The organism is Enterobacter cloacae complex sp. CDL013 (assembly GCF_049238805.1).
Classification (GTDB): Bacteria; Pseudomonadota; Gammaproteobacteria; order Enterobacterales; family Enterobacteriaceae; genus Enterobacter; species Enterobacter hormaechei_C.
In genome coordinates, this window is sequence record NZ_JBMKGT010000004.1 from 1 (window position 1) to 57,671 (window position 57,671).

At 55.0% G+C, this 57,671-nt stretch carries 51 protein-coding genes (1 of these 51 running past the window's edge); 16 read left to right on the top strand and 35 right to left on the bottom strand.

Annotated features, from left to right (window positions below; all coding sequences use genetic code 11):
* Positions 1–329 precede the first annotated feature (329 nt).
* On the bottom strand, positions 330–896 hold the full coding sequence (gmhB, locus tag ACOTXD_RS08380; protein WP_061856040.1) for a D-glycero-beta-D-manno-heptose 1,7-bisphosphate 7-phosphatase: 567 nt from the start codon (positions 894–896) through the stop codon (positions 330–332).
* Between the two features lie 188 nt (positions 897–1,084).
* Between gmhB and metN the strand changes: the two genes are divergently transcribed.
* The 6 genes from metN (at position 1,085) to proS (ending at position 6,664) form a co-directional block, all read left to right on the top strand.
* Positions 1,085–2,116 (top strand): methionine ABC transporter ATP-binding protein MetN, encoded by a 1,032-nt coding sequence (gene metN, locus ACOTXD_RS08385; RefSeq protein WP_003856124.1) that lies wholly within the window; start codon positions 1,085–1,087, stop codon positions 2,114–2,116.
* Positions 2,109–2,762, top strand: a complete 654-nt coding sequence (locus ACOTXD_RS08390; protein ID WP_003856130.1) for a methionine ABC transporter permease MetI — start codon at positions 2,109–2,111, stop codon at positions 2,760–2,762. The genes metN and ACOTXD_RS08390 overlap by 8 nt, the downstream gene beginning before the upstream one ends.
* 40 nt (positions 2,763–2,802) lie before the next feature.
* Positions 2,803–3,618, top strand: coding sequence for a methionine ABC transporter substrate-binding lipoprotein MetQ (metQ, locus tag ACOTXD_RS08395; RefSeq protein WP_003856132.1), 816 nt, complete (start codon positions 2,803–2,805; stop codon positions 3,616–3,618).
* A 106-nt stretch (positions 3,619–3,724) separates the two neighbouring features.
* Complete coding sequence (gene rcsF, locus ACOTXD_RS08400; protein ID WP_003856133.1) at positions 3,725–4,129, top strand: Rcs stress response system protein RcsF; 405 nt, start codon at positions 3,725–3,727, stop codon at positions 4,127–4,129.
* The gene (gene tsaA / locus ACOTXD_RS08405; RefSeq protein WP_003856135.1) at positions 4,126–4,833 is read left to right on the top strand and encodes a tRNA (N6-threonylcarbamoyladenosine(37)-N6)-methyltransferase TrmO; all 708 of its coding nucleotides are present in this window, start codon (positions 4,126–4,128) and stop codon (positions 4,831–4,833) included. The genes rcsF and tsaA overlap by 4 nt, the downstream gene beginning before the upstream one ends.
* 112 nt (positions 4,834–4,945) lie before the next feature.
* The gene (proS, locus tag ACOTXD_RS08410; protein WP_061856039.1) at positions 4,946–6,664 is read left to right on the top strand and encodes a proline--tRNA ligase; all 1,719 of its coding nucleotides are present in this window, start codon (positions 4,946–4,948) and stop codon (positions 6,662–6,664) included.
* A gap of 45 nt (positions 6,665–6,709) precedes the next feature.
* On the opposite strand, the gene nlpE is transcribed toward proS, so the two are convergent.
* Genes nlpE through ACOTXD_RS08425 form a run of 3 tightly spaced genes read right to left on the bottom strand, consistent with a single transcriptional unit; the run spans position 6,710 to position 8,405 of the window.
* Complete coding sequence (nlpE, locus tag ACOTXD_RS08415) at positions 6,710–7,408, bottom strand: envelope stress response activation lipoprotein NlpE (protein WP_003856140.1); 699 nt, start codon at positions 7,406–7,408, stop codon at positions 6,710–6,712.
* Positions 7,409–7,446: 38 nt separating this feature from the next.
* Positions 7,447–7,863, bottom strand: coding sequence for an alternative ribosome rescue aminoacyl-tRNA hydrolase ArfB (gene arfB, locus ACOTXD_RS08420; protein ID WP_003856142.1), 417 nt, complete (start codon positions 7,861–7,863; stop codon positions 7,447–7,449).
* The gene (locus ACOTXD_RS08425) at positions 7,860–8,405 is read right to left on the bottom strand and encodes a YaeQ family protein (RefSeq protein WP_003856144.1); all 546 of its coding nucleotides are present in this window, start codon (positions 8,403–8,405) and stop codon (positions 7,860–7,862) included. Before ACOTXD_RS08425 ends, arfB begins: the two co-directional genes overlap by 4 nt.
* Positions 8,406–8,600: 195 nt before the next feature.
* Here ACOTXD_RS08425 and ACOTXD_RS08430 point away from each other — a divergent pair, with 195 nt between their 5' ends.
* Both ACOTXD_RS08430 and rof read left to right on the top strand, forming a co-directional pair.
* Positions 8,601–8,801 (top strand): YaeP family protein, encoded by a 201-nt coding sequence (locus tag ACOTXD_RS08430; protein ID WP_003856146.1) that lies wholly within the window; start codon positions 8,601–8,603, stop codon positions 8,799–8,801.
* Positions 8,788–9,048 (top strand): Rho-binding antiterminator, encoded by a 261-nt coding sequence (gene rof, locus ACOTXD_RS08435; protein WP_003856148.1) that lies wholly within the window; start codon positions 8,788–8,790, stop codon positions 9,046–9,048. Before ACOTXD_RS08430 ends, rof begins: the two co-directional genes overlap by 14 nt.
* Positions 9,049–9,074: 26 nt before the next feature.
* Here rof and tilS read toward each other — a convergent pair whose 3' ends face one another.
* From tilS to rpsB, 20 genes are all read right to left on the bottom strand, one after another.
* Positions 9,075–10,361 (bottom strand): tRNA lysidine(34) synthetase TilS, encoded by a 1,287-nt coding sequence (gene tilS / locus ACOTXD_RS08440; RefSeq protein WP_061856038.1) that lies wholly within the window; start codon positions 10,359–10,361, stop codon positions 9,075–9,077.
* Positions 10,362–10,419: 58 nt separating this feature from the next.
* A complete protein-coding gene (locus ACOTXD_RS08445; protein WP_003856151.1) occupies positions 10,420–10,809 on the bottom strand; it encodes a VOC family protein in 390 nt (129 codons plus the stop codon).
* 66 nt (positions 10,810–10,875) lie between these two features.
* A complete protein-coding gene (locus ACOTXD_RS08450; protein WP_003856152.1) occupies positions 10,876–13,008 on the bottom strand; it encodes a lysine decarboxylase LdcC in 2,133 nt (710 codons plus the stop codon).
* Positions 13,009–13,108: 100 nt separating this feature from the next.
* Positions 13,109–14,068, bottom strand: coding sequence for an acetyl-CoA carboxylase carboxyl transferase subunit alpha (accA, locus tag ACOTXD_RS08455; RefSeq protein ID WP_003856154.1), 960 nt, complete (start codon positions 14,066–14,068; stop codon positions 13,109–13,111).
* Positions 14,069–14,080: 12 nt separating this feature from the next.
* Complete coding sequence (gene dnaE / locus ACOTXD_RS08460; RefSeq protein WP_003856156.1) at positions 14,081–17,563, bottom strand: DNA polymerase III subunit alpha; 3,483 nt, start codon at positions 17,561–17,563, stop codon at positions 14,081–14,083.
* A gap of 38 nt (positions 17,564–17,601) precedes the next feature.
* The gene (gene rnhB, locus ACOTXD_RS08465) at positions 17,602–18,198 is read right to left on the bottom strand and encodes a ribonuclease HII (RefSeq protein WP_003856158.1); all 597 of its coding nucleotides are present in this window, start codon (positions 18,196–18,198) and stop codon (positions 17,602–17,604) included.
* A complete protein-coding gene (gene lpxB / locus ACOTXD_RS08470; RefSeq protein WP_003856161.1) occupies positions 18,195–19,343 on the bottom strand; it encodes a lipid-A-disaccharide synthase in 1,149 nt (382 codons plus the stop codon). Before lpxB ends, rnhB begins: the two co-directional genes overlap by 4 nt.
* Complete coding sequence (gene lpxA, locus ACOTXD_RS08475) at positions 19,343–20,131, bottom strand: acyl-ACP--UDP-N-acetylglucosamine O-acyltransferase (protein WP_003856164.1); 789 nt, start codon at positions 20,129–20,131, stop codon at positions 19,343–19,345. Before lpxA ends, lpxB begins: the two co-directional genes overlap by 1 nt.
* A gap of 3 nt (positions 20,132–20,134) precedes the next feature.
* Complete coding sequence (fabZ, locus tag ACOTXD_RS08480; RefSeq protein WP_003856165.1) at positions 20,135–20,590, bottom strand: 3-hydroxyacyl-ACP dehydratase FabZ; 456 nt, start codon at positions 20,588–20,590, stop codon at positions 20,135–20,137.
* A 104-nt stretch (positions 20,591–20,694) separates the two neighbouring features.
* Positions 20,695–21,720, bottom strand: coding sequence for a UDP-3-O-(3-hydroxymyristoyl)glucosamine N-acyltransferase (gene lpxD, locus ACOTXD_RS08485; protein WP_003856168.1), 1,026 nt, complete (start codon positions 21,718–21,720; stop codon positions 20,695–20,697).
* Positions 21,721–21,723: 3 nt separating this feature from the next.
* Positions 21,724–22,218 carry a molecular chaperone Skp gene (gene skp, locus ACOTXD_RS08490; protein ID WP_003856169.1) on the bottom strand — a complete coding sequence of 165 codons (495 nt, stop codon included), beginning with the start codon at positions 22,216–22,218 and terminating at the stop codon, positions 21,724–21,726.
* Positions 22,219–22,341: 123 nt separating this feature from the next.
* Positions 22,342–24,759, bottom strand: a complete 2,418-nt coding sequence (gene bamA / locus ACOTXD_RS08495) for an outer membrane protein assembly factor BamA (protein WP_061856037.1) — start codon at positions 24,757–24,759, stop codon at positions 22,342–22,344.
* A gap of 31 nt (positions 24,760–24,790) precedes the next feature.
* Positions 24,791–26,143: a sigma E protease regulator RseP gene (gene rseP, locus ACOTXD_RS08500; protein WP_003856174.1), complete on the bottom strand. Its 1,353-nt coding sequence runs from the start codon at positions 26,141–26,143 to the stop codon at positions 24,791–24,793.
* Between the two features lie 11 nt (positions 26,144–26,154).
* A complete protein-coding gene (gene cdsA / locus ACOTXD_RS08505) occupies positions 26,155–27,012 on the bottom strand; it encodes a phosphatidate cytidylyltransferase (protein WP_003856175.1) in 858 nt (285 codons plus the stop codon).
* 12 nt (positions 27,013–27,024) lie between these two features.
* Entirely contained in the window at positions 27,025–27,783 is a 759-nt protein-coding gene (ispU, locus tag ACOTXD_RS08510) for a (2E,6E)-farnesyl-diphosphate-specific ditrans,polycis-undecaprenyl-diphosphate synthase (protein WP_003856176.1), read from the bottom strand.
* 185 nt (positions 27,784–27,968) lie between these two features.
* On the bottom strand, positions 27,969–29,168 hold the full coding sequence (gene ispC / locus ACOTXD_RS08515) for a 1-deoxy-D-xylulose-5-phosphate reductoisomerase (RefSeq protein WP_022650418.1): 1,200 nt from the start codon (positions 29,166–29,168) through the stop codon (positions 27,969–27,971).
* Positions 29,169–29,260: 92 nt separating this feature from the next.
* On the bottom strand, positions 29,261–29,818 hold the full coding sequence (gene frr / locus ACOTXD_RS08520; protein ID WP_003856180.1) for a ribosome recycling factor: 558 nt from the start codon (positions 29,816–29,818) through the stop codon (positions 29,261–29,263).
* Between the two features lie 167 nt (positions 29,819–29,985).
* Positions 29,986–30,711, bottom strand: a complete 726-nt coding sequence (gene pyrH, locus ACOTXD_RS08525; RefSeq protein ID WP_003856194.1) for a UMP kinase — start codon at positions 30,709–30,711, stop codon at positions 29,986–29,988.
* 149 nt (positions 30,712–30,860) lie between these two features.
* Entirely contained in the window at positions 30,861–31,712 is an 852-nt protein-coding gene (gene tsf, locus ACOTXD_RS08530; RefSeq protein WP_003856196.1) for a translation elongation factor Ts, read from the bottom strand.
* Between the two features lie 117 nt (positions 31,713–31,829).
* Positions 31,830–32,555 (bottom strand): 30S ribosomal protein S2, encoded by a 726-nt coding sequence (gene rpsB, locus ACOTXD_RS08535; RefSeq protein ID WP_003856207.1) that lies wholly within the window; start codon positions 32,553–32,555, stop codon positions 31,830–31,832.
* A 321-nt stretch (positions 32,556–32,876) separates the two neighbouring features.
* Between rpsB and map the strand changes: the two genes are divergently transcribed.
* The 4 genes from map (at position 32,877) to ACOTXD_RS08555 (ending at position 37,764) form a co-directional block, all read left to right on the top strand.
* The gene (map, locus tag ACOTXD_RS08540) at positions 32,877–33,671 is read left to right on the top strand and encodes a type I methionyl aminopeptidase (RefSeq protein WP_003856208.1); all 795 of its coding nucleotides are present in this window, start codon (positions 32,877–32,879) and stop codon (positions 33,669–33,671) included.
* 62 nt (positions 33,672–33,733) lie between these two features.
* Positions 33,734–36,409, top strand: coding sequence for a bifunctional uridylyltransferase/uridylyl-removing protein GlnD (glnD, locus tag ACOTXD_RS08545; protein WP_022650416.1), 2,676 nt, complete (start codon positions 33,734–33,736; stop codon positions 36,407–36,409).
* Between the two features lie 32 nt (positions 36,410–36,441).
* The gene (dapD, locus tag ACOTXD_RS08550) at positions 36,442–37,266 is read left to right on the top strand and encodes a 2,3,4,5-tetrahydropyridine-2,6-dicarboxylate N-succinyltransferase (protein WP_003856214.1); all 825 of its coding nucleotides are present in this window, start codon (positions 36,442–36,444) and stop codon (positions 37,264–37,266) included.
* A gap of 111 nt (positions 37,267–37,377) precedes the next feature.
* Entirely contained in the window at positions 37,378–37,764 is a 387-nt protein-coding gene (locus ACOTXD_RS08555; RefSeq protein ID WP_003856216.1) for a DUF3461 family protein, read from the top strand.
* A gap of 73 nt (positions 37,765–37,837) precedes the next feature.
* Here the strand turns inward: ACOTXD_RS08555 and ACOTXD_RS08560 are convergent, their stop codons facing one another.
* The 3 genes from ACOTXD_RS08560 to dgt all read right to left on the bottom strand — a co-directional run bounded on the left by ACOTXD_RS08560 (position 37,838) and on the right by dgt (position 42,222).
* Complete coding sequence (locus ACOTXD_RS08560; RefSeq protein WP_003856217.1) at positions 37,838–38,995, bottom strand: CdaR family transcriptional regulator; 1,158 nt, start codon at positions 38,993–38,995, stop codon at positions 37,838–37,840.
* A gap of 146 nt (positions 38,996–39,141) precedes the next feature.
* Entirely contained in the window at positions 39,142–40,575 is a 1,434-nt protein-coding gene (gene degP / locus ACOTXD_RS08565; RefSeq protein ID WP_023303104.1) for a serine endoprotease DegP, read from the bottom strand.
* Between the two features lie 132 nt (positions 40,576–40,707).
* A complete protein-coding gene (gene dgt, locus ACOTXD_RS08570) occupies positions 40,708–42,222 on the bottom strand; it encodes a dGTPase (protein ID WP_023315431.1) in 1,515 nt (504 codons plus the stop codon).
* A gap of 82 nt (positions 42,223–42,304) precedes the next feature.
* Between dgt and mtnN the strand changes: the two genes are divergently transcribed.
* Genes mtnN through ACOTXD_RS08585 form a run of 3 tightly spaced genes read left to right on the top strand, consistent with a single transcriptional unit; the run spans position 42,305 to position 44,452 of the window.
* Positions 42,305–43,003 carry a 5'-methylthioadenosine/S-adenosylhomocysteine nucleosidase gene (mtnN, locus tag ACOTXD_RS08575; RefSeq protein ID WP_003856223.1) on the top strand — a complete coding sequence of 233 codons (699 nt, stop codon included), beginning with the start codon at positions 42,305–42,307 and terminating at the stop codon, positions 43,001–43,003.
* On the top strand, positions 42,996–43,805 hold the full coding sequence (gene btuF / locus ACOTXD_RS08580) for a vitamin B12 ABC transporter substrate-binding protein BtuF (RefSeq protein WP_048209807.1): 810 nt from the start codon (positions 42,996–42,998) through the stop codon (positions 43,803–43,805). The genes mtnN and btuF overlap by 8 nt, the downstream gene beginning before the upstream one ends.
* A 23-nt stretch (positions 43,806–43,828) precedes the next feature.
* Positions 43,829–44,452, top strand: coding sequence for a TRIC cation channel family protein (locus tag ACOTXD_RS08585; RefSeq protein WP_003856227.1), 624 nt, complete (start codon positions 43,829–43,831; stop codon positions 44,450–44,452).
* Positions 44,453–44,510: 58 nt separating this feature from the next.
* On the opposite strand, the gene erpA is transcribed toward ACOTXD_RS08585, so the two are convergent.
* Together erpA and clcA are read right to left on the bottom strand one after the other, a co-directional pair.
* Positions 44,511–44,855 (bottom strand): iron-sulfur cluster insertion protein ErpA, encoded by a 345-nt coding sequence (gene erpA, locus ACOTXD_RS08590; protein WP_003856230.1) that lies wholly within the window; start codon positions 44,853–44,855, stop codon positions 44,511–44,513.
* An 85-nt stretch (positions 44,856–44,940) separates the two neighbouring features.
* Positions 44,941–46,341, bottom strand: coding sequence for a H(+)/Cl(-) exchange transporter ClcA (gene clcA, locus ACOTXD_RS08595; RefSeq protein ID WP_126501455.1), 1,401 nt, complete (start codon positions 46,339–46,341; stop codon positions 44,941–44,943).
* A gap of 177 nt (positions 46,342–46,518) precedes the next feature.
* On the opposite strand from clcA, the gene hemL reads away from it, so the two are divergent.
* Complete coding sequence (gene hemL, locus ACOTXD_RS08600) at positions 46,519–47,799, top strand: glutamate-1-semialdehyde 2,1-aminomutase (protein ID WP_047654678.1); 1,281 nt, start codon at positions 46,519–46,521, stop codon at positions 47,797–47,799.
* A 473-nt stretch (positions 47,800–48,272) separates the two neighbouring features.
* Here hemL and fhuB read toward each other — a convergent pair whose 3' ends face one another.
* The 6 genes from fhuB to hrpB form a co-directional block, all read right to left on the bottom strand.
* The gene (fhuB, locus tag ACOTXD_RS08605; protein ID WP_048209806.1) at positions 48,273–50,255 is read right to left on the bottom strand and encodes a Fe(3+)-hydroxamate ABC transporter permease FhuB; all 1,983 of its coding nucleotides are present in this window, start codon (positions 50,253–50,255) and stop codon (positions 48,273–48,275) included.
* On the bottom strand, positions 50,252–51,142 hold the full coding sequence (fhuD, locus tag ACOTXD_RS08610; protein ID WP_058656376.1) for a Fe(3+)-hydroxamate ABC transporter substrate-binding protein FhuD: 891 nt from the start codon (positions 51,140–51,142) through the stop codon (positions 50,252–50,254). Before fhuD ends, fhuB begins: the two co-directional genes overlap by 4 nt.
* Positions 51,142–51,939 carry a Fe3+-hydroxamate ABC transporter ATP-binding protein FhuC gene (gene fhuC / locus ACOTXD_RS08615; RefSeq protein WP_003856242.1) on the bottom strand — a complete coding sequence of 266 codons (798 nt, stop codon included), beginning with the start codon at positions 51,937–51,939 and terminating at the stop codon, positions 51,142–51,144. Before fhuC ends, fhuD begins: the two co-directional genes overlap by 1 nt.
* Positions 51,940–51,989: 50 nt before the next feature.
* On the bottom strand, positions 51,990–54,200 hold the full coding sequence (gene fhuA, locus ACOTXD_RS08620) for a ferrichrome porin FhuA (protein ID WP_023299357.1): 2,211 nt from the start codon (positions 54,198–54,200) through the stop codon (positions 51,990–51,992).
* 237 nt (positions 54,201–54,437) lie between these two features.
* Entirely contained in the window at positions 54,438–56,963 is a 2,526-nt protein-coding gene (gene mrcB / locus ACOTXD_RS08625) for a bifunctional glycosyl transferase/transpeptidase (RefSeq protein ID WP_421766400.1), read from the bottom strand.
* 144 nt (positions 56,964–57,107) lie between these two features.
* On the bottom strand, positions 57,108–57,671 hold the 3' portion of the coding sequence (hrpB, locus tag ACOTXD_RS08630; RefSeq protein ID WP_063944549.1) for an ATP-dependent helicase HrpB. It continues 1,866 nt past the right edge of the window; the window shows 564 of its 2,430 coding nt (coding positions 1,867–2,430); its start codon lies off the right edge, out of view; the stop codon is at positions 57,108–57,110.

The window sequence follows — 57,671 nt, forward strand, 5'->3', positions numbered from 1 at the left end:
GTGTTCACTCGTTGAGACTTGGTATTCATTTTTCGTCCGAGGACGTTAAGAATCCATGTCACTTTGAGTGCCCACACAGATTGTCTGATAAATTGTTAAAGAGCAGTGCAACGCGGCTTTCGCTCACCGTTGCGAGGTGGCGCATATTACGCTTTCCTCTTTCAGAGTCAACCCTGATTTTCAGGATTTTTTCTCTTCAACCGACCGGGTTATCTGTGAAGTGATTCACATCCGCCGTGTCGATGGAGGCGCATTATAGGGAGCCGCCGAGGAATGACAAGCGGAAAAATGCATTTTTATTTCAACCGCTCACCTTTTCGCCAAAACGCCTATTTTTGGTGCTTTTTAATCTCTTTTGGCAGTTCTGCCAGACTAGTTATCACCCAGTCGGCTGCATTTTCTGCTTCTGGGGTGACCGGTTTACCGGTACGCACTAATACTTTGGTACCTACACCTGCCGCCGCTGCTGCCTGCATATCTTCCAGTTTATCGCCCACCATATAAGATGCGGCCATATCAATGTGCATGAATTCCTTTGCAGAGATAAACATGCCCGGGTGTGGCTTACGGCAATCGCAGGTCTGACGATACGCCTCTACACTTCCCTGCGGGTGATGCGGACAATAATAGATGCCATCAAGATCGACGCCGCGATCGGCCAGAGACCAGTCCATCCATTCCGTCAGCGTCTCGAACTGCGCTTCGGTAAATTTACCTCGGGCGATACCGGACTGGTTAGTTACCACCACCAGCGCATAGCCCATCTCTTTCAACTGGCGCATGGCATCTATTACGCCCTCGATAAATTCGAACTCATCAATCTCATGGACGTAACCGTGATCCACATTAATAGTGCCGTCACGATCGAGAAAAATTGCGGGTACAGATTTTGCCACCGGTTTGCTCCTGAAAAAGGCTTGTTCGGTTAGTATCTCATGAATCGCAGCGCAATAAAGTGCTCATCGCAAAGAGGTGGATTGATTTAGACGTCTGGATGCCTTAACATCCATTTTGTTTACGGTCATTCCCCGTATCTGGCAGAAGAAAATGCCACGGCTAACTTACTTACGATAAAAATAATCTAATGATTAAACTTTCCAATATCACCAAAGTGTTCCAGCAGGGGAACCGAACCATTCAGGCGCTGAACAACGTCAGCCTGCATGTGCCTGCTGGTCAGATTTATGGCGTCATTGGCGCATCGGGTGCAGGTAAAAGTACGCTGATCCGTTGTGTTAACCTGCTTGAGCGCCCAACCCAGGGCAGCGTAGAAGTTGGCGGCCAGGAGCTTACCGCTCTCTCAGAAAAAGAACTCACCAAAGCGCGTCGCCAGATTGGCATGATTTTCCAGCACTTTAACCTGCTGGCCTCACGCACCGTTTTCGGTAACGTTGCGTTACCCCTGGAGCTGGATAACACACCAAAAGAAGAAATTACGCGTCGCGTCACCGAACTGCTCGATCTGGTTGGTCTGGGTGATAAACATGACAGCTACCCGGCAAATTTGTCCGGCGGGCAAAAACAGCGAGTAGCAATCGCTCGCGCGCTGGCAAGCAACCCAAAAGTGCTGCTGTGCGATGAAGCCACCAGCGCATTAGATCCGGCTACCACGCGCTCTATTCTGGAACTGTTAAAAGACATTAACCGTCGTCTGGGCCTGACTATCCTCCTTATTACGCATGAAATGGATGTAGTGAAACGTATCTGCGACTGTGTAGCAGTCATCAGCAACGGTGAGCTGATTGAGCAGGACACGGTGAGCGAAGTCTTCTCGCACCCGAAAACGCCGCTGGCTCAGCAGTTCATTCAGTCCACACTGCATCTTGATATTCCGGAAGATTATCTGGAAAGACTGAAAACAGAAGCCGTTGCAGACAGCGTTCCAATGCTGCGCATGGAGTTTACGGGTCAGTCCGTTGACGCACCGCTGCTTTCCGAAACCGCGCGTCGCTTTAACGTTAATAACAACATTATTAGCGCGCAGATGGATTACGCCGGTGGCGTGAAGTTCGGCATTATGCTGACGGAAATGCACGGCACACAGGAAGAAACCCAGGCGGCAATTGCCTGGCTGCAAGAACATCACGTAAAAGTAGAGGTACTGGGTTATGTCTGAGCCGATGATGTGGCTACTGGTTCGCGGCGTTTGGGAAACGCTGGCAATGACCTTCGTATCGGGCTTCTTTGGTTTTGTGATTGGGCTGCCGGTCGGCGTGTTGCTGTACGTCACGCGCCCGGGTCAAATTATTGAAAACGCGAAGCTGTATCGCACGCTCTCTGCGCTGGTGAACATTTTCCGGTCTATTCCGTTCATTATTCTGCTGGTGTGGATGATTCCGTTTACTCGCGTGATCGTCGGGACGTCGATTGGTTTGCAGGCGGCAATTGTCCCGCTGACAGTAGGCGCGGCACCGTTTATCGCCCGTATGGTGGAAAACGCCCTGCTGGAAATCCCAACAGGCCTGATTGAAGCTTCCCGCGCGATGGGTGCAACACCAATGCAGATCGTTCGCAAAGTTCTGCTGCCAGAGGCGCTGCCTGGGCTGGTGAACGCAGCAACCATCACGCTTATCACGCTGGTCGGTTATTCTGCAATGGGCGGCGCCGTAGGTGCTGGCGGTTTAGGCCAGATTGGATATCAGTACGGCTATATTGGCTATAACGCTACCGTAATGAATACCGTTCTGGTATTGCTGGTTGTGCTGGTTTACTTAATTCAATTCTCTGGCGATCGTATCGTCCGGGCTGTTACGCATAAATAACGTTACAAACAACACAAACTCGACGAGTTAAGGATATAACATGGCGTTTAAATTTAAGACCTTCGCAGCAGTAGGCGCACTGATTGGCTCGCTGGCACTGGTGGGTTGCGGTCAGGACGAAAAAGATCCAAACCACATCAAAGTAGGCGTTATCGTCGGTGCAGAACAGCAGGTTGCTGAGGCCGCGCAGAAAATCGCTAAAGAGAAATATGGCCTGGACGTTGAACTGGTGACCTTCAACGATTACGTTCTGCCGAACGAAGCGCTGAGCAAAGGCGACATTGACGCTAACGCCTTCCAGCATAAACCGTACCTGGATCAGCAGATCAAAGATCGCGGCTACAAACTGGTTGCTGTCGGTAACACCTTCGTTTACCCGATTGCCGGCTACTCCAAGAAAATTAAATCTCTGGATGAACTCCAGCCGGGTTCACAGGTTGCCGTCCCTAACGACCCAACCAACCTTGGCCGTTCCCTGCTTCTGCTACAGAAAGTGGGCCTGATTAAACTGAAAGAAGGCGTTGGCCTGTTACCGACCGTTCTGGACGTAACCGAAAACCCGAAAAATCTGAAAATTGTTGAGCTGGAAGCACCACAGCTGCCACGTTCTCTGGACGATGCGCAGATCGCCCTGGCCGTGATCAACACCACTTACGCCAGCCAGATCGGCCTGACCCCAGCGAAAGATGGCATCTTCGTTGAAGATAAAGATTCCCCGTACGTCAACCTGATCGTGACTCGCGAAGACAACAAAGACGCGGAGAATGTGAAGAAATTCATACAGGCATATCAGTCTGAAGAAGTGTACCAGGAAGCCAATAAGGTGTTTAACGGCGGCGCGGTTAAAGGCTGGTAATCTCCCGGCAGTGTAATATCATCAAGACGGGCATTTGCCCGTCTTGTCATTTGTGCGGTCAACTGCTTCAATATCTGACGTTTTGATTATCCACTGAGGAATTATTATGCGTGCTTTACCGATCTGTCTTTTAGCACTGATGCTGAGCGGCTGTTCTATGCTAAGCAGATCTCCTGTTGAACCTGTTCAAAGCACTGCAACCCCGCCAAAAGCGGAGCCAGCAAAACCGAAAGCGCCTCGCGCTGCGCCGGTACGTATTATTACCAAAGCCGACGAGCTGGTCGGTAAGCCATTCCGTGAACTGGGCGAAGTGAGCGGCGAATCCTGCCAGGCAACGAATCAGGACTCTCCACCCAATATTCCGACAGCCCGCAAGCGTATGCAAATCAACGCGTCGAAAATGAAAGCCAACGCGGTGTTGCTGCACAGCTGTGAAGTCACCAGCGGCACACCAGGTTGCTATCGTCAGGCGGTATGTATCGGTTCTGCGCTTAACATTACGGCGAAATGAGTTCATTTCAGTTCGAGCAGATAGGCGTTATCCGCTCCCCTTATAAAGAAAAGTTCGCCGTGCCGCGTCAGCCGGGTCTGGTCATTCACGGCGGCGGCGAGCTTCATCTTGTCGCGCCGTATAACCAGGCCGATGCAGTGCGCGGGCTTGAGGCGTTCAGCCATTTATGGGTGGTCTTTGTGTTTCACCAGACCATGGAAGGCGGCTGGCGTCCCACTGTGCGTCCTCCTCGTCTGGGCGGAAATGCCAGAATGGGGGTCTTTGCCACCCGCTCAACCTTTCGTCCCAACCCCATCGGAATGTCGCTGGTCGAGCTGAAAGGCATACGTTGTCAGAGAGATCAGGTGATCCTGGAGTTAGGTAGCCTTGACCTGGTTGATGGCACACCGGTCATAGATATTAAGCCTTACCTGCCCTTCGCCGAAGCGCTGCCGGATGCCCGGGCAAGCTATGCTCAGGACGCACCGCAGGCAGATATGCCGGTTCACTTCACGTCTGAAATAACGACGCAAATCAGCGAGCTGGAAAAGCGTTATCCACGTCTGCGTGACTTTATCGTTGAAGTGCTGGCGCAGGACCCCCGTCCCGCCTACCGCAAAGAAGAGGAAGCCGGGAAAACGTACGCCGTCTGGCTGCTGGACTTTAACGTGCGCTGGCGCGTGACTGCGGCGGGTTTTGAAGTGTTTGCCCTGGAACCCAGGTAATTTTGTTCTCCTCTCTTTTGGCATCTTTGCCACACTGGTAAACTAAACCACTTTTTTTGTGTCAGGCTGGTGTTTCAGCCTGTTCCAATCGTCGAAATGGAACCGTAACAACATGCGTACTAGCCAATATCTGCTCTCCACTCTGAAGGAGACACCTGCCGACGCCGAGGTGATCAGCCACCAGCTGATGCTGCGCGCCGGGATGATCCGCAAGCTGGCCTCCGGGTTATACACCTGGCTGCCGACCGGCGTGCGCGTCCTGAAAAAAGTCGAAAACATCGTGCGTGAAGAGATGAACAACGCCGGTGCTATCGAGGTGTTAATGCCGGTCGTTCAGCCCTCTGAACTGTGGCAGGAGAGCGGTCGCTGGGAGCAGTACGGTCCTGAACTGCTGCGTATTGCCGATCGTGGCGATCGTCCATTCGTCCTCGGCCCAACGCATGAAGAAGTGATCACCGATCTGATCCGTAACGAGCTGAGCTCTTACAAACAGCTGCCGCTGAACTTCTTCCAGATCCAGACCAAGTTCCGTGACGAAGTGCGTCCACGCTTTGGCGTCATGCGTTCTCGCGAGTTCCTGATGAAAGATGCTTACTCTTTCCATACTTCTCAGGAATCGCTGCAAGAGACCTACGACAAAATGTACGCGGCCTACAGTAAAATCTTCTCCCGCATGGGGCTGGATTTCCGTGCTGTACAGGCTGATACCGGTTCAATCGGCGGTAGCGCCTCCCATGAATTCCAGGTTCTGGCGCAGAGCGGCGAAGACGATGTGATCTTCTCTGACTCCTCTGATTACGCCGCGAACATCGAATTTGCAGAAGCGCTGGCACCAAAAGAACCACGCGGCGCGGCAACGCAAGAGATGACGCTGGTTGATACGCCAAACGCGAAAACCATCGCCGAGCTGGTGGAGCAGTTTACTCTGCCGATCGAAAAAACCGTGAAAACCCTGCTGGTGAAATCGGCTGAAGGTAGCGCTTATCCACTGGTTGCCCTGCTGGTACGAGGCGATCACGAGCTGAACGAAGTGAAAGCCGAGAAGCTGCCGCAGGTTGCCAGCCCGCTGACCTTCGCAACGGAAGCGGAGATCCGCGCCGTGGTGAATGCAGGTCCTGGTTCTCTGGGCCCGGTGAACATGCCTGTTCCGGTGGTCATTGACCGCACCGTTGCGGCGATGAGCGACTTCGCTGCGGGCGCAAACATCGACGATAAACACTACTTCGGCATCAACTGGGATCGGGACGTGGCGACGCCGGAAGTGGCTGACATCCGTAACGTGGTCGCAGGCGATCCAAGCCCGGACGGCAAGGGTACCCTGATGATCAAACGCGGTATCGAAGTAGGCCACATCTTCCAGCTGGGCGATAAGTACTCACGCGCAATGAACGCTGCCGTTCAGGGCGAAGATGGTCGTAACCAGGTTCTGACCATGGGCTGCTACGGCATTGGCGTAACGCGCGTTGTTGCTGCCGCTATCGAGCAGAACTATGACGAACGCGGAATCGTCTGGCCGGATAACATCGCGCCTTTCCAGGTAGCGATCCTGCCAATGAACATGCACAAGTCTTACCGTGTGCAGGAGCTGGCTGAGAAACTCTACGCTGAGCTGAGCGCGAAAGGTATCGACGTGCTAATGGATGACCGTAAAGAGCGTCCTGGCGTGATGTTTGCTGACATGGAACTGATCGGTATTCCACACACCATCGTCATTGGCGACCGTAACCTCGACAGCGACGAGATTGAATACAAGTACCGTCGCAACGGCGAAAAACAGATGATCAAGACGGGCGATATTCTTGATTACCTGGTGAAAGCCATCAAAGGTTAAGAAACAAAAAACCCCGCCAGTGCGGGGTTTTTTAATGGCTATATCTTATTTACTGTCGCAGTCTTTCCCCGCAGCAAACTTCGCGTCTTTATCTGCCACTAGCGTTTTCACCAGCTCGCCGCTATCCGGGTTTGGCTCCAGCGTAAAATGCCCTTCAACCGTCAGCAACACTGGCTTACTGTCGTTGCCGCGCGCAACGGCATAGTCTCGCTCCAGCTGGGCATTGTTCGCCACGCTGACTTTCTTCCCGGTTGCACAGTCAGTGAAGATCGCCGCATCCGCCATGTAGAAATACATTCCTCGCATCGCCATTGGGGTGGCTGGCAGGGTCGCTTTCACCGGGGCCAACGTGTAGTTGAACTGGGATTCAATCGGATTGCCTTCGCGATCGAGCATCTCCATCCCCTCGCCTTTGGCGCGGAAGAAGGTTTTATCGCCCGTGGTATCCGTCAATACCAGCTTCTCAGCCGTACGCGCCCATGTTCCGTAAGATGCAAAAGAAGACGGTTCTTTCGCCCCCTGGTAACGCTGGTTCATGACCCAGGTGCCATCTTTTTGCAGGAACAGAGAGGTTTCGATGCCCTCGCAATCTGCACACGGTAATACGCCGCGCCAGCTTTGCTGCATCGGCTTTAATTCTTCATTTTGCGTTGGCTGTAGTACCTGCGTTTCCGAACGGTTATTACAGCCAAAAAGCGCAAACAGGCTTGTCACGGCCAGCGCTGATAATAATGCTTTTTTCACAATACTTTCCTTATGAAAAGGGTATCCCTTTCGTCACATTATGGGTGACGGACTTTGCCACGCAGTGATTTTACGGTGGATTTCTGCGCCTTCGATGACAACCGACGTTCTTTCGATGCCCGCGTTGGACGTGTTGCCCGGCGACTTTTTTGTACAGCCGTCAGCTCTTTGATGACCGCGACCAGCCGGGCAATTGCCGCTTCCCGGTTAAGCTCCTGGCTGCGATACTCCTGCGCTTTAATCACTATCACACCCTCGCTGGTGATCAGGTGATGGCTGGCGGCAAGCAGGCTTTCTTTATAATACTCTGGCAGGCTGGAGGCCCGAATGTCAAAGCGCAAATGGATAGCCGTTGAGGCCTTGTTAACGTGCTGCCCCCCTGCGCCCTGGGCCCGGATAGCGGTGATCTCCAGCTCGTTATCAGGGATGCTGACATTTCGGGACAATACAATCATGATGCGGGCTGCCAGGCCGTGAGATGAATTTCCAGATTATTCTGAGAATCGGAAAGCCAGATGGCACCGTCCTGAATTGTTGCCTGTAGCGCCATCGTCCGGCTGGCGAACGCACTCAGCTGCGCCAGCTGTTCATCATCCAGATACCAGACGGTAAGATTTTTGAACTGCGCACATTTATTTTTATTTTGTTGCCACCAGATCTCCGCCGCGCGCTGGTTGTAGGCAAACAACGCCACTTCAGCAGACTGGGTGCAGGCCTTTTTGATCCGGCGTTCATCCGGCAGGCCAAGCTCAATCCATAAATCGATACCCAGATGATCGTTGCGCAACCAGGCTTCCGGTTCATCTTCCGCGCTTAAACCACGGGTAAATTGCAGACGCTCGTCGGCATACTTAATCCACGCCAGCAGGCGCAGCATCATGCGCTCCTGGGTTTCAGAAGGGTGACGCGCCAGCGTCAATGACGCATCCAGAAACTGGTTACGGTCAAGATCCGCCACATTGACCACAGCTTTATAAATAGTCGCTTTCAGCGCCATGAGAGAACTCCTTTTGAATCAGGCGTACATTGTAGCGAAAACCGCGGCAAAAGGCTGTTACGAGGTGGTGGCTCACTCTTATCAAGGCGCTGATATTGCTTAAATGAGTATGGTATAGTCACCTTGCTAAACCGAGTTTAACTTCGTAGGCTTAATGATATCTCACAGTAAGTCAGTACGCTGGCAGGAGGTGATGTGAATAATTATTGTGAGTTGATTCGCAGACGGTATGCGGAGATCGCCAGCGGAGATCTGGGGTACATTCCGGATGCGTTGGGCTGTGTATTGAACGTGCTAAATGAAGTGGCCTCTGATGAGAGCCTTTCTGAATCGGTCAGGGAAAAAGCAGCGTATGCTGCGGCGAATTTACTGGTGAGCGATTATGTCGATGAATGATACTTATCAACCCATCAATTGTGATGACTATGACAACCTCGAACTCGCCTGCCAGCATCATTTAATACTGACGCTGGAGCTAAAAGATGGCGAAGTGCTAAAGGCAAAGGCCAGCGATCTGGTTTCCCGTAAAAATGTGGAATACCTGGTTGTGGAAGATGCAGGTGCAACGCGTGAGCTACGCCTCGACAAAATTGCCAGTTTCAGCCATCCGGAAATCGGCACCGTCGTGGTGAGCGAATCCTGATAACCAACGGGCAGCCAGGCTGCCCGTTACGCTTTCCATTCAAAATTAACACCCGCTTCAGCCCACCCCTCTTCAGTGATGAACCCCCCTGCCGCCGCGATGAGCGTGTCGCCGTAAAACAGAAGCGGCGTGGTATCACGTCGCCAGGGCGGAACGTTCTGTTCCTGCCAGATTTTCTTCAGCTTACGCCCGCCGTTACGACCGACGATATGCAGCATGCCGCTGGCCCTGAAGCGTATGGTAACGTTCTCGTCCGGCTCAGGTAGACGCACATTGCCCGAATGACTTAACGCAACGACACCGGCATTCATCGGTAGCGTTAATGCTTTTTCCGGCGACGGCCAGCCGAGCACAACGTCAGCCAGCGACGGCACAGATTTTACCCACCAGAGTTGCCCTTTATAACGCCTGACGTCATAACCATTCAGGTGTATACACGGTGCGGCATCTTCCCTCGCCTGTGCAACTTCCTCCCAGATACGGTTGAGCATCGCCCTGGACGGCATAACCGCACGGTGGTAAGCCAGCCAGCGGCGAATCAGAGCAGCCCGACGCACGGGGCTCATCACCTTCAACGGCGCAACGTTCAGGGCACCGTCAGCGGTAATCAGTGTATTCAGCTCCCCGCTCAGCAACTCATCCAGCAAGCTTTCCTGTTCAGCACACAGCATGGCGCTTCTGGCCGCCGCTTCGGAAAAATGCGCCCAGCGCTCACTCAGCAGCGGTAAGACGCGCAGGCGCAGGAAGTTACGGTCGTAACTGTCGTCCTGATTGCTGTCGTCTTCAATCCAGCACAGATGATGCTGCTGCGCCCAGGCTTCCAGTGATGCGCGCGTCTCACCCAGCAGCGGGCGGATGAGCTCTGTTTCAGCAAAATCAGCGCGCTCAGGCATGGCGGATAAACCCGCAGGCCCGCTGCCCCGCTTGAGCGCCAGTAAAAACGTCTCGCACTGGTCGTCCAGATGCTGCGCGGTGACCAACGCTTCTCCAGGCTGTAATGCGCCAGAAAACGCGGCGTAGCGGGCTTTCCGCGCCTGCGCCTCAATACCCAGCCCCTCATCCTCAAGCGTGACGCGTTCAACGATCAGCGGGATCTCCCACCCTGAGCACACCGCTTCGCAGTGCGCCACCCAGTCTTCGGCATGGGGGCTTAAGCCGTGATGGATATGCATCGCCCGCAGCTGGACGTCAGGCTCACGGTCGCGCCAGAGCTTAAGGCGGTGCAGCAAAACGGTGGAATCCAGGCCACCGCTGAACCCCACCAGCAGCTGGCGGTAGGGTGAAACGGCGTGCGCGATAGCGGGTAAGGTCATAGGAAATTACACATAAAAAATGCCCGAACTGAACGGGCATTATCACACATGACGGCGATTACTGCTGATAAAGCTCCAGCGGCAGGCCGTCCGGATCGTTGAAAAAAGTGAAACGTTTATCGGTAAAGGGATCGACACGAATCGCTTCGCAGGCCACGCCGTGGGCTTCCAGATGTTTTACCGCGCTGTCCAGGTCATCGACACTGAAGGCCAGGTGGCGCAGGCCGCAGGCTTCCGGGCGTGAAGGACGCGCTGGCGGGAAAGGAAAAGAGAACAGCTCAATCACATATTGACCGTTTAACGCCAGATCGCCTTTCCAGGAGTCGCGCTCCTCACGGTAGGCCTCGCTCAACAGCGTAAAGCCGAGAACGTCGCAGTAGAATGCCTTACTTTTCGCATAATCGGTGGCAATGATCGCAATATGATGAACCGCTTTTAAACCCAGCATAGTTTCTCCTTTTTATGATGCCCTGAACGTTACAACCGACAACCCGCCCCTGGCAAGCGGCCCCTTTTATTTTAGGACTCTCACCCAGTACACGCCGTTATCATCGCGTTTCGCGCCATGAATATCCGTTTCAAAGCCAGGATAGTGGCGCCCCACCGAACAGAGCATCAGCAGGAAATCGAGCACCGCCCGGCTCTCCTCGGTGATCATTTCACCCGGCATCAGCAGCGGCACGCCCGGCGGATAAGGCAGGATCATGTTGGCCGATACCCGCCCGACCAGGTTCTCCAGTTCAACGGTTTCAACCTCCCCTTTCACCTGGCGCTGCCACGCCCTGTGCGGCGTCAGCTTCATTTCAGGCAGAACATCAAATGCTTGCAACATCAGGCGCGGCAGATCGTGCTGGCGGATCAGCCTGTGAATCCCCTGGGCCAGATCCTGAATACGCATATTGCGGTAGAAGTCAGGATCTTCCGCGTAGAGATCCGGCAGCATGTTCTTCACCCGCAGGTTCAGATCGTATGCGCGCTTAAACTCCATCAGTCCCCTGAGCAGCCCCATCGCGCGGGTTTTATCGATCCCGATGCTGAACAGGAACAGCAGATTATAGGGGCCGGTTTTCTCCACCACCACGCCGCGCTCATCAAGGAACTTCGCCACCAGCGCTGCCGGGATCCCTTCCTCACCCATCACACCCTGCTCATCCATGCCCGGCGTCAGGATTGTCACCTTAACCGGATCGAGGAACATGTGGTCCGCATCAGCATCCCGAAAACCGTGCCAGCTCTCCCCCGGCGCGACGGGCCAGCATTCTGCCTCATCAATCTCTTCCGGCTGCCAGATATCAAAGAACCAGCCGTCCGCTTCATCTTTAAGTCGCTGAACCTCTTTTCGGAAATGCAACGCCCGCTCCACCGAACGATTGATCAGGCGTTTACCCGGATTACCGCGCAGCATCGCTGCCGCCGTTTCGATGGACGCCACCAGCGGGTAGCTTGGCGACGTGGTCGTGTGCATCATGAAAGCTTCGTTGAAGGTGTCCTCGTCGTACTCACCCTTGATGTGAATGAGAGACGCCTGGGAAAACGCGGCCAGCATTTTGTGCGTCGACTGCGTTTCGAAGAACACCTTGCCCGGCACCCGCTCGCCGCTCATCCCACTTTTACCCGAGTAAATCGGGTGGAAATTAGTGTAAGGCACCCACGCGGAGTCAAAGTGAATCGACGGCACGTCCAGCGTCTGCTTGATCCAGTTCGTGTTGTAAAGCAGCCCGTCATAGGTGGAGTTGGTGATCACCGCATGCACAGGCCAGCTTGCCTCGGGGATAGCCGCGATCTTATTCTCAATGGCTTCATGCGCGAACTCACGGCGAGGAATGCCGCCGAGAATACCCAGCGCATTACGCGTAGGCGACAGCCAGAGCGGCACCACATCGCTCATCATCAGCAAATGCGCCAGTGATTTATGGCAGTTTCGGTCAATCAACAGCGTACTGCCGGCAGGCGCGGCATACATCCCGACGATTTTGTTCGAGGTTGAGGTACCGTTGGTCACCATGTAGCTTTGCTCGGCGCCAAAGGTCCGGGCGATGTATTCTTCAGCTTCCAGATGCGGGCCGGTATGATCCAGCAGAGAGCCTAACTCGGTGACCGAAATCGACACGTCCGCCTTCAGCGTGTTACCGCCGAAGAAATCGTAGAACAGGCATCCCACCGGGCTTTTTTGATAGGCCGTTCCCGCCATATGGCCTGGCGTACAGAAGGTGTACTTCCCTTCTTTCACATAGGTGAACAATGCGCGCGTAAACGGCGGTGTGATGTTATCGAGGTATTCACCGGTGTACTGCTGAATGCGGGTCGCAATGTCCTCGGCAACGCCGAGTGAGTATTCGAAGAACCACAGCGCCATACGCATATCGTGCGCACTCACGTCCATGGTCGAGTGAGTGTTGATAAACGCGTACAGCGGAAGATATTCGTTGAGCTTATTGATATCGCTGCACAACTCCATGTCGTATTCGTCCCAGTCGAATATCACGCCACAGATGCGCGGATTGTGTTCGATAAATTTCAGCAGGTCGGCGCTGTTTTGCGGCCAGATCAGCTGGTATCCGCGTGCTTTAAGGGCTTGCTCCAGCTCCTTGATGGGTTCGTCTTTATAAAAGACGCCGTGTGGCCCCATGATGGCAATGATGTTCATGGTTTACCTCCTTGAAAAACATCAGATAAGCATAGTTAAGGTAAACGGCAGGTATAAAAAAAGCCGCAACAATGTGCGGCTTTTAGGATAATTGTGAGGCTTACGCGTAACCGTAGGTCATCAGACGCTGATAACGACGGTTGAGCAGATCTTCTGTGCTCAGCACGTCCAGGTCCGCCAGGTCTGCCAGCAGCTGCGCTTTCAGGGAAGCAGCCATCACTTCCGGCTTACGATGCGCGCCACCCAGCGGTTCAGGGATAACGGTGTCGATCAGCTTCAGCTCTTTCAGACGTGGGGCAATGATGCCCATCGCTTCAGCAGCCAGCGGCGCTTTATCGGCACTTTTCCACAGGATGGAGGCACAGCCTTCCGGAGAGATAACGGAATAGGTACTGTACTGTAGCATATTCACTTTATCGCCCACGCCAATTGCCAGCGCACCGCCGGACCCACCTTCACCGATAACGGTACAGATGACCGGCACTTTCAGGCGAGACATCTCACGCAGGTTGCGTGCGATGGCTTCAGACTGACCACGCTCTTCGGCGCCAACCCCCGGGTAAGCACCCGGCGTGTCGATGAAGGTGATGATTGGCATATTGAAACGCTCAGCCATCTCCATCAGACGCAGGGCCTTACGGTAGCCTTCTGGAGCTGGCATACCGAAGTTACGACGGATTTTCTCTTTGGTTTCACGGCCTTTCTGATGACCAATGATCATCACCGGACGTCCATCCAGACGCGCGATACCGCCGACGATAGCTTTATCGTCAGCGTATGCGCGGTCGCCTGCCAGTTCGTCAAATTCGTCAAACGCCAGGCGGACATAATCCAGGGTGTACGGACGCTGTGGATGTCGCGCCAGCTGGGCGATCTGCCATGCGCCGAGATCGGCAAAGATTTTGCGCGTCAGTTCTACGCTTTTTTCGCGCAGACGATGCACTTCTTCGTCGATGTTAATATCCAGTTTTTCATCCTGACGGCTCACGGCTGTCAGAGAATCGATTTTCGCTTCCAGCTCTGCAATCGGCTGTTCGAAATCAAGGAAATTCAGACTCATAGTATTCCTGTATTAGTCAAACTCCAGTTCCACCTGCTCCGAACCAATGAGGCCACGGAGATCGTTCAGTAAACGATCGCTCGGAGAGACACGCCACGTTGCACCAAAGCGCAACCGCGCGCGTGCATCCGCCCTCTGATAGTAGAGATGTACTGGAATGGTCCCCGAGCGGTGGGGTTCCAGAGACTGACGGAGTCGGTTTAAAAGCTGGTCATCAATTTGCCTGTCCGTCAGCGAGATAGCAAGCCCGCGAGCATATTTTTCCCGGGCTTCGTCAATGTCCATCACTTCGCGGGCGGTCATTTTAAGCCCCCCGCTGAAGTCATCAAAGCTGACCTGTCCGCTGACGATAAGTATGCGGTCTTTTTCCAGCAATTGCTGGTATTTATCCAGCGCGTCGGTGAACAACATCACCTCCAGACGCCCGGAACGGTCATCCAGGGTACAGATGCCGATACGATTGCCGCGCTTGGTGACCATTACCCTTGCAGCAATCACGAGCCCCGCAGCCGTGGTGATTTTACCACGTTCTGTCGGATGCATGTCTTTAAGCCTGTGGCCGCCGACATAGCGCTCAATTTCTTTAAGATACTGGTTGATCGGGTGCCCCGTCAGGTACAGACCTAACGTTTCCCGCTCTCCATCCAGCACTACCTGTTCTGGCCACGGCTGGCAGTTGGAATAGGACTGCTCGATCTGCTCTGGCTCTTCCGCCAGCACGCCGAACATATCCGCCTGGCCAATGGCTTCCGCTTTCGCATGCTGATCGGCCGCCTTCAGCGCATCGCCGAGCGAGTTCATCAGCGCGGCGCGGTGTGGCCCCAGACGGTCAAACGCGCCGGACATGATCAGTTTTTCCAGCACGCGGCGGTTCAGTTTTTTGGTATCGGTACGGGCGCACAGATCGAACAGCTCACGGAAGTAGCCGCCGTTGTTACGCGCTTCAATGATCGCCTCGATCGGACCCTCACCCACGCCCTTGATCGCGCCGATCCCATAGACGATTTCCCCGTCATCGTTAACGTGAAAATGATACAGGCCCGAGTTAATATCCGGCGGCAGGATCTTCAGCCCCATGCGCCAGCACTCGTCCACCAGGCCAACCACCTTCTCGGTGTTGTCCATATCGGCAGTCATTACCGCTGCCATAAACTCAGCGGGATAGTGAGCTTTCAGCCACAGCGTCTGATACGAAACCAAAGCATAGGCGGCGGAGTGAGATTTGTTAAATCCGTACCCGGCGAATTTCTCCACCAGGTCGAAGATTTTCATCGCCAGTTCGCCATCGATGCCGTTTTTCTTCGCTCCATCTTCAAAGATGGAGCGCTGCTTGGCCATCTCTTCCGGCTTTTTCTTACCCATCGCACGACGCAGCATGTCTGCGCCGCCAAGGGTATAACCCGAAAGTACCTGGGCGATCTGCATCACCTGTTCCTGATACAGGATGATGCCATAGGTTGGCTCCAGTACCGGTTTCAGGCTTTCATGCTGCCACTGAACGTCCGGGTAGGAAATTTCTTCGCGCCCGTGCTTACGGTCGATAAAGTTATCCACCATCCCCGACTGCAACGGCCCCGGACGGAACAGGGCCACCAGCGCGATCATATCTTCGAAGCAGTCGGGTTGCAGACGCTTAATCAAATCTTTCATGCCGCGGGATTCAAGCTGGAAGACGGCTGTCGTCTCCGAGCGTTGCAGCATGTCGAAACTTTTCTTGTCATCAAGCGGGATAGCCGCGATATCCAGCGGCGGTTCGCCGTTCTTCTCGCGACGGGCGTTAATCATCTCCAGCGCCCAGTTGATGATGGTCAGCGTACGCAGGCCGAGGAAGTCGAACTTCACCAGCCCGGCGTATTCTACGTCGTTCTTGTCGAACTGGGTGACCGGATGCTGGCCCGCTTCGTCGCAGTACAGCGGCGCAAAGTCGGTGATTTTGGTCGGGGCGATAACCACCCCCCCCGCATGCTTACCGGCGTTACGCGTGACGCCTTCCAGCTTGCGCGCCATGTCGATCAGCGCTTTGACCTCTTCGTCGGCTTCGTAGATTTCCGGCAGCTGAGGTTCAGCTTCAAAGGCTTTCGCCAGAGTCATGCCCGGATCGGGCGGCACCAGCTTAGAGATACGATCGACAAAACCGTACGGGTGGCCCAGAACGCGGCCCACGTCGCGGATAACCGCTTTCGCCGCCATCGTCCCGAAGGTAATGATCTGTGAAACCGCATCACGACCGTACATATCGGCCACGTGCTCAATCACCTGGTCGCGTTTTTCCATGCAGAAGTCGACGTCAAAGTCGGGCATGGAGACACGTTCCGGGTTGAGGAAACGTTCGAACAGCAGGTCGAATTCCAACGGATCGAGGTCGGTGATTTTCAGTGCGTACGCCACCAGCGAGCCGGCACCGGAACCACGGCCCGGGCCTACCGGCACGCCGTTATCTTTCGACCACTGGATGAACTCCATCACGATCAGGAAGTAGCCAGGGAACCCCATCTGGTTGATCACCTGGAGCTCAATATCCAGGCGCTCGTCATATTCAGGACGCTTCTCTTTACGGACCGCTTCATCCGGGAAAAGGAATTCCAGACGCTCTTCCAGACCCTCTTTCGATTTCATGACCAGGAAATCTTCGGTGGTCATGTCGCCCGTCGGGAACTGCGGCAGGAAGTATTCGCCGAGACGCACGGTGACGTTACAGCGCTTGGCAATCTCTACGCTGTTTTCCAGCGCTTCCGGGATGTCCGAGAAAAGCTCACACATCTCCTCTTCGCTGCGCATGTACTGCTGCGATGAGTAGTTGCGCGGGCGTTTCGGATCGTCGAGGGTGAAGCCGTCGTGGATAGCGACGCGAATTTCATGCGCGTCAAAATCGCCCGCCTCAAGGAAGCGCACATCGTTGGTGGCCACTACAGGCAGGCCACGCGCTTCCGCCAGGGCGACGGCCGCATGCAGATAGCTCTCTTCGTCCGCACGCCCGGTACGGATCAGCTCCAGGTAATAGCGATCCGGGAAATACTCTTCGTAGAACGAGACGCACTGATCCACCAGCGCGTTGTTACCGCGCAGCAGACATTTGCCGACATCCCCCATACGACCGCCGGAGATCAGCAGCAAACCTTCGTTCAGCTCTGCCAGCCAGTCGCGGTCAATCCATGGGCCCAGTGCGCCGTAGCCGCGCTGGTAGGCTTTTGAGATCAGCAGAGTGAGGTTCTGATAGCCCGTGTTATTCATGGCTAACACGGAAATTTGCGTCATCTCATCGCCGAGCAGGTCGCTCTGCACATGAAAATCCGCACCGACGATGGGCTTTAATCCTGCGCCATGCGCCGTTCCGTAGAACTTCACCAGGCCACACAGGTTGGTAAAATCGGTGATCGCCAGCGCAGGCATGCCAAGCGAGGCCGCCTTTTTTACCAGCGGCCCGGTCTTTGCCAGCCCATCGATCATGGAGTAGTCGCTATGCACCCGCAGGTGTACGAAACGTGGTTCAGCCATCTTCAAATCCCGCGTTACTTAATTGCTTGCGTCTTGATTCAGGACACCAGTCCCAGCGCGCGTTTCACCGGGCCAAAGCTGCGCCGATGATGTTCAGTTGCGCCATGTTCAGCCAGCTTTTCCAGATGGAAAGCCGTTGGATATCCCTTGTGCTGGGCGAAACCATACGCGGGATAAGTGAGGTCCAGCGCGGCCATTTCAGCATCGCGCGTCACTTTGGCAATGATTGACGCCGCACTGATTTCTGCGACGCGGCTATCGCCTTTAACAACAGCCATGGAAGGCATCGGCAGCGCCGGGCAACGGTTACCGTCGATCAGTACATACTCAGGCACAATCTTCAGGCCCGCAACGGCACGCTGCATCGCCAGCATGGTAGCGTGCAGAATGTTTAGATCGTCAATCTCATGCGGTTCTGCGCGCCCGAGACTCCAGGCCAGCGCTTTCTCTTTAATTTCATCGAACAGCGCTAAACGACGCTTTTCGCTCAGTTTTTTCGAGTCGTTCAGGCCAACGATCGGGCGGGCTGGATCGAGGATCACCGCCGCGGTCACAACGGCACCCACTAACGGGCCACGACCGACTTCATCCACACCGGCAACGAGGTGGGTATGGGGATAAATAAATTCCATCATTGTGCTAACTCCAGCACCGCATCGGCCGCCTGCTCATCAGCATTACAGCGGATCAGTTGATGCAGTTCACGGAACGTATCGTGCATCTGGTGGCTGGTTTTACCGTTGGCCAGCAGCGGCAGCAGCGCATCTGCCAGCGCCTGCGGCTGGCATTCATCCTGCAAGAGCTCTTTCACCAGCTCGCGACCCGCAAGCAGGTTTGGCAGAGATACGTAATCTGTTTTTACCAGACGTTTTGCCAGCCAGAAGGTAAACGGCTTCATGCGATAACCGACCACCATTGGGCATTTTGCCAGCATACACTCCAGCGCAGCCGTGCCGGAAGCCAGCAGTGCGGCATCGCTCGCAAACATGGCTTGCCGCCCTTTTCCGTCCAGCAAGCGGACGTGAAGATCCGGGGCGACGTCGGCTTTGATACGCTCAAACTGCTCCCGGCGTTTGGCATTCACCAGCGGCACGACCACTTCAAGATCGGGGTAAGTCTTGCGAAGAATTTGCGCCGTTTTCAGGAAATCAGCACTGAGCATTTCAACTTCCGCACCCCGGCTTCCTGGCAGCAGCGCCAGACAATGCACATCATGCGGGATGCCCAGTTCGTCACGCGCCGCGTTTTTATCCGGATCCAGCGGCATGGCATCCGCCATGGTATGACCGATAAAACGGCACGGGACATTAAATCTGTCGTAAAACGCTTTTTCGAAAGGCAGAAAAGCCAGCACCAGATTGGTGGACCGTCCGATTTTGAAAACGCGTTTCTGTCGCCACGCCCACACGGACGGGCTGACGTAATGGATCGTTTTGATCCCCTGCTTTTTCAGGTTCCCTTCAAGGGTAATATTGAAATCAGGCGCATCAATGCCGACAAATACATCGGGCTTGAGGTCGGTAAAGCGGCGGGTAAGGTCGGCGCGGATATGCAGCAGGCGACGCAAGCGGCCCAGCACCTCGACGATGCCCATCACAGCCAGCTCTTCCATTTCATACCAGGCTTCGCAGCCTTCGGCCTGCATTAGCGGCCCAGCCACGCCCACAAAGCGGGCATTGGGTACACGGGCTTTAAGCGCGCGGATAAGACCTGCACCAAGAATATCGCCGGAGGTTTCTCCGGCGACCAGGGCGATGGTAAGCGGACGACTGTCGACCATTAACGAATCAGACCACGGGTTGAACGTTCAAAGAATTCCATGAACGTTTTCACTTCAGGGTGCTTATTCGCCAGCTCGGCAATTTCCGGCTTAGCCTCTTCCAGCGTTTTACCGCTACGGTACAGCAATTTGTACGCGTTGCGGATCGCGGTAATCGCTTCGCGGCTGAAGCCACGACGCTTGAGACCTTCAATGTTCACGCCAAACGGCGTGGCATGGTTGCCCTGCGCAATCACAAACGGTGGGACGTCCTGCGCCACACCGGAGCATCCGCCGACCATCACGTGTGCACCAATGATGCAGAACTGATGGACTGCGGTCATGCCGCCAATAATGGCGAAATCATCGACCGATACGTGTCCCGCCAGCGTTGCGTTGTTGGCGAGAATACAGCGGCTCCCCACGGTACAGTCGTGCGCAATGTGCGCATTAACCATAAACAGGTTGTCGCTGCCCACCTTCGTCAATCCACCGCCTTGCGTTGTACCACGATGAATGGTGACGCTTTCGCGAATGCGGTTACGATCGCCGATTTCCACGCGGGTCGGTTCGCCAGCATACTTGAGATCCTGGTTAACTTCGCCGATGGAGGCGAACTGATAGATCTCATTGTTGCAGCCAATGGTGGTATGACCATTCACGACAACGTGAGATTTCAGTACTGTACCCTCACCAATTTCGACATGGGGTCCAACAATACAAAACGGGCCGATGTGGACATTGGCACCAATGATGGCACCCGTTTCCACAATGGCGGTAGGATGAATAAAGGCGGATTTATCAATCACGTATCAGGCCTCCCGGCTACGCGCACACATCATTGTCGCTTCGCAAACAACTTTGCCGTCAACCATAGCTACGCCTTTGAAGCGAGTCAGGCCGCGACGCGTTTTTTCAAAAGTGACTTCCATGATCATTTGATCACCAGGCACGACCGGACGCTTGAAGCGCGCTTCATCGATACCCGCGAAGTAATAGAGTTCACCCGGTTCCAGTTTACCTACGCTTTTAAACGCCAGAATACCGGTAGCCTGTGCCATCGCTTCCAGGATCAATACCCCCGGGAAGATAGGTTTACCAGGGAAGTGCCCCTGGAAGAACGGCTCGTTAACGGAGACATTTTTCACTGCGCGCAGAAAACGACCTTCTTCAAAATCCAGCACACGGTCTACCAGTAAAAACGGATAGCGGTGCGGCAGAAGTTCTAAAATCTCTTCAATATGCAGAGTATGAGTGTCAGTAGTCAAAATACTCTTCCTGTCAAATGTACTAAGTAGCAATAATAACACGGCCTGCCGGTTTATAAACAAAGCCGACAGGCCGGGAAATTTAGCGTTAAACGGATGAACGCTTAGTCTTGTTGATCGATTTTGCGCTCAATCGCTTTGAGTCGCTTGCTCATATCATCAATATTCATCACCAGTGCAGCTGTTTTACGCCAGACCTTGTTCGGTTGCAGCGGAATACCGGAGGAATAAACGCCAGGCTCAGTGATTGGACGCATCACCATGCCCATCCCCGTCACCGTGACTTTGTCGCATATTTCCATATGGCCATTGATCACGCTGGCACCGCCAATCATGCAGTATCGGCCAATTTTCAGGCTGCCTGCCATGATAACACCACCCGCAACTGCGGTATTGTCGCCAATCACAACGTTATGTGCAATCTGGCACTGGTTGTCTATGATAACACCGTTACCAATAATGGTGTCGTCAAGCGCACCGCGGTCGATGGTGGTGCAAGCGCCGATCTCCACACGATCGCCGATAATCACGCGACCCAGCTGAGGGATCTTAACCCAGTTACCCCGATCGTTAGCGTAACCAAATCCGTCAGAACCAATCACCGTGCTGGACTGTACGAGACAATTCTCGCCAATCTCAACCTCATGGTAGACAGAGACATTGGCCCACAGACGAGTCCCTGCGCCAATTTTCGTATTTTTTCCAACAAAGCAGCCTGGGCCAATCACCACGTTATCACCCAGCACGACGCCGGATTCGATAACGGCGTTTGCGCCGACTGATACGTTGTTACCCAGCTGAGCCGTCGGATCAATCGCAGCACTGGCTGCAATGTTCTGTGCCGGCTGCGGCGTGGTATCAAGAATTTGGGCCATGCGCGCATAGGTCAGGTAGGGATTTTTCACTACCAGTGCAGCGCTAGTGGCAAACGGAAGATCGTCCTGCGTCAGAACAACGGCAGACGCCTGGCACTGGGCCAGGTGTTCACGGTACTTAGGGCTTACCATGAAGGTAATAGTGCCTGCTTTAGCAGATTGCATGGACGCAACAGCGGTGATGACGATATCGCCATCACCGTGTAATTCTGCATCCAACTGCTGAGCTAAATCAGCCAGTCGAATTGAAGGCATTACTTATTTAACCTGTTTCAGAACATCAGCGGTGATGTCTTTAACATCGCTGCTGTTGAATGCAACGGCGTTCGAATCAACAACCAGATCGATGCTCTGATCGGCTGCGACTGCTTTAACGGCAGACTGAATACGCGTCACCAGTTTGCCACGCTCTTCGTTAGAACGACGCTGACGATCCTGCTCGAAAGCCTGCGCTTTCTGAGAGAAGGTCTGGCGCTGAGACATGACGTCTTTTTCCAGTTTGCTGCGCTCGCTCGCTTTCATGGTAGAACCATCACGCTGAAGACGCTGCATCTTGGACTGAAGATCACCTTCCATACGTTGCAGTTCGCTCGCACGGCCTTTGAATTCGTTTTCCAGCGTTGCAGAAACACCGGTTTTCTGTGCAACCTGCTGGAACAAATTACCCATGTTGACGATTGCAATTTTATCCGCTGCCTGAGCAGAAGTTGCCATCGCTAAACCGAGACCTGCAGCTAATAACCACTTTTTCACAATTAACTCCTTACCATCCCATTGGCACCCGAGGGGTACCGTTCTTTGCGTGGCAAGGCGATCGTTTTACCGATCGCCGGTTGTCAGCGCTACACTGCCAACGCATTCCATTGCAGCGGATTATTACCAGGTTTTACCAATGTTAAACTGGAACTGCTCCGCTTTGTCTCCATCGTATTTCTTAAACGGCTGGGCGTAAGAGAAGACCAACGGCCCCAGCGGTGACATCCATTGTAATGCGATACCTGCGGACATGCGAATGTTGCTCGGATCGCTGTAGTCCGGAACCCCCGCCGCACGCGTCTGGGCGGTGTTCTCCCAGTTGGTGTCCCACACCGTACCTGCATCCATAAAGAAGGAGGTACGCACGGAGTTCGCATACTTATCGCTGATAAACGGCGTAGGCGTGATGAACTCGAGGCTCGCCACGGCCATAGCGTTACCGCCTACTGCGTCATCAGAGCTACATACTTGCTTAGGATCACGGCTTGCGCAGTTATCTTCGTCATTACCGCCGTAATAAACCGCTTTCGGACCAATGTTATTGGACTGGAAGCCACGCACGGTGCTTGAACCACCGGCGTAGAAGTTTTCATAGAACGGCAGTTCTTTGCCACCTAAACCGTCACCATAACCCCAACGGGTACGACCCAGAACAACCCACTTGTGATCTTCATCAATTGGGAAGTAGGACGCCGTATCCAGCGTGACCTTGTAGAACTCGTTATCCGAGCCCGGGATAGTCACTTTACCGTTCAGGTTGACGCGTGAACCTTCCGTCGGGAAGTAGCCACGGTCAAGACGGTTGTAGGTCCAACCGTAGTTGAAGGTGAAGTCATCCGCGGCGAAACCGTTGTCATCGCTGGACGTACTCGCCGACTGACCGATGGAGTCCAGATAACGCCACATCGCCACCTGCGGTTGCATGTTGGACAGGTCGTTATGCACGTAGCCTAAACCTGCACGCAGGGTGTTGTATTCGTTGACCGGGAAGCCGAGCGTACCATCCAGACCGTAACTCTTGTTGGTATACGAGGAGAGGTCCGCGTCGTCCGCTTTAAAGTCGTTATAGAAGATACGACCGCCCAGGCTTACACCGTCGACGGTGAAGTATGGGTTGGTAACGGAGAACTCAGAGTAAGTCTGGTAGTCGTTTTTCGTCCCGTTGATACCGACAGAGTAGCCCGTACCCAGCCAGTTATCCTGCTGTACACCGACCTGGAAGCTCACGCCACTTTCAGTACCGTAACCAATACCGAAGTTGAAGCTACCGGTATTACGTTCTTTAACTTTATAAACAACATCAACCTGATCCGGACGACCCGGTACACGCTGCGTATCGGTATCGACCGTTTCGAAATAGCCCAGACGGTTCAGACGCTCTTTACCCTGGTCTACCAGATCGCTTCCCAGCCATGCCCCTTCCATCTGGCGCATTTCACGGCGCAGAACGGAGTCTTTAGAGGTATCGTTACCTTCGAAGCGGATCTTACGCACGTAGTAGCGGTTGCCCGCATCAACGTTAACGTGCAGCTTAACGGTTTTATCCGTGTCGTTAATTTCCGGCTGCGTTTGCACACGCGGATACGCATAACCATAACGGCCGAGCAGCTTCTTAATGCTGTCTTCCATTTTGGTGACTTTAGATCCGCTGTACAGATCGCCCGGCTGAATTTTGGTCAGAGATTCAATTTCAGCAGAATGTCCTGCCAGGTTGCCGCTGACTTCAACACCCGAAAGCGTGTACTTATCGCCTTCTGTGATGTTAACGGTAATGTAGATACCTTTCTTGTCCGGAGTCAGACTCACCTGAGTTGAATCGATGTTGAAACGGGCGTAACCGCGATCCAGATAGTAGCTGCGCAGAGTTTCAAGGTCACCCGCCAGTTTCTGTTTCTGGTATTTACGATCGCCCACCACGTTCCACCACGGTACTTCGTCACGCAGCTGGAAGTTGGAGATCAGTTCGTCGGTGCTGAACGCGTGGTTACCCACGATGTTGATCTGCTGGATCTTCGCAGAAACACCTTCCTGGAAGACCAGTTTCAGGTCAACACGGTTACGTGGCAGCGGTGTAACAACCGCTTTAACGCTCGCGCTGTATTTACCGACGCTGTAGTAGAAATCTTCCAGACCTTTTTCAATGTCTGCAAGGGTTGTGCGGTCCAGAGATTCCCCCACACGAACACCCGATGCCTCAAGGTTCTGCTTGAGCATGTCGTCTTTCACCGACTTGTTGCCGGAGAAAGTGATGCTGGCAATCGTTGGACGTTCTTTTACCTGAACCACCAGCGTATCACCATCGCGCAGGACGCGGACGTCCTCAAAGTTGCCAGTGGCAAACAGAGCACGGATGGTGTTACTGATATCTTCATCATTAACCGTATCGCCGGGGCGCACAGGCATACTGAGGAGGGCCGCACCAACGGCGACACGCTGAAGGCCTTCGAAATGAATATCTTTCACTACGAACCCGTCAGCACCGTATACGGTCGCGCTGCTAAACAGCAGCGACGCTATGAGCAACTTTTTCATCGCCATCGTTATTATGCGTTCTTCCTAACTAACTCTCTTACAACCGAGAGAAATCATTGAAAAGTGCAAGCCCCATTAACAGCACCAGCAAAATCGAGCCAATGCGATAACTAAAGTCTTGAACTCGCTCGGATACCGGTCCGCCTTTTAGCTTTTCAATCGCTAAAAACAGCAGATGGCCCCCATCTAATACGGGAAGCGGGAACAGGTTGATTATCCCCAGGTTCACGCTAATCAGCGCAAGGAACATGAGATAGTAAATCACCCCGAACTCCGCTGACATCCCAGCCCCCTGAGCAATCGAAATTGGCCCACTGAGGTTGTTCAGTTTCACATCACCGGTTATCAATTTCCCCAACATGTTGACCGTAAGCTTCATCAGCTGCCATGTTTTATCCGTGGCCTCAACGATGGCGCTAAACGGCCCATACTGGCGTATTGTCTTGTACTCATCTGGCAGTGGGATCACTTTCGGCACAACGCCTGCAAACCCTTCCGCCTTACCGCCGCCCGATTTGGTATCCGGAGTGAGGGTCAGTGAGAGCGAACTCCCCTGCCTTTCCACTTCCAGCGCCAGCGGCTTGCCTGGATTATCGCGCACCAGAGTAACAAAGGTCATCCATTGTGTTAATGGCTGACCATCGACTTTAACGATCCTGTCACCCGCTTGTAAACCTGCTTTACTCGCTGCCGATTTGGCCTGTACTTCGGCTAATACCGGCTCGATCTGCGCGCCGCGCGGTCGAATCCCGAGTGCGGCGACAGGGTCCTCTTTGTCTGGCTCAAAGCGCCAGTGGCGTAAATCCAGCACTTTTTCCTGCCGCTGGTCGGAACCAAATGGCGATACGCTGACGGTTGTCTGCTCATCACCAATTTTGGCAACCAGTTGTAACCTCACGGCATCCCAATCAGGGGTTTCGATACCATCAATCGCTTTAAGTTCCATTCCCGGTGTAATTTGCGCCGTTGCCGCAATAGAACCCGTGGTGATTTCGCCCACGACCGGGCGCACGCCAGGCACGCCGATGATAAACACCAGCCAGTAGGCGAAGATAGCGAAGATGAAATTGGCTACCGGGCCGGCAGCGATGATGGCAGCACGTTGTCCAACAGTTTTATTGTTAAACGCGCGATGGCGAAGTTCCGGGGCGACAGGCTCAACGCGTTCGTCGAGCATTTTGACATAGCCGCCCAGGGGAATCAGAGCAATGACAAACTCGGTGCCATGCTTATCGGTGCGCTTCCAGAGCGATTTGCCAAAGCCAATCGAGAATCGCTCCACCCGCACACCACAGCGCCGGGCAACCCAGAAATGGCCAAATTCATGCACGGTAATCAGTACACCCAGTGCAACAATGAACGCCGCCAGATTCCAGAGAATGCTCAGCATAAAACCTTCCGTTATATCGTCCCAAACACCAGTAAAAGCAGGCAAGCAAATACGGGAACAGCCGCGGTAAGGCTGTCAATGCGATCCAGTATTCCGCCATGTCCTGGAATCAGGTGACCACTGTCCTTAATCCCTGCTTCACGCTTAAACATACTCTCGGTTAAATCACCCAGCACCGATGCCAGCGCCGCGAAAATCGAACATACCAGCAGCGTAGAGGGGGCAACCTCAAGATTCGCCCAGACGCCATAGCCCCAGGAGATAATCGCTGCCGTAAACAGGCCGCCGATGAAGCCTTGCCAGGTTTTGCCCGGAGAAACCTTTGGCGCCAGTTTATGTTTGCCGAACAGTTTACCAAACATATAGGCCCCGGAGTCAGCCCCCCAGACGAGAATCATCACATAAAGCAGCCATATCGCGCCGCTGTAGTGGTTTTCGTCATAGTGCCAGGCGCGCAGCGCAACCATCCCCCAGAAAAACGGAACAATCGTGAGCAGACCAAAAATAAGGCGCAACACTTTAGAGTTACGCCAGATCGCCGCAGAGCCCGGATAGAAAAGCACTAAAACAAGCGCAGCAATCCACCAGGCCAGCGATATCCATAAGGATCCGGCAACCAGCGGCTGGTGAACATCGTGATGATATTCAGGCAAGGTATACAGCATCAGGGCCAGTAAAAAACCACAGAGTACCGCCAGCCATACCCGCTGAGTGCGCGAGGTAAAGCCGCTAAGCTGCCCCCATTCCCACGCGGCGAGCATACACACCACCAGCGTAACAATAGCGAATCCCACCGGAGGCAGTAAAAACAGCGCTGCGATGACGACGGGTATTAATACAAAAGCGGAAATCAGGCGATACTTCAGCAAAAGCTACCCCCATCAGGCGTTATCGCCACCAGGCTCGGTGCCGCCGAAACGACGCTCTCGATTGGCAAAGGCATGCAGCGCACCTTCAAAGTCTTGTTCATCAAAATCTGGCCAAAGAACATCCGTAAAGTAAAGTTCGGCGTAGGCAATTTGCCACAGCAAAAAGTTACTAATGCGATGCTCCCCCCCTGTCCTTATAACCAAATCCACGGGTGCCAGTTCATTCATGCAGATTTGCTGACTCAGCGCCTCTTCATCAATCTGGTCGGGTCTTAACAGCCCTTCCTGAACCTGCTCAGCCAGATGCCGAACCCCCTGGATAATATCCCAGCGTCCGCCGTAATTCGCCGCGATATTGAGCGTCAGGCCGGTATTATTTTCCGTCAGCGCTTCTGCTTTGCGAATCCGTTCCTGCAAACGTGAGTTAAAACGACTGGTTTCGCCAATAATACGCAAGCGGACGTTGTGGCGGTGCAGGCTTTTTACTTCGCTATCGAGCGCCCACACGAACAGTTCCATCAACGCAGTCACTTCCTGCGCAGGTCGATTCCAGTTCTCACTGCTAAAAGCATAGAGCGTTAACGCATCAATGCCGTTATTGGCGGCAAAAGAAACGGCGCGGCGAACAGATTTCGCCCCAGCTTTATGCCCAAAGGCTCGTATCTTCCCTTGTCTTTTCGCCCAGCGGCCATTGCCATCCATGATGATTGCAACATGGCGACAGCCATGTGCTGGCAAGTTTTCGCTTATTGGTTGATTCGCAGACAACATAACGCGTTTTTAGTCCCTGAAAGGATTTAACGGTACACAGGAATACTGAAGCCTATACATAAAAAAGCCGTGTCAAACCACGGCTTACCTGACCACTTAAAGCCAAATACCTGCGATCAGGTGGCGCAGACTATATCACTGAAGCCCAACGCTAACAAATAGCACGACGACTAGTGCTTGCTTTATCACCAGCTTGCGAGACGTGTCACCTGTTTACGCGCAACAATGCGTGCCTGTTCATCCACGGCCAGCACCTCTTCCACGCTCTGCGGCTCACGCAAATCCATCATCTCCAGCACGGATAAATTCAACGCGGCGATATCAGTGAAGCGGATCTGCTGATTCAGGAATGCTTCAACGGTCACTTCATTGGCCGCATTAAGCGCCGTTGTCGCCGCCTGCCCCTGATCGAAGGCCGTCATCGCCAGTTTCAGACAGGGATAACGGTCGTAATCAGGCTCGCTAAACGTCAGTGAACTCAGCTTGCAAAAATCGAGAGGCTTAACGCCCGATTTTACGCGGTTTGGCCACGCCATTGTATGAGCAATTGGCGTACGCATATCCGGTTCGCCCAGCTGGGCCAGCACGCTGCCGTCCTGATAGCGCACCATCGAGTGAATAACCGACTGCGGGTGGATCAGCACTTCCATCTGTTTCGCCGACGCATTGAACAGCCAGCGAGCTTCAATGTATTCCAGACCTTTGTTCATCATGGTGGCCGAATCGACGGAGATCTTACGCCCCATTGACCAGTTCGGATGACGACATGCCTGATCCGGCGTCATTGCGCTCAATTCAGACAGTGGCGTTTCACGGAACGGGCCACCAGACCCGGTAAGCAGAATCGACACAACGCCATTCTGCTCCAGGTCAGCGTACCCCAGGTTTTGTTGAAAAGGTTGGGGTAAACTCTGAAAAATGGCGTTGTGCTCGCTATCGACCGGCAAAAGACGTGCCCCACGCTGTTTTACCGCGTCCATAAAGAGGCGTCCGCAGGTGACCAGCGACTCTTTGTTCGCAAGCAGGACATCTTTTCCCGCATCGATCGCGGCAAGCGTCGGCAGAAGACCCGCCGCCCCGACGATTGCCGCCATAACCTGATCAACTTCATCAAGCGCGGCCATATCGCACGCCGCCTGTTGCCCGCTGAGCACCTCGGTACGGCAGCCCTTCTCCTGCAACAGCGCTTTTACCTGGCGGGCGCTCTCTTCATCATCCATCACCGCAAAACGGGGGGTAAACTCCAGGCACTGTTCGACCATTCGCTGCACGTTTTTTCCGGCCACAAGCGCGGCTACGGTGTAGCTGTCAGGATTATGACGTACAACGTCGAGAGTGCTGCAACCGATAGAGCCGGTCGAGCCGAGGAGAGTGAGATGCTTCATGAGATGCCCAAAAGTTAGATCAGATAAAAGCAAAACGCCGCCAGCAAGACTCAATGTCCTTCTGAACGGCGTTTATCAGTGTACAGCGAAAATCAGAACTGCATCAGTTCCGCTTCTTTTTCTGCCAGCGCCGCATCAATTTTCTTGATGGCCGCGTCGGTCATTTTCTGAATGTCGTCCTGTGAACGACGATCGTCATCTTCGCTGATCTCTTTTTCTTTCAGCAGGGCTTTCACTTTATCGTTCGCATCGCGACGCACGTTACGTACGGAAACGCGACCCTGCTCAGCTTCACCGCGAACCACTTTGATCAGGTCTTTACGACGCTCTTCCGTCAGCGGAGGCAGTGGTACGCGAATATCCGCGCCCGCTGAGCTTGGGTTCAGACCCAGGTCAGATGCCATGATCGCTTTTTCAACGGCCGGGCTCATTGAGCGATCGAACACGTTGATTTTCAGGGTACGGGTATCTTCTACCGTCACGCTCGCCAGCTGACGCAGTGGCGTAGGCGTACCGTAGTATTCTACGATGATGCCATCCAGCAGGCTTGGGGAAGCTCGGCCAGTACGGATTTTGCTGATTTGGTTTTTGAACGCTTCTACGCATTTGTCCATGCGTACTTCAGCATCTTTTCTGATGTCGTTAATCACGTTACGGATCCTTGAAAACTTGTCTCAGGCAGACTATCCGCCAGCACAGCGCTACAGGTGTGCTAAGTATAGTCGCGTTTAATTCATGACAACGCCAAAGGCGCGCCCGGGTAAGATACCACGTCGAAATAAAGCGGAATCTTACCTGTATTTATCGCCGACGGAAATTATTCCGTGATCAAAGTGCCTTCTTTTTCGCCCATAACAACGCGACGCAGCGCGCCAGGCTTGTTCATATTGAAGACACGGATCGGCAGTTTGTGGTCACGAGCCAGCGTAAAGGCGGCAAGATCCATCACTTTTAGCTCTTTTTCCAGCACTTCGCTGTAGCTCAGCTGATCGTACATGGTCGCTGAAGGATCTTTTGCCGGGTCGGCAGTAAACACGCCATCTACTTTGGTCGCTTTCAGCACCACATCGGCTTCGATTTCGATACCGCGCAGGCAGGCTGCGGAATCGGTGGTAAAGAACGGGTTACCCGTACCGGCGGAGAGGATCACCACGCGGTTGTTGCGCAGCAGGCTGATGGCCTCTGCCCAGCTGTAGTTATCGCATACGCCATTCAAAGGAATAGCGGACATCAGGCGAGCGTTCACATAGGCGCGATGAAGCGCATCACGCATCGCCAGGCCATTCATCACGGTTGCCAGCATACCCATGTGGTCGCCCACTACGCGGTTCATCCCCGCTTTCGCCAGACCAGCACCACGGAAAAGGTTGCCACCGCCAATGACCACGCCAACCTGAATACCCAGTTCGACCAGTTCTTTGATTTCCTGTGCCATGCGATCAAGGATGCTTGCGTCAATACCGAAGCCTTCCGATCCTTGCAGCGCTTCGCCACTCAGCTTAAGCAGAATGCGTTTGTACACGGGTTTTGCATTGGTAGCCATGTTTCTTTCCTGAGACTGTCAACGATTAAGATGGGGTTAATTCTGGCGACATGATATGTCGCAAATCAGCACAGCGATACTGGAGCCTGTCTGATTTCGTGAGACGGGTGACAAAAAGAAGCCGCCCTCAGGCGGCTCCTTTTCAATCATTAAGACTGCTTGGACATTGCAGCAACTTCTGCTGCGAAGTCAGTCTCAACTTTCTCGATGCCTTCGCCCACTTCGAAGCGGATGAAGCCAGTTACATCAGCGTTGTGCTCTTTCAGCAGCTGAGCAACAGACTTGCTTGGATCCATTACGAAAGGCTGGCCAGTCAGAGAAACTTCGCCGGTGAATTTCTTCATGCGGCCTTCAACCATTTTCTCTGCGATTTCTTTTGGCTTACCAGACTGCATCGCGATGTCCAGCTGAACCTGGTACTCTTTCTCTACCACTTCAGCAGACACGTCTTCTGGCTTAACGAATTCTGGTTTGCTTGCAGCGATGTGCATTGCCAGCTGTTTAACCAGCTCTTCGTCAGCGCCTTTAGCCGCAACCAGAACACCGATACGCGCGCCGTGCTGGTAAGAGCCCAGAACGTCACCTTCCAGGGAAGCAACGCGACGGATGTTGATGTTCTCACCGATTTTAGCAACCAGCGCAACACGCTCTTCTTCGAACTGTGCTTTCAGAACTTCAACGTCAGTGATTTTGCCTGCAACCGCTGCGTCCAGAACTTTGTTAGCAAATGCCTGGAAACCAGCATCTTTAGCAACGAAGTCAGTCTGGCAGTTAACTTCCAGAATGATGCCGTAGTTGCCGTCGATTTTGGTGATGATCACGCCGTCAGCAGCAACGTTGCCTGCTTTCTTAGCTGCTTTGATCGCACCGGATTTACGCATGTTTTCGATTGCCAGCTCGATGTCGCCGTTCGCTTCGGTCAGCGCTTTTTTGCAATCCATCATGCCTGCGCCAGTACGCTCACGCAGCTCTTTTACCAGGGATGCGGTAATTTCAGCCATTCTTAAATCCTCGGGAGATGTGAACTGCCCGGCCGGGAGCCAAACAGTATAAATTGAAAAAAGGGGCCGATAATGGGCCCCTATTCATACACGGTACTAATAAGGGGTAAAACCTTATTATTCAGCTTCTACGAAGCTTTCTTCCGCCTGAGAAGCCAGATCCTGGGAACGGCCTTCACGAACGGTAGCAGCTACAGCGCTCAGGTACAGGCTAACAGCACGGATTGCGTCGTCGTTACCCGGGATAACGAAGTCAACACCGTCCGGATCGGAGTTGGTATCAACGATAGCGAATACCGGGATACCCAGGTTGTTAGCTTCTTTGATTGCGATGTGCTCGTGGTCTGCATCGATTACGAACAGCGCGTCTGGCAGGCCGCCCATATCTTTGATACCGCCCAGGCTGTTTTCCAGCTTGTCCAGTTCACGAGTGCGCATCAGCGCTTCTTTCTTAGTCAGCTTATCGAAAGTACCGTCCTGAGACTGGGTTTCCAGATCTTTCAGGCGCTTGATGGACTGACGAACAGTTTTCCAGTTGGTCAGCATGCCGCCCAACCAGCGATGGTTCACGAAGAACTGGTCGCAGCTGTTAGCAGCATCTTTCACAGCTTCGCTTGCAGCGCGCTTAGTACCAACGAACAGAATCTTACCTTTACGGGAAGAGATCTTGTTCAGCTCAGCCAGGGCTTCGTTGAACATTGGTACAGTCTTCTCAAGGTTGATGATGTGAACTTTGTTACGTGCGCCGAAGATGAAAGGCTTCATTTTCGGGTTCCAGTAACGGGTCTGGTGACCGAAGTGAACACCAGCCTTGAGCATGTCGCGCATGGAAACAGTTGCCATGTTTAAAACCTCTATATTGAAAGTTGGGGTTATGCCTCCACGTATCCCATATTACCGACCCCGAAGGGCACCCCGGAATATGTGCCGATACGTGTGTGTTGTTACACAAAGTGAGATTTGTCGCTCCCGTCCAGCCTGTGTATCTGAGATGGATCGGAAGTCCGGCGCGCTTTATATCACAAAACACGGCCAGAAACCAATAATTGTTGGCGGAGTGTGCTGTTAATGATTCTCAATTTGGCACGGGGTGCGCCTGACTGATACCATTGACAACACTTACACTAGTATTGTCGAAAAAATCGACACCGATGGACAGATTACATGGCTATCTCTATTAAGACACCTGAAGAAATTGAAAAGATGCGCGTCGCCGGTCGTCTGGCCGCGGACGTGCTGGAAATGATTGAGCCGTTTGTGAAACCGGGCGTCAGCACTGGCGAACTGGATCGCATCTGTAACGACTATATCGTCAACGAACAGCACGCGGTCTCCGCCTGCCTTGGCTATCACGGTTTCCCGAAATCCGTCTGCATCTCTATTAATGAAGTGGTTTGCCACGGCATTCCGGATGACGAGAAGCTGCTGAAAGATGGCGACATCGTCAACATCGACGTGACCGTCATCAAAGACGACTACCACGGCGACACCTCTAAGATGTTCATCGTTGGCAAGCCAACGATTCTGGGCGAGCGTCTGTGCAAAGTAACGCAAGAGAGCCTCTACCTGGCGCTGAAAATGGTGAAGCCGGGCATCCGCCTGCGCACCATCGGCGCCGCAATCCAGAAATTTGTGGAAGCGGAAGGTTTCTCCGTGGTGCGCGAATATTGCGGTCACGGTATTGGTCGTGTGTTCCATGAAGAACCGCAGGTTCTGCACTACGATGCAGACGACGGCGGCGTAGTGCTGCAAAAGGGCATGACCTTCACGATCGAGCCAATGGTCAACGCGGGTGATTACCGCATCCGTACCATGAAAGATGGCTGGACGGTAAAAACCAAAGACAGAAGCTTGTCTGCCCAGTACGAGCATACTATTGTGGTTACAGACAACGGCTGCGAAATTATGACGTTGCGCAAGGATGACACCATCCCGGCGATACTGACGAACATTGAGTGATAAGAAGCCGGCGAATGCCGGCTTTTTTAATGGCGATAGCTTTTTCTTATGGGTGGCGCACGATGAGTAATCTCTTACCCGAACAGTATGCTAACACAGCACTTCCCACCCTCCCCGACCAGCCTGATAACCCGGGCGTCTGGCCACCGCATGAACTGACCTGCGCGCATATCAAAGCCCACATGGAGGTTTTCCATCGCTGGCTGGGAAGCGCATTTGACGCAGGCGTTTCGGCCGAGCAGCTCATTGAAGCGCGCACCGAATTTATCGACCAGCTCCTGCAACGTCTCTGGATCGACTACGGTTTCGGACAGGTGAGCGACGTCGCGCTGGTTGCTGTTGGCGGCTATGGCCGGGGTGAACTGCATCCGCTCTCTGATATCGACCTGCTGATCTTAAGCCGTAAAAAACTGCCGGACGATCGGGCGCAGAAAATCGGTGAACTGTTGACCCTGCTCTGGGACGTAAAGCTGGAAGTGGGCCACAGCGTACGCACGCTGGAAGAGTGTCTGCTGGAAGGGTTATCTGACCTGACCGTCGCCACCAACCTGATTGAAACCCGCCTCCTGATTGGCGACGTGGCGCTGTTCCTCGAACTGCAAAAGCACATCTTTAGCGACGGCTTCTGGCCTTCGGAAAAATTCTTCGCCGCGAAAGTCGAAGAACAAAACCAGCGCCACCAGCGCTATCACGGTACCAGCTATAATCTCGAACCGGATATTAAAAGCAGCCCCGGTGGCCTGCGCGATATCCACACGCTGCAATGGGTCGCCCGTCGCCATTTTGGGGCAACATCGCTGGACGAAATGGTCGGGTTTGGTTTTCTGACCGAAGCCGAACGTAACGAACTCAATGAGTGTCTGCATCTGCTGTGGCGCATCCGTTTTGCCCTGCACCTGGAAGTCACCCGCTACGATAACCGCCTGCTGTTTGACCGACAGCTCAGCGTGGCGCAGCGCCTGAATTACCAGGGCGAGGGCAACGAGCCGGTCGAGCAAATGATGAAGGATTTCTTCCGAGTCACCCGCCGCGTCTCTGAGCTGAACCAGATGCTGTTACAGCTGTTCGATGAGGCGATCCTCGCGCTGACGGCAGACGAAAAACCGCGTCCGATTGATGACGAATTTCAGCTGCGCGGCACGCTGATCGATCTGCGCGACGAAACGCTGTTCATTCGCGAACCGGAAGCGATCCTGCGAATGTTCTATACCATGGTGCGTAACAGCACGATCACCGGGATCTACTCCACTACCCTGCGTCATCTGCGCCATGCACGGCGTCATCTGAAGCAGCCGCTGTGTTACATCCCGGAGGCGCGCTCGTTGTTCCTGAGCATGCTTCGTCATCCGGGCGCCGTCAGCCGCGGACTGCTGCCAATGCACCGTCACAGCGTGCTGTGGGCCTATATGCCTCAGTGGTCGCATATTGTCGGGCAGATGCAGTTCGACCTGTTTCACGCCTATACGGTGGATGAGCACACGATCCGCGTCATGCTGAAGCTGGAAAGTTTCGCTAAAGAAGAAACGCGATCCCGCCATCCGCTGTGCGTTGATCTGTGGCCACGTCTGGCACACCCGGAGCTGATCCTGATCGCTGCTCTGTTCCATGATATCGCCAAAGGTCGCGGCGGCGACCACTCCGTACTCGGTGCCCAGGACGTGCTGAAATTTGCCGAGCTGCACGGCCTGAACTCGCGTGAAACGCAGCTTATCGCCTGGCTGGTTCGCCATCATCTGCTGATGTCGGTTACCGCTCAGCGTCGTGATATTCAGGATCCGGAAGTGATCAAGCAGTTCGCCGAGGAAGTGCAAACGGAGAACCGCCTGCGCTACCTGGTCTGCCTGACGGTAGCCGATATCTGCGCCACCAACGAAACCCTGTGGAACAGCTGGAAGCAGAGCCTGCTGCGCGAGCTGTATTTCGCTACCGAAAAACAGCTGCGTCGCGGGATGCAGAATACCCCGGACATGCGCGAGCGTGTGCGCCACCATCAGTTGCAGGCGCTGGCCCTGCTGCGCATGGATGACATCAACGAAGAGGCACTGCATCAGATTTGGGCGCGCTGTCGCGCCAACTACTTTGTACGCCACAGCCCAAACCAGCTTGCCTGGCACGCCCGGCATCTGCTGAAGCACGACCTGACGAAACCGATGATTCTGCTTAGCCCGCAGGCCACACGCGGCGGGACGGAGATCTTTATCTGGAGCCCGGACCGGCCTTATTTGTTTGCAGCGGTCTGTGCCGAGCTGGACAGGCGTAACCTGAGCGTTCACGACGCGCAGATTTTTACCACCCGCGACGGCATGGCGATGGACACCTTTATTGTGCTGGAGCCGGACGGCAGCCCGCTATCGTCGGACAGGCATGAGGGGATACGCTTTGGCCTTGAGCAGGCGATTACGCAGCGCAGCTGGCAACCTCCGCAGCCGCGCCGTCAGGCGGCAAAACTGCGCCACTTTACCGTCGATACCGAGGTCAATTTCCTGCCGACCCATACCGACCGTAAATCGTTCCTTGAGCTGATTGCGCTCGACCAGCCAGGGCTACTCGCCCGCGTCGGCCAGGTTTTTGCCGATCTGGGAATTTCGCTTCACGGCGCCCGAATTACAACGATTGGCGAACGAGTAGAAGATTTATTTATAATCGCGACGGCCGACCGGCGTGCCCTTAATAATGACCTGCAACTTGAAGTGCAACAACGGTTGACAGCAGCCCTCAATCCAAACGATAAAGGGTGACGTGTTTTTTAGTGAAATGGAAAGAGTAAACAATGCAGCAGTTACAGAACGTTATTGAGTCCGCTTTTGAGCGTCGCGCCGACATCACTCCGGCAAATGTGGATACCGTGACCCGTGAAGCGGTAAACCAGGTTATTTCCCTGCTGGATTCCGGCGCGCTGCGCGTGGCAGAAAAAATCGACGGTCAGTGGGTTACTCATCAATGGCTGAAGAAAGCTGTGCTGCTCTCTTTCCGCATCAACGATAACCAGGTTATCGACGGAGCAGAAAGCCGCTACTTCGATAAAGTGCCAATGAAATTTGCGGATTACGACGAAGCGCGCTTTCAGAAAGAGGGCTTCCGCGTAGTACCACCGGCAGCCGTTCGTCAGGGGGCATTCATCGCACGCAACACCGTGCTGATGCCATCCTACGTGAACATCGGCGCCTACGTTGACGAAGGCACCATGGTGGACACCTGGGCTACCGTCGGCTCCTGCGCGCAGATCGGTAAAAACGTTCACCTGTCCGGCGGCGTGGGCATCGGTGGCGTTCTTGAGCCACTTCAGGCTAACCCAACCATCATCGAAGACAACTGCTTCATCGGCGCACGTTCCGAAGTGGTTGAAGGCGTGATCGTCGAAGAAGGTTCTGTGATCTCCATGGGCGTGTACATTGGCCAGAGCACCCGTATTTACGATCGCGAAACCGGTGAAATTCACTACGGCCGCGTTCCAGCCGGTTCCGTTGTGGTTTCCGGCAACCTGCCGTCTAAAGATGGCAAATACAGCCTGTATTGCGCGGTCATCGTGAAAAAAGTGGACGCGAAAACGCGCGGTAAAGTAGGCATCAATGAACTGCTGCGCACCATCGATTAATCGGGTATAACAAAAAGCGGGGGCAACCCCGCTTTTTTTATATCCGAAGGTGGCGAAAATAGATTTTTTCGTTAATTATTCATAGGTTATGTTGAGATCAAGGGTACCGCTATGTACGATAATCTGAAAAGTCTGGGCATTACCAATCCTGATGAAATTGATCGTTATAGTCTTCGCCAGGAAGCCAATAACGATATTTTGAAAATCTATTTTCACAAGGACAAAGGAGAGTTCTTCGCCAAAAGCGTGAAGTTTAAATACCCTCGCCAGCGTAAGACCGTTGTCGCTGACGGTATCGGTCAGGGATATAAAGAAGTACAGGAAATCAGCCCTAACCTGCGCTACGTGATCGACGAACTCGATCAAATCTGCCAGCGCGATCGCAGCGAAGTCGATCTGAAACGTAAGATCCTTGACGACCTGCGTCACCTGGAAAGCGTAGTCACCAATAAGATCAGCGAGATTGAAGCGGATCTTGAGAAATTGACGCGGAAATAAGTTATTCCGGTGCGGTCTGATGCCCTCACCCCGGCCCTCTCCCACAGGGAGAGGGTGAAAACCGCACACAACATTATCTCTGCTCATCCAGCTGCAACGCCACATACAGCAGTAGCCGGTCGTCAAAATTCCCTAAATCCAGCCCCGTCAGTTCCGAGATCCGGTTAAGCCGATACTCCAGCGTATTACGGTGAATAAACAGCGCTTTTGACGTTGCCAGCGGCTGCACGTTATGCCGGAACCATGCCTGCAACGTGCGGCGCAGCAGTCCGTTATTGTCCATCGCTTTCAGACGCACAAGCGGACGCGCCAGCTCGTTGGCCTGCCAGCCACCGCGCAGGCTGTCGAGCAGGACCGGCAGCATCAGATCCTGATAGAAATAACTGCGGCTCTCCGGCATGCGCTGTTTACCCACCATCATGGTGGTGCGCGCCGTTCGCCATGAACGGGCGATACTCCCCGGCCCGGTAAAGTAATTTCCCAGCGCGACGCGAAAACGGAGCTGTCCGTTCTCCTTCATGCGCTCGATGAGCAGCTCAACGCGGCGACGATGATCTTCCGCGTCCCAGCGGCCAAACTGATTAAGCGCAGGCTTGAGCACCACCATTTCCGTTAAAGAGACGATTGCCACCAGGTTGTTACGCTCCGGCGTCGCCAGCATGTTTTGCAGCTGCTGTAGCTCCACCATGGCGCTGTCCACGCCAAGCTGGCCGCTATCCACCTCAATAACGGCAACCACGCGCGGCTGATTCAGGTCGATACCCAGACGCTGCGCCCACTCGCTCAGGGCAGGCGTATGCTCCTCCGCCTGAATCAAATTCATCACCAGCTCTTCGCGCAGGCGGCTGTCCTGGGCGAGCAGGTGCATCAGACGCGACTGCTCCAGCATCATCTCCGCCGTCATGCAGACCAGCTCACCGTATTTACGCAGCGATTCAGGATCGCCGGTCAGACCGATAACGCCAACAATCTCTCCTTCCAGACGCAGCGGCAGGTTGATCCCCTGACGAACCCCGTGCAGATGTTTCGCCACGGCGTCATCGATGTCGACCACGCGCCCCTGAGAGAGCACCAGCAACGCCCCTTCGTGCAATTCCCCAATACGCTCACGATCGCCGCTGCCGATAATGCGCCCACGGGCATCCATTACGTTGATATTGGTATCAATGATGCGCATGGTTCGCGCCACGATATCCTGCGCCATTTTGGTATCAAGATGCCAGCCAGCCATAAAACCCTCCCGTGAGCAGAGCTCAAGCATAGGGAAGTTCAGCTAAGGCTGCATTGTGCAGATGCCCAAAGGCAGAGAGAGATGTATGGAGTTGTGGGAAAGGTCACAGAAACGAGAAAGCCCCTGCGAACAGGGGCTTAAGATGATTACTGCATCAGGAGATAAATAGAAGTATCACCACGCTGAATATTCAGTGCCAGCACGGACGGCTTGCTGTCGAGAATTTTGCGCAGTTCAGCGATGTTTTTCACCGGCTGCTGGTTAGCGCCCATGATCACATCACCTTTTTTCAGGCCGATACGGGCAGCAGGTGAGTTCGCTTTCACGTTGTTCACCACCACGCCTTTATCTGCCCCTTTATTGCTCATCTCAGCACCTTCAATACCGCTGAAGATGGTGCTGGAATCCACCTGATTCTGACTGCTCTGTTGCAGTTCCAGGCTCACGTTAACCGGCTTACCTTCACGCAGCAGGCCGAGGGTCACTTTACTGCCGATTGGCATAGAACCCACTTCCGCACGCAGGGCGGCAAAGCTGCTGATCGGTTTACCGTTCAGCGAAGTGATCACGTCACCCGCTTTAATGCCGGCTTTCGCCGCCGAGGAGTTCGGCATGACCTGGCTTACGAATGCGCCGCGCTGAGCGTCTACTTTCATTGCTTTCGCCAGCTCGGAGTTCAGCTCGGTACCCATGATACCCAGCTCACCGCGTTTCACCTGTCCATATTGCACCATCTGCGCAGTCAGGTTTTTCACCATGTTGCTCGGGATAGCAAAGCCGATACCGATGTTGCCACCGTCCGGTGCCAGGATAGCGGTGTTGATACCGATCAGTTCACCATTCAGGTTAACCAGCGCACCGCCGGAGTTACCACGGTTAATGGCCGCATCCGTCTGGATGAAGTTTTCATAGTTTTCCGCATTCAGGCCGCTACGTCCCAGCGCCGAGACGATACCCGAGGTCACGGTTTCGCCCAGACCAAACGGGTTACCGATGGCGACGGTGTAGTCACCCACGCGCAGCGCGTCAGAGTCGGCAAGCTTAATCGCCGTCAGGTTCTTCGGATCCTGGATTTGAATCAGCGCGATATCGGAACGCGGGTCTTTACCGACCACTTTGGCATCGAATTTACGGCCATCGCTCATCTGCACCTTAATGGTGTTAGCATTATCTACCACGTGGTTATTGGTCACCACGTAGCCTTTGGCTGCATCAATAATCACGCCCGAGCCGAGTGCCATGAATTTCTGCTGCTGACCGCCGCCCATGCCGTCATCCCCTGCACCGCCGCCCTGACAGAACGGGGAGCTCTGGAATGGCGAACCGTCCTGGCAGAACGGCGAATTGTCGCCGAAGAACTGCTGGAAATTACGCGGCATACGCGGCGTATTGACGGTTGTGCTGCCCTCAACGTTAATACTCACCACCGATGGCATCACTTTTTCGAGCATCGGGGCCAGGCTTGGCATCTGCTGCGCAGTCGCTGCCGAGGAAGCTGTCTCGGCCGCCATCGCCAGAGGGGACAGCGCTAAACCTAAACTCAGAGCCAGTGCACTCATTGCTAATGTGGTTTTTTTCATGTTTCTCAATCTCGATTTACCAGATAACGCAAAATTGCTGTGTAACTCAGATTCGTTTTATACCGCTTAGTTCCGGGATTAAGTTTATGGAAAAAGTAAAAATTTATTGGTCGTCTTTACAAAACTCATGGCTTATTCAACGGCCATAAGCTTGCGGTATTCATCCCAGGCATACAAATCTGTCATCCCGCTGATATAGTCCTGGATAAGACGACAGCGATAATAATATTCCATGACTGGCCATTGGGAAGAATGACGATCTATTTTACTGACGGCTTCAATGTATGCCAGCCGGTGGCGCGTTGAAAGCTTCTGATAGAGACGAGATTCAATCGGCAGGCGGCGAACACGTTCATTTTCGACCAGCTCGCTAAACTCATCGACCGTCAGCTGGAGCAGCGGGCCATAAATTTCCAGCAACCCGCTGATAACCCGGTATCCTTGCAGCTCCAGCTGTTCGACATCCGGGTGGCTGAAAACATGGCGGACAGCCACGTTTTTATATAATTCAAGAAGCTGGCTAAAACTGCTCTCATCTTCCAGCAGGGCGTGATTAAATTCCCCGCTAAATATCATCGGCAAATTATCAATGAAACGGGCGGCTGCATACGGCACCAGTTTATTCAGCGTGTTTACTCGCAAATACATAAAGAACTGATCTTCGGTACTGCGGCTCAGCGAATTTGAACGCGATTTATCCCAGGCATTCTCGACGACCTGCGCAAACAGAGAACCTTTTTCATGCTCTCCCCAGGCATCATGAAGATGCTGATACAGCTCCTCGACGCTGAATATTCTTTTTTCCACCGCGTCTTCCAGATCGGCCACGCAATAAGAAATGTCATCAGCCGCTTCCATAATCCATGTCAATGGAAAACGGCCATTGGGGGTCAGAGACAGTTCTTTACGCAACCGCGCGATATATGCTTCTTCCGATAAGTAATAGCCCGGTTTTTTCATCAGGTAGCTATGCGTGGCGGGCGTTTCTCCAGTCCACCACGCGGGACGCGTGTATTTAAGAATACAGCCCACCTGGGCCCAGGTCAGATTCATCCGCATCAGGGAGTGCACCAAACGGATCCCCTGCGCGTTACCTTCGAAATGACACAGATCCTGGCGCACCTTACGGCGCAGATCGTTCAGGCTATCTTCACCTTCACGCAGGCGTAAATCGCGTACCACACAGCGGTCATCGCTGAGCGGCTGGCTTATGGCATCAGAGGGAAAAAGCCGCTGTTTAAACCAGTCATTGATGGCGGCCTCGCCGAAATGACCAAAGGGAGGATTGCCGATATCGTGCATCAGGCAGGCCATCTCAACGATGCTTTCGAACGGGCCGGTCAGTTCATCCAGTCCGTAGGTTTCCAGCAGACGTTGCTCTTTAAGGCGGCTGAGGATCTCTTTCGCAATGTAGCGCCCCACCTGCTGCACTTCCATGGAGTGCGTTAACCGCGTACGCACCGCGGCGTTACGCTCCAGCGGGAACACCTGGGTTTTTTGCTGTAACCGGCGGATGGCGGGCGAATTGATGATGCGTCCGCGATCGCTTTCAAAAATGCGCAGGATCTCATGTTCGCTCTTATCGCCCTGTGGCGAACGGAAACGTCGGTGCCAGTTAATTTTGGTGCGAAAATCGATTGGTGCCATGTGCTCCCCCGCGTGAGAATGCGTTTCCCCTTAACCGCATGATAGACTATGCATCTTAACAAGGCACATCGCGAGTAAATCTATGAAAATCGGCATTATTGGTGCAATGGAAGAAGAAGTTACGCTGCTGCGTGACAAAATTGAGAACCGTCAGACCCTCTCCCTCGGTGGCTGTGAGATCTACACCGGCCAGCTGAACGGTGTTGACGTGGCTCTGCTGAAATCAGGCATCGGTAAAGTTGCAGCGGCACTGGGCGCGACCCTGCTGCTTGAGCGCTGCAAGCCTGACGTTATCATTAATACAGGTTCTGCGGGCGGTCTGGCGCCGACGCTGAAAGTGGGCGATATCGTGGTTTCCGACGAAGCGCGTTACCACGATGCAGACGTCACCGCATTCGGCTACGAATATGGTCAGCTTCCGGGCTGCCCGGCCGGGTTTAAAGCGGATGATAAGCTGATTGCCGCCGCTGAAAGCTGCATCAACGAGCTGAACCTCAATGCGGTGCGTGGCCTGATCGTCAGCGGCGATGCCTTTATCAACGGCTCTGTTGGTCTGGCGAAAATCCGTCATAACTTCCCGCAGGCTGTGGCCGTTGAGATGGAAGCCACGGCCATTGCGCACGTGTGCCATAACTTCAGCGTGCCGTTCGTGGTCGTTCGCGCGATCTCTGACGTAGCGGACCAGCAGTCCCACATCAGCTTCGACGAGTTCCTGGCCGTTGCGGCCAAGCAGTCCACCGTGATGGTGGAAACCCTGGTGCAGAAACTGGCGCGTGGGTAAGGTGTCATTCAGGGCGCTGGTCGCCCTGCTTCTGTTCGCTCCGGCCTGGCTCATCGCCGCGCCGCGGGTGATCACACTCTCCCCTGCCAATACGGAACTGGCTTTTGCCGCCGGGATCACGCCCGTTGCGGTGAGCAGCTTTTCCGATTATCCACCGCAGGCCGCCCAAATCGAACAGGTTGCCACCTGGCAGGGAATGAATCTGGAACGCATCGTTGCGCTAAAGCCCGATCTGGTACTCGCCTGGCGCGGCGGTAATGCCGAACGGCAGGTAAACCAGCTCTCTTCGCTGGGAATAACGGTTAAATGGGTGGACGCGGTGAGCATCGAACAGGTGTCGCAAACCCTCCGTGACCTCGCGCCCTTCAGCCCTACCCCCCAACGCGCCGGACAGGCTGCACAGCAGATGCTCAACGACTATGCCGCGCTAAAAGCCCGATACGGCACGCAACCGAAACAACGCGTTTTTCTGCAATTTGGCAGCCAGCCGCTGTTCACTACCGGGAAAGGTTCGATCCAGAACCAGGTGCTTGAAACCTGTGGAGGTGAAAATATCTTTGCCGAAAGCCGGGTCCCCTGGCCCCAGGTCAGTCGTGAGCAGGTTCTGGCGCGACAACCGCAGGCCATTGTGGTGGTCGGAAATGCGAGCGAGATTCCTAAAATAGAACAATTCTGGCATCGGCAGCTTAAAATTCCGGTCATCGCACTCAACAGCGACTGGTTTGAACGCGCCAGCCCGCGTATTATCCTCGCCGCAAAACAACTCTGCGCCGAACTGGCAGAGGGTCACTCAAACAGATAAATACCCCCTTCGAGGATTTAACGATGCTCGTGTATTGGCTGGATATTCTTGGCACAGCCGTTTTTGCTATCTCCGGCGTTTTGCTTGCCGGAAAACTACGCATGGATCCTTTTGGCGTACTGGTGCTCGGCGTCGTTACGGCGGTGGGAGGCGGAACGATCCGCGATATGGCGCTGGCAAATGGCCCGGTATTTTGGGTAAAAGATCCCACGGATCTGGTGGTGGCGATGGTCACCTGCCTGTTAACCATCGTGCTGGTTCGTCAGCCTCGCAGACTGCCAAAATGGATATTGCCGGTGCTGGATGCCGTCGGTCTGGCGGTCTTTGTGGGAATAGGCGTGAATAAAGCCTTTATTGCCGGGACTGGCCCGCTGGTGGCGATCTGTATGGGCGTGTTAACCGGCGTGGGCGGAGGGATTATTCGCGACATACTGGCGCGAGAAGTCCCGATGATCCTGCGAACGGAAATCTACGCGACGGCCTGTATCATCGGGGGGATCGTTCACGCCACGGCGTATTACACCTTTGCTGTCCCGCTGGAGAATGCGGCGATGCTGGGGATGGTGGTCACGCTGGTGATCCGTTTAGCGGCGATACGCTGGCACCTGAAGCTGCCGACCTTTGCGCTGGATGAAAATTCAAGATAGGTATCGTTTATAAGCCCGGTAGCGCTTCGCTTACCGGGCCTACAATCTGCATTCAGGCTTAAATACTGAACGAAGAACCACACCCGCAGGTGCTGGTCGCATTCGGGTTAGTCACCACAAAGCGCGAACCTTCCAGACCTTCAGTGTAGTCCACTGAACCGCCCACCAGATATTGCAGGCTCATCGGATCAACCACCAGCGCGACGCCCTGTTTCTCGATAGTCATATCACCATCGTTAACCTGGTCGTCAAAGGTAAAACCATACTGGAAGCCACTACAGCCGCCGCCGGTAATATAAACACGCAGTTTCAGATCCGGATTGTCCTCGTCGGCAATCAGGGTTTTCACTTTTTTCGCTGCTGCTTCGGTAAATTCCAGCGGCAACGCTACGTCATCACTCATCTTATGCTCCCATGAATACTGCGACTGCTATTGGGCAAAAATCACCCAATTCTTTGTGTCATTATCTAATACCCTGGTAATTCATTCAAGTATTCTGCTTCAGGGCCTGTTCAGCTTCCTGTTTCGCCAGGGTACGGGCAAGAATGGTGGAGTATAGCGGTTTTCCACCCAGGAATTGGGCTAATAGTGTCGCGCCGAGACAGGTAATGATCATTGGCAAAATGAGCTGGTAATTGTCGGTCATTTCCAGCACCAGTACGATCCCGGTAAGCGGCGCGCGCAGGGAGGCCGCCAGCAGCGCCCCCATTCCCGCCACCGCAAACGTCCCCGCGTCCAGATGATAGGCAGGGAAGCCAACCGCTGCCGCCATGCCAAACGCCGTGCCCAGCAGCGTTCCCAGCGCCAGCATAGGGGCGAAAATGCCGCCCGGTGCGCCGGAGGAGAAGCACAGCACGGTCGTAATCACCCGCGAGATAAACATAAACAGCAGCAGCCCCACGCTGAAATTCCCCGCCGCGGCAATGGGAATCAGGCCGAAACCGCCGCCCGCCGCGTTCGGTTCGATAAAGCCGAGGATCCCGCACACGCCGCCAAGCAGGCCCCCCACCAGCACCCATTTCGTGGTATTTCCGCCATGGATGCGCTGAAACATATCCTGAGCCCGTAAAATCAGGGTGTTAAAAAGCGGGCCAACGACGCCAAAAATCATCCCAAGAACCAGATACAGCCACAAAGTATTGACCGGCGCATTGGTTAGCTTGCCAACTTCAATCACCGCCCCTTCGCCATTAAAGACGCGAAAGACAATGCTCGACATAATCACGCCGGTAAACACCGCTTTAATGGAGATCAGGTTGTAGCGGAACTGGGCGCGCATCTCTTCAATGATAAACAGGATACCCGCCAGCGGCGCGTTAAACGCCGCAGACAGCCCCGCCGCCGCCCCCGTCGCCAGCAACGTATGCCGTGCTTCGGCGCTGCGCATACGGAACAGATCGCCGACCATGCGCCCGACGTTACCGCCCAGCTGTACCGTTGGCCCTTCCCGACCGAGCACCATGCCCGCCCCGAGCGTTCCCATCCCGCCGATAAATTTCACAGGAAGTACCCGCCACCAGCGAACCGGGCGTAGCTCCTCCAGCGCCCCCTCAATTTCCGGGATCCCCGAGCCGCCCGCTTCGGGTGCGAATTTACGTACCAGGAAATAGCCCACCGTGGCAAACAGGGCCGAAAGGCCAAAGGCCCACACCCAGACCAGCCATTCCCGATCCGCAAAGCTGGCGACGGTGCCTATGCGCCAGTTGAGCACCGCGTTGACGGCTTTTTCAAACGCGACGCCCACGAGACCGGCCAGCGTGCCCACAACGGCAGCTGCCAGCAGAATGGCCAACGGGGTTTTGTCACGGTTGAGCAGCCGCCGGATGCTGACCCGGCGCTTTGCGCGCGTAAACTGCTGTTGTTCAAAAGACGGAGTGTTCTCGTTCATTACCTGTTCTGTTTCGTCATACAAATGGCCGCAGGGATTTTACCAGAGACAGTCCCCTCGTCCCCTGAAAAATACTTAACAATTGTTAAGCCCTTTACGGGGCAAAAATTTTATAACCTCATCCGGATCACTTAGAATAGTCTCCTTAACTTATTTCTACGAACCAGGAACGACGCCATGAGCAAGTCTGAAAACCTCTACAGCGCAGCCCGCGAGCTTATCCCAGGCGGCGTAAACTCACCGGTGCGCGCCTTTACCGGCGTGGGTGGCACCCCGCTGTTTATCGAACGTGCGGATGGCGCATATCTGTATGATGTGGATGGTAAAGCCTATGTCGATTACGTCGGCTCCTGGGGCCCGATGGTACTGGGCCACAACCACCCGGCGATCCGCAACGCGGTGATTGAAGCCGCTCAGCGCGGCCTGAGCTTCGGCGCGCCAACCGAGATGGAAGTTAAAATGGCGGAGCTGGTCACCGAGCTGGTGCCAACGATGGACATGGTGCGTATGGTGAACTCCGGTACCGAAGCGACCATGAGCGCCATCCGTCTGGCGCGCGGCTTTACCGGCCGTGACAAGATCATCAAGTTCGAAGGTTGTTATCACGGCCACGCCGACTGCCTGCTGGTAAAAGCCGGTTCCGGTGCGCTGACCCTCGGCCAGCCAAACTCTCCGGGGGTGCCGGCTGATTTCGCGAAACACACGTTGACCTGCACCTATAACGACCTGAACACCGTTCGCGCCGCGTTTGAGCAGTATCCGCAGGAGATCGCCTGCATCATCGTTGAGCCAGTTGCGGGCAACATGAACTGTATCCCACCGCAGCCGGATTTCCTGCCGGGCCTGCGCGCGCTGTGCGATGAGTTCGGCGCGCTGCTGATCATCGACGAAGTGATGACCGGTTTCCGCGTCGCGCTGGCGGGGGCGCAGTCATACTACGGCGTCGAGCCGGATCTGACCTGCCTCGGCAAAATCATTGGCGGCGGCATGCCTGTCGGCGCGTTTGGCGGCCGTAAGGACGTAATGGACGCGCTGGCGCCAACCGGTCCGGTTTACCAGGCGGGTACGCTCTCCGGTAACCCGATTGCGATGGCGGCGGGCTTTGCCTGTCTGACCGAAGTGGCGCAGCCGGGCATCCACCAAACCCTGACGGACCGGACGACGCAGCTGGCAAACGGCCTGCTCGAAGCCGCAGAAGACGCGGGTATTCCGCTGGTGGTAAACCACGTCGGCGGGATGTTCGGGATTTTCTTCACCGAGGCGAAAACCGTGACCTGCTATCAGGACGTGGTGAAATGCGACGTGGAACGCTTCAAACGCTTCTTCCACCTGATGCTGGAAGAAGGCGTGTATCTGGCCCCGTCAGCGTTTGAAGCGGGCTTTATGTCCGTGGCACACAGCGAAGAAGATATCAATAACACCATCGACGCAGCGCGTAAGGTGTTTGCGAAGCTGTAAAATGTGCGGCCTGATGCCCTCACCCCAACCCTCTCCCACAGGGGAGAGGGTTCCCCAGTAATTTGAAAGCAAAAGCGATAACGTTGCCTCAGAATAACTGAGGGCTTTCAGCGATGCCTCGGTCCGGCTGTAAATCGCTGAGGCGTTTCCTGTAGGACGGGGTGAGGCGCAGGGATGCGCCGAGAGGGCGGGCTTTACAGGGATGTTACCTCCGCCCGTCCCCGATAAGCCGGAAGGAATAAGCCGAAGGTACCGCGAAGCGGCGATTTTCCGCCGGAAGCCCGGGTCGCCAGGGTGGTGGCGACTGAGCCACCCTGGCACGTTCACCGGCCATGTCGTGACAGAGTAGCAAGGAACATAACGTGAACGGAATGACCACCAGAGCCGTATGTTCCCCCTCACCCCAGCCCTCTCCCTCAAGGGAGAGGGAGCAAACACTAAAACGGCAATCTAAGGATTGCCGTTTACTTTTATTACCGACTCTGCTTTCTCAACAGATATATAAAGTACGGCGCGCCGATAAAGGTCGACAGCAGGCCCGCCGGGATCTGATACGGGAACAGCACCATCCTTCCGCACCAGTCAGCAAAGACCAGGATCGCCCCGCCCGTCAGCGCAGAGATCACGATATGTGGCAAAGTCCTGCGGAAGCCCATCATACGGGCGATATGCGGCGCCATTAATCCGACAAAACTGAGCGGGCCGATAGTCATGGTGGCCGTCGCCGTCAGGCACGCGGCCAGCAGCAACAGGGCGATGCGCGTTGGCGTCAGCGCCACCCCGACCGCGCGAGCGGTATCCCCACCCAACGGCAGAATAGTCATCCAGCGACGGCACAGCGGCACAATCGCCAGCAGCACGATCATTACAATCCCGGTATACACCACCTGACTGCCGGTGGCGTTGTATGTTGAACCGGAAATCCAGGTCAGGATCTGCGCCATGCGCGGATCGCCGCTCGCCTGCAACATCATCAGCAGCATAGTAAATGCGGTGCTGAGCGCCATCCCGGCCAGCAGCATGCGGTGAGGCGAGAAACCGCCGCGCCCGGAGGCGATCAGGATAATCATCAGCGTCGCCGCCGCACCGATACTCCCGGCAGGCATCAGCCAGCCGAAGGCATTCCCCGGCACGAGAAACAGCATCAACACCACGCCAAACGCGGCGCCGGAACTGATGCCCAGGACTTCCGGGCTTGCCATCGGGTTACCGGTCAGACGCTGGATAATACAGCCCGCCACCGCCAGCATGACGCCCGCAATCAGCGCGGAGAAGATCCGCGGCCAGCGCCACTGCATGAGTTCATGCAGCAAATCCCCCGTCGCCCAGTGCCAGCCCGTGGCGTCGCGTCCCAGCGAGAGTGCGGCAAACGAGGCGATAACCAGCACTGCCAGTCCGGCAAGGCTGAACCACACCACCGACTGACGCTCAGCATGTACTTTATCGCCGGCATCCATTGCCGGGGCGCTAATGCTGCGCAGGCGCGGCAAGAGCCACAGCAGCAGCGGCGCGCCGATCAGGGCCGTCACCGAGCCCGTGGAAACTTCCATCCAGACGCGCGCCAGCCAGAGAATGAGCTGATCGGAAAGCCAGAGGATCAGCGCACCAATCAGCGGCGCCAGCATCAGGCGCGCCAGCAGACGGCGTGCGCCGAGCATTTTTGCCAGCAGCGGCGCAAACAGGCCGATAAAGCCGATGATGCCGACGGCGTTAACCAGTAACGCGCTGAGCACAATCGCCAGGGTCAGGGCCGCCAGACGCGCCAGCGACAGCGCCAGCCCGAGATTGCGCGCCACGCCGTCGTCCAGGCCCATCAGCGTGAGCGGACGCAGCAGCAGCAGTGTCAGCACCACGCCGCCAAACAGCTGCGGCCACAGGCGCTGAACGATACTCCAGTCGGTCTGGGTGAGCGTGCCGGTACTCCACATAAACATGCTTTGCAACTGGTCGTGGTGAAACAGCACCAGCAGCTGGTTGATCGCCCCACAGTAGAGGCTGACGACCAGCCCCGCGAGGATCAGCGTGACCGGCGAGAGACGTTTTCCCCAGGCCACGCCAAAGACCAGCGCACCGACCACGCATGCGCCTGCCAGCGCGGCAAACTGCGAGGTTAACGCTCCCGGCAGGGTCCAGAGAGTGGTGATGGTGATCCCCAACTGAGCCCCCGTCGCCACGCCCAGCGTGGTCGGCTCCGCCAGCGGGTTACGTAGCACCTGCTGAAACAGTACGCCCACCAGTCCCAGTCCCGCCCCGACCAGCAGGGAGATAGCCAGACGCGGCAGCAGGCTGTAGTGGAACAGCATTTGCTGAATATTATCGATATCCGGTGCGGCAAACGCGGCTGCCCACTGATCGCGCGGCAACGCTGTGGTCAGGTTAAAGCCGGTTAACGCCAGGGCAGCCAGAAAAATGAGCGCTAACAGTAACATTGGGAAACGGGCCATACGCGTGCTCATGCCTTGCCTCCCAGTGCATTGTCCAGCACGCGGGCAAAATGCATGGCCGACAGCGTCGCGCCGTAGAACCATACCGCTGGCGCGCGCAGGAAGCGCTGCTCGCGGACGAACGGCATTGCCTGCCAGAGCGGGGTCGCCATCAGGGTTTGCATTTCGCGCTCGTTCCCGTGATCGAAGCACAGCACGTCCACATCACGAAACGCCGCCAGACGGTCAATCCCCACGGCGGTACTGCCCCAGAACGTCATCTCGCCTTCCCAGGCATTGCGAATGCCAAAGCTGTCGAGCACTTCCTGGAACAGACAGTTATTTCCAAAGACCAGCATATGGCGGGCATCCAGCAGGGTCACCATCAGCAAAGGCCGATCGCCACGGCGGGCAAAGCGCGGCTTAAGGGAATCAATCAGCGCATCAAATTCATCGAGGTGTTTTTTCGCCTGAGCCTCACGGTTGAGGAACTGCGCCATCTCGTGGATGGAATTTTTTGCCATGGTCAGCGGCTTTTTACCGTCGCTAAAGGAAAAGCCCCGTCCGGGCGCAATCTTCGCCATGGTCTCTTCCGACGGACCATACCCCGCAGACCAGAATAAATAAGACGGTTTCATCTGGGTGAGAAGCTCAAGGTTCGGCTCCGTACGCAGACCGATGTCGATGACGGAGTCCGGCAGTTTTGGCTCATTCACCCACAGGGTGTAGTTGGGAATATCGGCCACACCGTAAGGCGTCACGCCCAGCGCCATCATCAGTTCAACGGGCAACCACTCCAGCGCCACGATGCGGTGCGGATCGATAGCGGCAGCGCGGGCCGGGCCCATCTTTAACAGCAGCGGTGAGAGCGCCATGGCCGTCAGCAGGCGACGGCGGCTAATGAATGTTGAATCCAGCATCAGTAGACAAAGCTCACGGGTGCAGCCCCGGCCGGGTGAGGCAGGATGCCCATAGGAATACCGTAGATATGTTCCAGCGTTTCGCTACGCATCAGTTCGGCAGGCGTACCCTGAGCGATCATTTCACCGCCGCGCAGCGCTACCAGATAGTCGCAATAGCGTGCCGCCATGTTGATATCATGCAGAACGGCAATCACCGTCAGGCCGCGCTGCTGGCTTAAACGGTGCACCAGCGCCAGCACGTCCACCTGGTGGGCAATATCCAGCGCGGAGGTAGGTTCGTCGAGCAGCAGGCAGCGGCTGTCCTGCGCCACCAGCATTGCGATCCATGCGCGCTGACGCTCGCCACCGGACAGGCTATCCACCAGACGGTGCGCCAGCGGTTTTAATCCCACCAGCGCGATCGCCTCTTCCACTTTCTCTCTGTCAGCAACGCCAAAACGCCCGAGCGCACCGTGCCACGGATAACGTCCAATCGCCACCAGTTCGCGCACCGTCATCCCCTCCGCCTGCGGCAACTGCTGCGGCAGATAGGCCACCTTGCGGGCAAAGGCCTTACTGCTCCAGCTCGCCAGCGGCTGGTCATCCAGCAAAATGTCGCCCTCGGACGGTGGCTGATGACGGCCCAGCATCTTCAGCAGCGTCGATTTACCGGAACCATTGTGCCCGATTAAACCGGTCACTTTACCTGCGGGAAACGTCAAAGAGAGCGGATGCAGCAAGGTGCGCCCGGGTACGCGAAAGGAGAGATTATTGAGCGTGAAGGTGGAGTCGGATTGCGTTTTGTTATCCTGCATGTCAGCCAACTTAAATAAAAAGGGCACGGCGAACCGTGCCCATAAAGAGGTTAGAAGCGGAAGGTCGCCGTGGCAACAACCTGGCGTCCTGCTCCCCAGTAGCATGCATACTCGCTGTAGCAGCTGGAGACGTATTCACGGTCAAAGATGTTGTTCACGTTGACGCCGACGGAAGAGCCCGGCAGACCGAAGCGCGCCAGATCGTATTTCACGGTCGCATCCGCCAGGGCATAACCCGCGACGTTAAAGGACTCATAGGCTTTAGGCGACGCTGAGGAGTAGTACGTCACCGTGTTACCGATGTAACGCGCGCCTGCACCGACGGTCAGGCCACTCAGCGCCGTCTCGTGGAAGGTGTAATCCGCCCACAGGGATGCCATGTTGCGCGGTACTTCTGCCGGACGACGACCTTCATACCAGGTATCGTGGGTGTATTCCGCATCGGTGTAGCTGTAGGCCGCCGTCACGTTCACGTTAGCCGACACCGCCGCTTTCGCTTCCAGCTCAAAGCCACGGGAGCGAATTTCACCGCCCTGCACGCTAAAGCCGCTGGTCGGGTTCGCCGGATCGGCGGTCAGGTTATTGTTCTTGGTCAGCTGGTATACCGCTGCCGTCACCACAACAGGCAGATCTTTTGGAACATACTTCACGCCCGCTTCATACTGCTTGCCGCGTGCCGGATCGAACGGTTTACCACCCTGAGTAGTGCCAGAGAGCGGTTCGAAAGATTCACTGTAGCTGAAGTATGGTGTAATCCCGTTATCGAACAGGTAGTTAATCCCCCCGCGCCAGGTAAATGCCTGATCGTTAATTTCCGCGGTGGTTCCGTTATTACGGTTGAAGGCAGACGTTTTCGCAAAGTCATAGCGGCCACCCAAGGTGAGTACCCACTTATCCCATTCCGCCTGATCCTGCGCATAGAGCCCGGTCTGCTCCTGGCGATTGAGCATGGCATACGGGAAGTTCACATTAACGTTCGCATTGCCGTGCTGCGGATTGTTCATACTGATCGGATCGGCGGTACCGTAGTCAGCATCAATGTCATTGCGCATACGAAGGTAATCCACACCTGTCAGCAGGGTATGGTCAACGGCGCCGGTCGCGAATTTCGACTGGAGCTGTGTATCAACCGTGAACGAGTTGAGGTCTTCATCTGAGCGCACGTACGCGCGGCTGATCTGGGCCGGGGCGATATAGCCGTTACCGTAAACTGAACGGTAAAGCGTGTTGATTTTGGTATAACGCAGGTTCTGACGCACGGTGAAGGTGTCGTTGAATTCATGCGCGAAGCTGTAACCCACCATTTTCTGACGACGGGAGATTTTATTGTCTTCATCGCCTTCGTTGAAGTCGGTCGGCAGTTTGTGCGCTTTTCCGTTAGCATCATAGTAAGGCACAACGGTACCTTCACGCGGCAGCCAGCCGTAGTAACCCGCATCCGGATCGCTCTGGAAGTTACTCAGGAAAGTGAAATCGGTTTTATCATCAGGACGCCAGCTGAAAGACGGCGCAATCGCGTAACGAGTAGACTTCACCATTTCCTGCTGCGCATTTTCACTGCGCCCCAGACCGGTCAGACGGTAGGACCACACGCCGTCATCGTCAATCGCGTCGCTGAAATCAAACCCGGTCTGCCAGAGGTTATCCGTCCCCATTTTGAACTGAATTTCTTTCAACGGTTCCGTGGTTGGACGCTTGCTGACCATACTCACTACGCCGCCCGGATGGCTTTTGCCATACAGTACAGACGTCGGGCCACGCAGCAGCTCTACGCGCTCAAGGAAGTACGGGTCCATGGACGCTTCAGAGTAGTTGTCTCCCTGCAACTTCATACCATCCAGATACTGGTTGGTATTCACGGTGCTGGAGGTCGTGAAACCACGAATCGAAACCACATCGTAAGTTGTTGATGCGCCGCGCGTTGCGAAAACACTTGGGGTATAGGCCAGCGCCTGTTTAACCGTTCCCGGCTGTTTCATGTCCATCTCTTCACGTGTAACCACGGAAATAGACTGCGGGGTTTTCTCGATCGGTGTATCGGTTTTCGTCGCCGTTGCAGTGCGCTTTGCTGCAATCGTCGGTGCAGGACCCCAGGCACTTTCCTGTGCAGCCGGTGCGGCAGTCACGGTGATGGTTTCTTCTTTCTTGGGGGTTTCAGCGGCCTGTGCGTAAGCAGACATGCCGGCAACCGCTGTGGCTACAACGGCTGCGATTTTACGCAGCGACGTGTTAATTGGCTGAGCAGTATTGGAAAGCGCCATGATGGATCTCTGATGAAAAAGGTGAATGATAACGTAAACGAGAATTATTATTATGACCGCAGAATAATATGCGAAACGCTGACGGCATAGCAAGCGATATGCGGCCCTACAAGAATTAAGGGTTTAAGAAATAATCAACGGAAAATGGGTCGTTAATAAGGGTTGAAAATGGGGTTAAGGAAATGAGTTGCCGAGGTGAAAAAATACCCCCTTCCCGGGAAGGGGGTATCAGTAGGGTTAGTTCCCGCCGAACATATCCTTGATCCAGCCGGCGACGCCGTCGCTGTCTTTCTTCTCTTCCTGCTGCTGCGGCTGTTGCTGCTGCGGCTGCTGAGGTTGAGAAGACTGATCGAACGGGTTACCTGTCGGTTCTTCTGGCTGGCTTTGCTGGCACAGCGCATCCGGGTTGGTCGTCCAGACCGGCAGCGTACGCACGCCACCGCCGCAAATGAAGTTACCCGAGCTGTCCACGCCCATATCGACGATATCTTCAGGAGCAACGAGGTTCAGCGGCACCGGAGACTGATTCGCGAGGTAGCGCTGGAAAATCGACATCGCACCGCTCGCGCCATACAGTTTGGTCGGCTGGTTGTTATCGCGCCCCACCCAGGTGATGACCACTTCACGACCATCAATACCGGCGAACCAGGTATCGACATTGTTGTTGGTGGTCCCGGTTTTACCCGCCAGATGCAGACCAGGATACTTCGCCCCCAGCTGACGACCGGTACCGCGCTGAACCACCTGCTGCATGGTCCACAGCGTCATATAGGCCGCCTGTGCCGGAACAGCGCGCTCCGCCTGCGGGAAGCTCTGATACAGCACGGAGCCATCTTCGGCAATCACCGAACGCAGAGCGGAGAGCGGCGCTCGGTTACCGCCGCTGGCGATGGTCTGGAACGCCTGCGCCACTTCGATTGGCGTCAGGTTAAGCGCCCCCAGGATCATCGCTGGCACAGGGTGCAGCTGATCTTTCGGTACGCCCAGCTTCTGCCAGGTGTCGGTGATGGCTGGCAGGCCCAGCGCCATCCCGAGGTTAACCGTTGGCACGTTCATCGAGCGGGTTAACGCATCCACCAGCATCACCTGACCGCTGAACTGTCTGTCATCGTTCTGCGGTGACCATACCTGGCCGTTAGGCTGGCGCAGGGAGATTGGCGCATCGGCAATCCAGGTGTTCAGTCGATAGAGGTTCGGCTGGCTCAGCGCGGTCAGGTAGGTTGCCGGTTTTGCCAGAGAACCAATCGAACGACGCGCCTGCATTGCGCGGTTATAGCCCGCATACTGCGGCTCAGCACCGCCCACCATGGCACGAACTTCGCCGGTGTTACGGTCAACCACTACCATCGCGGTTTCCAGATCGCTCAGCTTACGCTGCTTTTTCAGCGCCGGAATACCTTCTACCGCCGCTTTTTCTGCCGCATCCTGCGCCACGGAATCAAAGGTGGTAAAGATCTTCACGCCTGAGAGATCTTTCACTTTATCTCCGAGCTTAGACTGCAACTCCTGACGCACCATCTGCATAAAGGCAGGCTGCGGAGAGATCACCCCACCGCGCGGCTGAACGCCCAGCGGACGTGCGCTCAGCATGTCGTACAGCTCCTGGTCAATCACCTGCTGTTGTTGCAGCAGACGCAGCACCAGGTTACGACGCTCCAGCGCCAGTTTCGGGTTACGCCACGGGTTGTAGATCGACGCGCCTTTCACCATGCCCACCAGCAGCGCCTGCTGGTCAAGGCTCAGCTCTTCTACCGGACGGCCAAAGTAGTACAGGCTCGCCAGCGGGAAGCCGCGGATCTCGTTATCGCCGCTCTGACCGAGGTACACCTCGTTCATGTACAGCTCAAGAATACGATCCTTGCTGTAGCGCGCATCCATCAGCACGGCCATGTACGCTTCGTTGGCTTTACGCCAGTAAGAGCGCTCGCTGGAGAGGAACAGGTTTTTCACCAGCTGCTGGGTCAGGGTACTCGCCCCCTGCACCGTACGCCCGGCGGTCAGGTTCGCCAGTACCGCACGACCAATGGAGTAAAGGCTGATACCGTCGTGCTCGTAGAAGTGGCGATCTTCGGTTGCCAGCAGGGTATCCACCAGCAAATCCGGGAAGCCGTTACGCGCCACGAACAGCCGCTGTTCGCCGTTTGCGGACGACAGCATGGTGATGAGACGCGGATCGAGACGGAAGAAACCGAACTGGCGATCGTTATCCATGTTCTCAATGGTTTCAAGACGATCGCCGTCAAAGGTCAGACGCGCGCGAACCTGCCCTTCTTTACTGTCCGGGAAGTCGAACGGACGGCGGATCATCTCAATACTTTTCGCCTGGACGGTAAATTCGCCTGGACGGGTCATTTTCGTGACCTGACGATACTGCGTGGCTTGCAGCAGCTTCACCATCTCGTTCTTGCTGATGGACATGTCCGGCTCAAGGTTCACCATGCGGCCGTACACTGCCGCAGGCAATTGCCAGACTTTCCCGTCAATACGGCTGCGGATCTTCTGATCCAGATAAACGCCGTAAATCGCGATCAGGACAACAAAAACAATGAACAGCTTCAGCAGCAGCCAGAACCAGCCGCGCTTACCACGAGGCTTACGCCCTTTGCCTTTCCCTTTACGCGGCATCGGTTCTTCATCCTCATAATCGTCTTCATAGTCATCGTCATACTCCTCATCTCTGAGGCGACGACGGCTTACCTTTTCTTTCGCCGGACGCGTCGGCTTTCCCTTACGTCCTATTGGCTCGCGGTCATTCCCCGCCATGCTTTTTCTCCGCAACATTCAGGCGCAAAGGCCAGATTTTCTTATCTTGCACAGGTCAGTGAAAGAAGAAATCTCTCAAAGTTTGTTTCTCCCTCTCCCTGTGGGAGAGGGCCGGGGTGAGGGCATCAGCCCGCACTTTCCCCATTACGAATATTTTTTCGTGCGCCGTGTCGGCGCGGTATTCGCCGGATCGTCCGGCCAGACGTGTTTGGGATATCGCCCTTTCATCTCTTTCTGCACTTCACGATAGCTCCCCGCCCAAAACGCCCCCAAGTCGCGGGTGATCTGCAAGGGACGATGCGCAGGCGAAAGCAGCTCAAGCACTAACGGCACACGGCCTTCAGCAATGGACGGCGTGGTGGCCTCACCAAACATCTCCTGCATCCGAACCGCCAGCGCCGGCGGATTATCCTCATGATAACGAATGGCAATCCGGCTCCCGGTTGGCACAGTGTAATGCCCAGGCAGTTCACTATCCAGACGTTGACGTAACGACCAGTCCAGTAAATTCTGTAACGCTGCCTTAACATCAAGCGCCTTCAGGGCGCGCAGGGAGTGTACGCCGCTCATCTGCGGCAACAGCCACTGTTCAAGCGTCGCGAGCAGCGTCTCATCATCCACCGCTGGCCACCCCTGTTCCGGCAGCCACTTCGCGGCGCAGTGCAGACGTATACGATATTGTTCAGCCTCCGGCGTCCAGTTCAGTAC

Bases quoted from the DNA above. Each gene is read 5' to 3' on its own strand.
- metN (WP_003856124.1), top strand. From the start codon at position 1,085: ATGATTAAACTTTCCAATATCACCAAAGTGTTCCAGCAGGGGAACCGA.
- ACOTXD_RS08390 (WP_003856130.1), top strand. From the start codon at position 2,109: ATGTCTGAGCCGATGATGTGGCTACTGGTTCGCGGCGTTTGGGAAACG.
- metQ (WP_003856132.1), top strand. From the start codon at position 2,803: ATGGCGTTTAAATTTAAGACCTTCGCAGCAGTAGGCGCACTGATTGGC.
- rcsF (WP_003856133.1), top strand. From the start codon at position 3,725: ATGCGTGCTTTACCGATCTGTCTTTTAGCACTGATGCTGAGCGGCTGT.
- tsaA (WP_003856135.1), top strand. From the start codon at position 4,126: ATGAGTTCATTTCAGTTCGAGCAGATAGGCGTTATCCGCTCCCCTTAT.
- proS (WP_061856039.1), top strand. From the start codon at position 4,946: ATGCGTACTAGCCAATATCTGCTCTCCACTCTGAAGGAGACACCTGCC.
- arfB (WP_003856142.1), bottom strand. From the start codon at position 7,863: ATGATTGTATTGTCCCGAAATGTCAGCATCCCTGATAACGAGCTGGAG.
- ACOTXD_RS08425 (WP_003856144.1), bottom strand. From the start codon at position 8,405: ATGGCGCTGAAAGCGACTATTTATAAAGCTGTGGTCAATGTGGCGGAT.
- rof (WP_003856148.1), top strand. From the start codon at position 8,788: ATGTCGATGAATGATACTTATCAACCCATCAATTGTGATGACTATGAC.
- tilS (WP_061856038.1), bottom strand. From the start codon at position 10,361: ATGACCTTACCCGCTATCGCGCACGCCGTTTCACCCTACCGCCAGCTG.
- ACOTXD_RS08445 (WP_003856151.1), bottom strand. From the start codon at position 10,809: ATGCTGGGTTTAAAAGCGGTTCATCATATTGCGATCATTGCCACCGAT.
- ACOTXD_RS08450 (WP_003856152.1), bottom strand. From the start codon at position 13,008: ATGAACATCATTGCCATCATGGGGCCACACGGCGTCTTTTATAAAGAC.
- accA (WP_003856154.1), bottom strand. From the start codon at position 14,068: ATGAGTCTGAATTTCCTTGATTTCGAACAGCCGATTGCAGAGCTGGAA.
- dnaE (WP_003856156.1), bottom strand. From the start codon at position 17,563: ATGGCTGAACCACGTTTCGTACACCTGCGGGTGCATAGCGACTACTCC.
- rnhB (WP_003856158.1), bottom strand. From the start codon at position 18,198: ATGATGGAATTTATTTATCCCCATACCCACCTCGTTGCCGGTGTGGAT.
- lpxB (WP_003856161.1), bottom strand. From the start codon at position 19,343: ATGGTCGACAGTCGTCCGCTTACCATCGCCCTGGTCGCCGGAGAAACC.
- lpxD (WP_003856168.1), bottom strand. From the start codon at position 21,720: ATGCCTTCAATTCGACTGGCTGATTTAGCTCAGCAGTTGGATGCAGAA.
- bamA (WP_061856037.1), bottom strand. From the start codon at position 24,759: ATGGCGATGAAAAAGTTGCTCATAGCGTCGCTGCTGTTTAGCAGCGCG.
- rseP (WP_003856174.1), bottom strand. From the start codon at position 26,143: ATGCTGAGCATTCTCTGGAATCTGGCGGCGTTCATTGTTGCACTGGGT.
- ispU (WP_003856176.1), bottom strand. From the start codon at position 27,783: ATGTTGTCTGCGAATCAACCAATAAGCGAAAACTTGCCAGCACATGGC.
- ispC (WP_022650418.1), bottom strand. From the start codon at position 29,168: ATGAAGCATCTCACTCTCCTCGGCTCGACCGGCTCTATCGGTTGCAGC.
- pyrH (WP_003856194.1), bottom strand. From the start codon at position 30,711: ATGGCTACCAATGCAAAACCCGTGTACAAACGCATTCTGCTTAAGCTG.
- tsf (WP_003856196.1), bottom strand. From the start codon at position 31,712: ATGGCTGAAATTACCGCATCCCTGGTAAAAGAGCTGCGTGAGCGTACT.
- rpsB (WP_003856207.1), bottom strand. From the start codon at position 32,555: ATGGCAACTGTTTCCATGCGCGACATGCTCAAGGCTGGTGTTCACTTC.
- map (WP_003856208.1), top strand. From the start codon at position 32,877: ATGGCTATCTCTATTAAGACACCTGAAGAAATTGAAAAGATGCGCGTC.
- glnD (WP_022650416.1), top strand. From the start codon at position 33,734: ATGAGTAATCTCTTACCCGAACAGTATGCTAACACAGCACTTCCCACC.
- dapD (WP_003856214.1), top strand. From the start codon at position 36,442: ATGCAGCAGTTACAGAACGTTATTGAGTCCGCTTTTGAGCGTCGCGCC.
- ACOTXD_RS08555 (WP_003856216.1), top strand. From the start codon at position 37,378: ATGTACGATAATCTGAAAAGTCTGGGCATTACCAATCCTGATGAAATT.
- ACOTXD_RS08560 (WP_003856217.1), bottom strand. From the start codon at position 38,995: ATGGCTGGCTGGCATCTTGATACCAAAATGGCGCAGGATATCGTGGCG.
- degP (WP_023303104.1), bottom strand. From the start codon at position 40,575: ATGAAAAAAACCACATTAGCAATGAGTGCACTGGCTCTGAGTTTAGGT.
- dgt (WP_023315431.1), bottom strand. From the start codon at position 42,222: ATGGCACCAATCGATTTTCGCACCAAAATTAACTGGCACCGACGTTTC.
- mtnN (WP_003856223.1), top strand. From the start codon at position 42,305: ATGAAAATCGGCATTATTGGTGCAATGGAAGAAGAAGTTACGCTGCTG.
- ACOTXD_RS08585 (WP_003856227.1), top strand. From the start codon at position 43,829: ATGCTCGTGTATTGGCTGGATATTCTTGGCACAGCCGTTTTTGCTATC.
- erpA (WP_003856230.1), bottom strand. From the start codon at position 44,855: ATGAGTGATGACGTAGCGTTGCCGCTGGAATTTACCGAAGCAGCAGCG.
- clcA (WP_126501455.1), bottom strand. From the start codon at position 46,341: ATGAACGAGAACACTCCGTCTTTTGAACAACAGCAGTTTACGCGCGCA.
- hemL (WP_047654678.1), top strand. From the start codon at position 46,519: ATGAGCAAGTCTGAAAACCTCTACAGCGCAGCCCGCGAGCTTATCCCA.
- fhuB (WP_048209806.1), bottom strand. From the start codon at position 50,255: ATGAGCACGCGTATGGCCCGTTTCCCAATGTTACTGTTAGCGCTCATT.
- fhuD (WP_058656376.1), bottom strand. From the start codon at position 51,142: ATGCTGGATTCAACATTCATTAGCCGCCGTCGCCTGCTGACGGCCATG.
- fhuC (WP_003856242.1), bottom strand. From the start codon at position 51,939: ATGCAGGATAACAAAACGCAATCCGACTCCACCTTCACGCTCAATAAT.
- fhuA (WP_023299357.1), bottom strand. From the start codon at position 54,200: ATGGCGCTTTCCAATACTGCTCAGCCAATTAACACGTCGCTGCGTAAA.
- mrcB (WP_421766400.1), bottom strand. From the start codon at position 56,963: ATGGCGGGGAATGACCGCGAGCCAATAGGACGTAAGGGAAAGCCGACG.